Genomic DNA, 57,671 nt, shown 5'->3' with positions numbered 1-57,671 from the left:
GCGGCGTCTTCTTTCATCTCGATCAGGACGACGTTGAAGCCTGCCAACAGCGCAGCCGTGGCGATGCCTGCGCCCATGGTGCCGCCGCCGATGATGCCGATGGATTGCAACGCGCGGGGTTCGACGCCTTTCAGTTCCGGCAGGTTGCCTACCGCACGCTCAGAGAAGAACGCGTGGATCATGCCCTGACGCTGGTCTGTCTCCATCAACTCCATGAAAATCTTGCGCTCGGCCAGCATGCCTTCGTCAAAGGGCAGCTCTGCCGCGGCCTGAACCGCGCGGACCGCCTGCGCCGGAGAGATTTGCCCCCGACCCTTTTTCAGCGTCCCGTCATAGGCCGCATCCCAGTCAATCGGCGCGGGTGCGGCGATCTCGCTGACGGGGCGGCGCGGTGCGTTGGTGGCGATCAGGTTCTCGGCATAGGCGACGCCCACATCCTCGGGGTCACCCTCGGTGACCTGATCGACGATGCCAAGGCTTTCGGCTTCGGCCGCTTTGACCTGACGGCCAGAGGTAATCAGATCAAGCGAGGGGTCCACGCCGATCAGACGCGGCAAACGCTGGGTCGCACCGGCACCGGGGATCAGGCCCAGATGCACTTCGGGCAGGCCCACTTTGGCCGACGGCTGTGCCACGCGGTAATGCGCCGACAGCGCGATCTCGAGCCCACCGCCCAAGGACACACCATGCATGGAGGCGACAACGATCAGCGGAGAATCCTCGATCCGTTTGCACACATCCGGCAGGAAAGGTTCCAGCGGCGTTTTTCCGAATTCGGTGATATCCGCACCGGCGATAAAGGCGCGGCCCTCGCCGACGATAACCACGGCTTTGACGCCGTCATCGGCCTCGGCCTGCGCCATACCGGCAACCAGACCTTCACGAACAGCATGGGACAACGCATTGACCGGGGGGTTCTTGATCCGCAGCACGGCCACGTCGCCTTTGCGGGTATATCCAATCTTGTCAGTCATTTAGCATATTCCTTGGTCTAGTCTTGTTTCAGTCCCGGCGGCTGAGCGCGGGGGTGCGCCCGGTGCGCTGTTCAAGCGCACGCACCAGTTCACGCAACGCGGGGCCGACCTCTTGCACGATACGGGAATCGGGCAAATCATGTGGCATGGCCCCGGCGGTGAACGATACCGGTTCGCCGAACTCTTCGGCAAAATAGGGGACACTTACGGCGTTGATCGTACTGGCATATCGTGTGCCCTCCGACGCGTAGGCGAACCCTTGTTCTATCAATTGCGAATATCCCTCCGCCCGGAACCTTCGCATATCCGCTTCGGGCGTCAACTGCTCAAAGCGCTCTTCGCCAAGTGACGCCACGACGGCCATGCCTGACGACGATCCGAACACGGGAATCCGGTGCCCTGGCTCCAGCCAGATGGTCGAAGCGTTCTGTGGCCGCCATGTACGCACCAGCATCATTTTCTCGTCGTCGCGCACGGCGACCAGCAATAGCGTGCCCGTTTCATCGGCCAGCTCTTGCATGGCGTCGGACACCAAATCCAGAAAGTTCACCGCCACCGACGCGACAGAGCCAAGCGCGATAGCCGACGGCCCCAGCCGAAAGCGGTCATTGCGCCCGCCATGGCTGAGGTAGCCGAGTTCGCACAGCGTATAGGTCAGCCGCGACACCGTAGGCTTGGGCAGCCCCGTCCGGTCGGCAATCTGCGCGTGGGTGAGCCCGCTGTCACTGGCGCGAAAGGCCCGCAATACAGCAAGCCCCCGCGCCAGAGTGTTGGCAAACTTCCTGTCTGTGGTGTCCCCACTCATCGCGCCGCCATAGGAATAAGCAGCGAGATCATCGGGAAGGACATGATCAGCACCAGCACGATCACGTCAACGCTGAGGAAGCGCGTGATACCGGCAAAGATCTTGTCGATCGGAGCCTCTTTGCCCACCACATTGGCGATAACAAAGACGTTCAACCCGACAGGCGGCGTGATCAGCCCGATTTCCAGCAGTTTAATCACCACAACACCAAACCAGATCAGGTTCATGTCATAGCTTTCCACCAGCGGGATCATCAGCGGCAGGGTCAGAACCATGATGCCGATGGGATCAAGGAACATGCCAAGCAGCAGATAGATCGCGGCAATCGCCAGCAGCAGGACCACGACGGACAGCTCTGCCTCGGCCACGACGTTCACAATCATCGGGGCAACGTTGGTCAGGGCGATAAAGGCCACAAAGATCTTGGCTCCTGCCGCGATAAAGAAGATCGCTGCGGTCTGGATGCACGTCTCTTTCACCGCGTCCCACAGGCCCTGCAAGGTCAGCTTGCGCTGCGCAAAACCGATCAGCGTCGCCGCGACCACGCAGACAGCCGCCGCTTCGGTCGCCGTAAAGATACCGCCGTAGATACCGCCGATGATCAACACGAACAGCATGACCGCAGGCCAGCTTTCAGCCGCCGCCGCAAAGCGTTCTTTGGCGGAGTAGCGTGTCGCTGTCGAAGGGGCGATTTCGGGCGAACGCCAGACCCAGACGGCAATCACGAGGATAAAGCCCGCCAGCGTCAGCAGCCCCGGCAAAACACCCGCGAGGAACAGCGACGAAATCGAGGTCTCGGTGAAGATACCGTAGATGATGAACAGAACAGACGGCGGGATCAGCGACCCCAGCGTGCCCCCTGCCGCGACCGACGCTGTTGCCAGACGCGGGTCATAGCCCATGCGCAGCATCTCGGGCGTACAGATTTTCCCCATGGTCGAGGCACAGGCGATAGAGCTGCCGGTAATGGCCGAAAAGCCGCCACAGCCCATGACGCTTGCCATGGCAACACCGCCGGGCAGACGTGTCAGCCAGACCTTGGCCGCGTGGTAGATCTTGGTCGTGATATCCGCGCGATAGGCAATGTGCCCAAGGGCGACAAACAGCGGTATCATCGATAGATCGTAGGAGTGTATCAGGTCAAAGGAGTTCGAGAACACCATCGACGTTGTGGCACGGATGGCACGTTCGGGCATGAAAGTGCCGGTGCGGAAGGCAAAGATAAAGAAGGTCGCAATCGTCGCGACGCTGGCCAGCGCAAAGGCAATCGGCACACGCAGCGCCAACAGGATCAGAACGGCAGCAAAGGCAATCAGCCCGATGGTCGACGCATCCATTACAGCACCTCTTTTTCGGCAACGAGCTCGATTGTGTGGTTTTCTTCGTCCGAGACGATGCCCCCGGACAGGATGGTCCGCACATCTCGGATCGCCAGTTCCGCCAGCCGCAGCCAGCAGGCGGCGATACCGACCACAAACAACAGACGTCCGGGCCATTTGGGCAGGTTCAGATCACCGTAGAAAAAGCTACCCTTTTCCCAAACGCTCAGGAATTCGCGGCCGCCAGCATAGATCAGACCGCCCAAGGCGATCATCCCCATGACCGACCCCAGCACGATAAGCCAGGACCGGAGCTTGGGCCCGAACCGGTCGGACACAAAAGCCACGCTAACGTGAGCGCGGTTTGCGGTCGCTGCCGCAAGGGGCAGGAGGATGGCCGCAACCATCAGCTCCCGAACCAAAGTGACGCTATCGGGTACGCTAGATGCGAAGACGGCGCGTGCGACCACGTTGGACGTGATCAAGATCCCCAAAAGGATGACCGCAGCCGCGCCCAACCCCAACAGGATTTTCTCAAGTGGTACCAACATGGTCCCTGCTCCTCCCAAAGCTTGTGTTTAGTTGTTGTCAGCTGCCCAAGGGTAACCGTTCTCGTCGCGCTCTTGCGTGTATTTGGCGATCAGCGCCTTGTAGTCTTCCAGCAGTTGCTCGCCCGGCAGACCGGTGCGGTTGGCTGTCTCGACCCACTCGGCCAGATACTTCTCGCCGCCTTCGACCAGCTTGGCGCGCTCTTCCGCGGGCAGCTCGAACACTTCGACGCCTTGCTCTTTCATCGCGGCAATGGCGTTGTCGTTCGCGGTTGTGATCATGCGGCCGAATTCATCGGACAGATCCGCACCGGTTTCCAGCAGCACAGCTTGCTGATCTTCGGACAGCGCATCGAACATGTCTTTGTTCATGAAGATGCCGACGCCGCCAACCTGGCCCCAGTTCAGCAGGGTGTAGTTGTCCATGACTTCGGCCTGCTTCAGCGCGGCAACAGCGTAGGAATACCCTTGGCTACAATCGATCAGACCGGTGTCGAGCCCTTGGTACGCGTCATAGATCGACATGTTGACCATGTTCGCGCCTTCGTCGCCAAAGACCTTACCATAGGCCCCTGTGCCGCGTACTTTCTTGCCGGCGATATCGGCAACCGAACGGATCGCGTCGCCCTTACAGCCGATGTTCACCTGGCTGGTGGTCCATGTGCCGATGTACACGAGGTTCTTTTCAGCCAGATTTTCCGCAATCGCGGGGTTCGACCGCATCAGCTCGTCCGTGGCGCGCATACCGACCCAGGCGTCCGGGTTGTTTACGGGCAGATCGGCGATGCCATAGGCGGCCATTTCCTGCGGGTAATACACCGCGATCACCGACCCCATATCCGCCACACCGTCACCGATGGACTGTACAGCCGCATTCGCCTTGAACAGCGCGCCGCCCCACTGGATGTCGAGGCGCAGATCGTTTTCCGACCGCTCTGCAACCTGATCGGCGAACCACTGCAACGCGTCGGCACGGGCACCACGATTCGGGCCTGCTTCGCCGTGGATCAGCACGGTTTCAGCACCGGCAACGGAAGCAGCCACAGTCATTGCAGCAGCGAAAGATAGGTTTTTCAAAAAGGACATGTAATTCCCTCCCAAGAATTGTTTTACCATGCGAAACATCGTTTCACTATGTCTCGGGCGCACACTAGGGAGGGGATTTGGAACGTGCAAGCGAAACTTAAAGCGGCGCCGGAATACCGACGCCGCTCACCATTTAACCAATACTTATCAAAAACTTAATTCAGATCACGACTTCTCGCGGCGGTACATGAAGCAGCGCCCCTCCACAGCTTCAGGTGGTAAGGGGATTTCGATCAAATTGTCGAAATACATCCGGTCACTGGACACCATGATGCCCCCGACGGCCAATAACGGCTCGATCAAAGGCGAGATTTCGCGCGCGAAAGCATCGTTTTTTGCAAGGTTATGCCCGCCAAGATCCGCGTGAATCAGAGCCGCATTCGCGCCAAAGCGCGTCAGTGCCGCAGGCAGGGTTTCGTGCACATCGCCCAGGATCAGCTGATGGTCCTCGGGCGTGCTATCGGGATTCGATGCAACCGCGCGCTCAAACACAAAGATATCGCGGTCGGGCATCGTTTCACGGATGTGGTGAAAGGTACGGCCATTGCCCAATCCCAGCTCGAACACCGGCCCCGTCATTGTCTGCGTCAGGGCGGCGGCATGGTCGAGACACGCACGCTGTGACACCATACGGTCGATAAAAATGTGCAAGCGGCTCATCGCGGTTCTCCTTCGGGTTGGGTCGTACTGATGCAACATGGGGACGCCGCCCCCCTTTGTGTACCGCTGACGCTTGGTTTTTGCGCTGCCCCCTAGACGCTTGGGTGTTTATCGGCTTCACTCGATAGGTAAAGATCGCTCTGACCCGCTTGGGATAACAATGGCCCCCCTTCTTGAAGTAAATGATCTGTCGATCGGTTTCGGCAACGGCCCGTCGGTCGTGGACGGCGTCAGCTTTGCGTTGAACGCGGGCGAGACCCTCGCGCTGGTGGGCGAAAGCGGGTCCGGCAAAACGCTGTCCTGCCGGTCGGTTTTGCGCCTGTTGCCCGATGCGGCACAGATGCGCGGCGGGTCGATCCGGTTCAACGGGGCCGAGGGTGCCGTCAACCTGCTGTCCCTCCCCGAAAAGAAGATGCGCGCCATTCGGGGGGATCGCATCTCGATGATCTTTCAAGAGCCCATGCGGTCGCTATCGCCGCTGCACCGGCTTGGCGATCAGGTCGCCGAAGTGCTGCGCTTGCACCGCAATATGGGACGACCGGCGGCCAAACGTGCCGTGCTCGAACAGTTTGAGAAGGTCGGCTTTGTCGATCCACTGCGCGCCTGGAAAAGCTATCCGTTCGAGATGTCCGGCGGGATGCGCCAGCGCGCGATGATCGCCATGGCCATGGTCGCCAAGCCCGAGCTGTTGATCGCGGACGAACCGACGACCGCCTTGGACGTGACGACCCAAGCGCAGGTGCTCGGGCTGATCCGGTCGCTTCAGGCAGAAACCGGTATGGGCGTAATCCTTGTGACCCATGATCTGGGCGTCGTGGCGAATATGGCGCAGCGTGTCGTGGTGATGAACAAGGGCCGCGTGATGGAACGGGGCGATGCGCAAGAGGTGTTGGGCAGCCCTGCCCACCCCTACACCGCCAAGCTTTTCGCCGCCGCCCCGATGATCCCCGCCGTGGCCGCCCCAGCCCCCGCATCCACGAAGCCCGCAGACGATGTGATCCTTGATCTCCGCGACGTGTCAAAGACCTACACCATGCGGGCAGGCGGCTGGCGCAAGCCGGTGTCCGTATCCGCCTGCCAGCACGTTGACCTGCACCTGCCCCGTGGCAAGACACTGGCGATTGTCGGCGAAAGCGGATCGGGCAAGACCACCTGCGCCCGTATCGCCATGGGGGCCGAACGTCCCGATGCCGGCGGCAAAGTGCTGTTTCGCCCCGACCCCGCCGCCGCACCGCTGGCCGTGCATGATCTGTCGCCCAGTGAACGCACCGCATTTCAACGGCAAGCGCAGATGGTGTTTCAGGACCCGTATTCCTCGCTCAGCCCGCGGATGCGCGTGCAGCAAGCCCTGACCGAACCGATGGAGGTGCACAACATCGGCACCGCCCGCGACCGCCGTGAAAAGGCAGCCGAAATGCTGCGGTGGGTCGGATTGAACCCTGATATGCTTGGCCGTTTCCCGCATGCGTTTTCAGGCGGCCAGCGCCAACGGCTGTCCATTGCCCGCGCGCTGACGCTCGACCCGAAGCTGCTGATCTGCGACGAACCCACCTCGGCGCTGGATGTCTCGGTGCAAGAGCAAATTCTAACCCTGCTCGAAGACATCCGCGACCGCGCCAACCTGAGCTACCTGTTCATCAGCCACGATCTGGCGGTCGTTGCCCGCATCGCGGACGAGGTCGCGGTTATGCGCGCTGGCGTGATCGTCGAACAGGCCCCGCCCGACACGTTGTTCTACAATCCGCAACACCCCTACACCCGCGCCTTGATCGCGGCACAGCCCGAACCCGACATCAGCCGGCCCATCGATCTTGATCTGGTCGCCAAGGGCGCGGGTTCTCCCACGCTCTGGCCCGAACAGTTCCGCTTTGAAGGCCATCACGCCCCCGCCCTGCGCGAGCTTGAGCCCGGCCATAAGGTGCGTTGTCATGCGTAAGTTCTTCCTTGCCCTCGCCGCGACCCTCGCCTTTGCGCCCCTTGCCGCGCATAGCGACGGCCCCGTGCTGCAAGAAAGCAGCTTTTGGGCACAAGAGGTCAACGCCGGCAGCCTGCCCCACGTGCAGGACCGCATCCCGTCAGAGCCGCTGATCGTCGATCTCGAAGCCAAGGGCCGCAGCTTCGGGCGTCAGGGCGGGACGCTACGCACGTTGATCTCGCGCACCAAGGACGTGCGGCAAATGGTCGTTTACGGCTATGCGCGGCTGGTGGGGTATCAGCCTGACTACACGCTTGCCCCCGATATCCTCGCGGCGGTGGACGTGGAAGAAGGGCGCAAATTCACGCTACACCTGCGCCCCGGTCACCGCTGGTCGGACGGCATGCCCTTTACCTCGGATGATTTCCGCTATTGGTGGGAAAATGTTGCCAACGACCCGGACATCACCCCCAGCGGGCCGCCGGACTTCATGATCGTTGACAACCGCCTGGGAAAGGTCACCTTCCCCGATGAACATACGGTCGTCTTCGAATGGCAGATTCCCAATCCGAACTTCCTGCCGCTGCTGGCGCAAGCAAGCCCACCGTTCATCTATCGCCCCGCCCACTACCTGTCGCAGTTCCACAAGAAGTTCGCCGATCCCGATGCGCTGGTCGAAAAGGTCAAAGCCGCGCGGGTCAAAAGCTGGGCCGCGCTGCACAACAAGCGCGACAATATGTACAAGTTCGACAACCCCGCGCTGCCGACCCTGCAGCCGTGGATCAACACCTCGGACAAGGACAGCTCGCGCAAGCTCTTTGTGCGTAACCCCTATTTCCACCGTATCGACAGCCGCGGCGTGCAGCTGCCCTATATCGACGTGGTGCAGATGACCGTGGTCGGCGGCGGGCTGATCGCGGCCAAGGCCAACGCGGGCGAGGTCGACCTGCAGGCGCGCGGGCTCGATTTCCCCGATGTCGCGATCCTCAAGAAAGGCGAGGCGGACGGCGGCAAATACCGCACCCTGCTTTGGGCCAACGGTGCCGCCAGCCAGATCGCCATCTATCCCAACCTGAACTTCGCCGACCCCGTGTGGCGCGAGGTCATGCGCGACGTGCGTTTTCGCCGCGCCCTGAGCCTCGGCATCGATCGACGCATGATCAACCGCGCGCTCTATTTCGGCCTCGCCAGCGAAGGCGGCATGTCCGCCCTGTCGCAAAGCGCGCTTTACAACGACGACAACACACATGCGTGGTCCATGATGAACCTCGCCCACGCCAACGCGCTGCTGGATGATATGGGTCTGACAGACCGCACCCCCGCAGGGCTCCGCAAGCTTCCCGATGGCCGCCCGATGGAATTCGTGATCGAAACCGCTGGCGAACGCAGCGAGGAAGAAAACGCGCTGGCGATCATCGCGGACACATGGCGTGATCTGGGCATCCGCCTGATCATGCGCCCGCTGGACCGCGATATCCTGCGCAACCGGATCTATGCGGGGCGGACCATGGCCTCGGTCTGGTTCGGCTGGGACAACGGGCTTCCGGGGCCGTCGACCTCTCCTTCCTATCTGGCGCCCACCAATCAGGAATTCTTTGCCTGGCCGATGTGGGGACAATACTACCAAACAGTCGGACAGGCCGGGTCGCCCCCCGATATGCAGCCCGCGAAACGGCTGATGCTGCTGGCGAATGACTGGAACCACACCGACGACCCACAGGTGCGCGAAGACATCTGGAAGCGGATGCTCGCCATCCACGCCGAACAGCAATTCGCCATCGGCGTGCTGGCCGAGGCCCCGCAACCCGTCGTCGTCTCAAACGATCTGATGAATGTACCGGAGCATGGAATCTGGGCCTTTGATCCCGGCGCGCATTTCGGCATTCACCGCATCGACGAATTCTACTTCCAAAACCCCCATGTGCAGGTAAGCCGATGATCTTCCTCCGATACGCCGTGTGGCGTTTCATCACCATGCTGCTGACCCTCTGGGTGGTCTCGCTTCTGGTCTTCGTCATCATCAACCTGCCACCCGGCGACTATCTGTCGAACCAGATCGCCGAGTTGCGCGCCACGGGTCAGGCCGAAGGCGTCGCCAAGGCCGAGTTTCTGCGCCACGAATACGCGCTGGATGAACCGATCTGGAAGCAATACCTGATCTGGGTCGGCATGGTGCCGGGGCCGCAGGGGTTTGCCGGCTTGATCCAAGGCAATTTCGGCTGGTCGTTCGAGTTTGACCGCCCCGTGGGCGAAATCGTCGGCGATGCGCTATGGATGACGGTGCTGGTCAATCTCGCCGCCGTATTATTCGTTTATCTTATTGCCTTGCCGCTTGGGGTGCTCGCCGCAGCCAAATCCGAGACTTGGGTCGATTATACCGCTGGCTTTCTGGGCTACCTCGGGCTCGCGACACCGAACTTCCTGCTGGCCCTGATCCTGTTCTACTATGGGCATAAATACTTTGACCTGCCGATTGGCGGGCTTATGGCCCCCGAGCTTGAGGGCCAGCCCATGTCCTGGGAGAAAGTTCGCTCCGTCCTGCTGCACCTGATCGTACCGACCTTTGTGATCGGCACCGCCGGTGCCGCCGCGATGATGCAGCGGTTACGAGCGAATATGCTCGACGAACTTGATAAACCCTATGTGGAAACCGCCAAGGCCAAGGGTATGGGCCCCGCACGGCTGCTGTCGAAATATCCGCTGCGCGTGGCTTTCAACCCCTTTGTCGCGGATATCGGGAACCTGCTGCCTGCGATGGTGTCGGGCTCTGTGCTGGTATCGGTGGTGCTGGGCCTGCAAACCATCGGGCCCTATCTGCTGGTGGCGCTGAAGTCCCAAGACCAGTTCCTCGCGGCGTTCATCCTGATGTTCGTGGCCCTGCTGACGCTGATCGGCACGATGATCTCTGACATGCTGCTGGTCCTGCTTGATCCGCGCATCCGTTACGGGGCACGCAGCTCATGAGCATCCAGCCGGACAACCGCTTTGTCGACACCACCCCCTGGACCGACGACGCCGATCTTTCCGCGCTTGAGCGGGCCGAGATGGACGCCTCTGTCGCGCGGCTCATGTGGCGCAAGTTCCGGCGGCACAAGCTGGCGCTGGTATCCGGGCTGTTTCTGGCCTTCTGCTATCTGATCCTGCCAGTGGCGGGGTTCATCGCGCCCTACACACCAAACGAGCGCAATGCCGAACACATCTACGCGCCCCCCCAAAGCATCAACCTTTGGCACGAGGGCAGTTTCATCGGCCCCTTTGTCTACGAGACGACGGGCACTGCGGATCTGGTGAATTTCCGCTGGGAATACGACACCGATACCAGCAACCCGCGCAAGATTGAGTATTTTTGTAAGGGTGAAACCTACCACCTCTTTGCGCTCATCCCCAGCGACACACACCTGTTCTGCGCTCCTGACGGGGCGACGGTGTTCCTCTGGGGATCGGATCGGTTGGGGCGCGATGTGTTCAGCCGCATCCTCTATGGCGCGCAGCTGTCCTTGACGGTGGGGTTGATCGGTATCACGGTCAGCTTTGTGCTGGGGATCTTCTTTGGATCGCTGGCCGGTTACTTCGGCGGCAAGACCGACTGGCTGGTCAACCGCGCGATCGAGATTTTGCGGTCCTTGCCAGAGCTTCCGCTCTGGCTGGCACTTTCGGCGGCGGTGCCGTCGAACTGGGGACCCGTGTCGGTTTTCTTTATCATCTCGATCATCCTCGGCATTCTGGACTGGCCCGGCCTGGCGCGGGCGGTACGGTCAAAATTCCTGAGCCTGCGTGAAGAGGAATACGTCAAAGCGGCCGAGATGATGGGCGCGTCGCCCGCACGGGTGATCCGCAAACACCTGTTGCCGAATTTCATGTCGCATCTGATCGCCAGCGCGACCCTATCGATCCCAGCGATGATCCTTGGGGAAACCGCGCTGAGCTTCCTCGGGTTGGGCCTACGCGCACCCGCCGTCAGCTGGGGCGTCATGCTGAATGACGCGCAAAATCTGGCGAGCATCGAAATCTACTGGTGGACCGCCATTCCCATGCTGCCGATCATCGTCGTGGTGCTGGCGTTCAACTTCCTGGGCGATGGTCTGCGCGCAAGTCTTGATCCGTATAAATCCTGACCCACTGGGGCCTTCAGTTCCAAATGGTCTAAATCCCGGGGGGTGCGGGGGGCTGGCCCCCCGCTGCGCCGGGTTAGTACCAGTCGCCCATTTTGACTTCGATCCCCTCGCCGACCATGGCCGCAAAGGCGGCGGGGTCTTGCGTGCCGTCGTCGCGCCCACGGTAATGGTAGGGGTAGACGAAGGAGGGTTTGAACGTCGACACCGCAGCCGCGGCCGAGGTCGCGTCCATGGTAAACGGCAGGTTCATACAGACAAACGCCAGATCGATATTCTCTAGCGCCAGCATCTCCGGCGTCGCTTCGGTATCGCCCGAGATATACACGCGGAAATCGCTGAGGTTCACGATATAGCCGTTGTCACGCCCCTGCGGGTGGAACTGCTTGCGTTCTTCGGTGGTGTTATAGGCGGGGATCGCCTCGATCGAGACCTCGTTGAACATCGCCTGCTCGCCATTGGCCAGTGCATTCGCCTTGGCCTTCAGTGCCTCGGGCAGCATGTCATAGACCGCAGGATTGGTAAGGATCTGCGTGTTTTCGCCCACCACACCGGCCAGTGTTTCGGCGTTATAGTGATCGCCGTGCTCGTGGGTGATCAGGATCAGATCGGGGGTGGCAAAATCGCTGTAGTTGGCGACCTCGCCCACGGGATCGCAGTAGATCACGCCGGCTGGCGTCTCCATCACAAAGGACGCGTGGTCGATGGGGTGCACTTTGACCTCGCCGCCGGTCATGGGGAACATATTTCCGCCGTGAGCCGCGGCTTGCGCGGCATAAGGCAGTAGCGTCACAACCCCGGCAGTGGCGGCGGTGGTCGTCAGGAATTGGCGTCTGGACTGTTTCATGGGAATTCTCCTGTTGCAGGTGAGGATGATGCTAGCGCCCGCCGCCGTCGTTTCAATGTCACAACTGCGCGAGACGCGGCTATCGGTCGTCGCCGCCCAGTTCCGGGCCGGTTTGTGCCTCTTCTTCCAGCGATGCCTGCGCCGCTGCGGTCACCGCGTCGCGTTCCTCGTCGCTCAGGTCTTTGACCTTACCGTCGGCCAGACGCACAGTGACCTCCCGATGGGCAAAACGGATTCCTTCGCGCTCAAACAAGGCTCGGATTTCCTCATAGACCTTCTTGCGCACCAGCCATTGATCCCCCGGTTTGGTCATGAACTTGACCCGGATGATCATAGCGGAATCCTGCATTTCAATCACGCCCTGCGATTTCAGCGGCTGGATAAAGTTGTCGCCGATCACCGGATCATCCAGCAGCGCGATGCCGAGCTTTTTGATCAGCTTGCGAACGCGTTCGACATTGGTGTCATAGGTCACCCGCAACGGCAGCTTCATGATCACCCAGTCGCGGCTGTAGTTGGTCATCACCTGCAGCTCGCCAAAGGGGATGGTGTGCAGCGCGCCCAGATGGTGGCGCAGTTGGAACGAGCGGACCGAGATTTTCTCGACCGTGCCCTTCACGCCGCCCACATCAAGGTATTCCCCCTTGCGGAAGGCATCGTCGAACAGAAAGAACGCGCCGGCAAAGATATCGCGCACCAGTGCCTGGCTGCCAAAGCCGACAGCAACACCGACGATCCCCGCACCGGCGAACAGCGGGCCGACATTGATCCCGAATTCCATCAACACGATGAGGGCGATGGTCACGATCAGAACGATCAGGACAAAGTTGCGAAACAGCGGCAGCAGCGTTGCCAATCGGCTGGCAGAGGACGCGCCGCTGCCTTCGTCGCCCAGTTCCGCCTCGGGCTGGTCGGCGGTTTCGGCCTCGATCTTGCTGTCGATCCAGATGCGGAAGGCGTGATAGACGACGTAGCCGATAAACAGGATCACCATCACGTCCAGCAGCTTGTCCGCGTGGCTTTCGACCATCAACGTTGCCTCTGTGTCCCAGATATAGAAGAACGCATAGGCCCCCGTAACAAAGGCGAGGATACCGGCTACGCGCCGCGCCAGACCTTCAAAGCTGGTGAGACTTTGGCGTGGCACCATTGCCGCCTGTCTGTCAGCCTCGTCCAGCGACATGGTATCATCCGCTTGCGCAGTGCCGGCGGCCTCGGGCGCGTCCTCGTCCAGGGCGGCATCAGCGCGCTTCTCGCGGCGCAGCTCGTTCAGGCGGCGCATCATGCGCGCGCGGGCAAAACCGCGTTCAATAGCATAGTTGATCACACCGTAGACCACGATGATCGACACCAGAATACCATAGGCCCCCGCGATCAGAGGCACGGAGCTTGGGTTCTCGAGCACCAGATCATAGGTCAGTTCGAACCAGGCAAAAATCGCGTAGGCCACCACCAGCGGTGCCCAGGCTCGCGACATAAAACGCCCCACGGCGCTGCATTCCGACGCGGGCTTGCCCTGCCGCAGCGCGTTTGAAATGGGGCGGCGGTTGACCCAGATCATCAGAATATTCGCCACGACGATCGCCGCCGACATCAGGGAGGCGATGAAAGCATAGACATCATAATTCAGCCCCAGTTCAGCGATCCAGATACCGAACAGGATCGCAACGGTATCAAGGCTTGCCATCATCCACAGCCAGCGGTGCAGCCGTTTGGCGTCGCGGTCGCTGAAGACAGGGATGCGGTATTGCGACAGGAAGGGTGACAGGATCATCCGCCACAGGCCCGCGGCCACGCGACAGACGAAATAGCCGATGTTGATCAGCGTGACAGTGAACTGGATCGCCGTGTCTTCAAGCGGTCCAAACAGCAGCGTGCCCAGAATATAGGCCACCACCATCGACACCAGAACGCCGATGATCCCCATGAAAAACCGAAACACCAGAAACGGCATCTTTTCGGTATAGCCGACGGGGTTCGTCTGCACTTTGGCGGTGACGAAGCCGCGTGCCATTCGCTTGCCGAACAGCTCTACCTCGACCACGGCCCCGACGGCAAACAGCGCGAGCGCCACCAGCAGCGTCTCACCAAAGGCCCAAAGCGTGCCGTCCGGGCTGGCGGCCCGCAGAATATAGATCACCTCATTGATCGCGTCGGGCAACTGCACGATGCGTTCGATCAAGGCAGTGCGGAACTGGTTGCCCCGTTCTTGCAGGTGCATCAGCGCAGAGGTTTCCTTGGCCAGCGCCGCCTCTTGCTGGTCGCCCTCGGCCGGCTGGGCTGCTGCGGGCTGGTTCAACAATTGGCCCGCGCTATCGACGACCACCACACTGACCCCGCTTTCGGCGGCTTGTCTGATGACCTCTTGCAGGCGTGCGGCCTCGCCTTCTGCATCGTTGACGTCAGTTTCCTGGGCTGTTGGCAAAAGAGACAGAACCCCTTGCGCCGTCGCGGCGTTGGCAAAGGGCAAGACCCACAGCGACAAAAGAAGGGTGAAGATGAAATGCCGCATATGTCCTCGCTCATGGCCTTGGGGCGCAGTCCCAGAACGCTAAGCCACCCCCCGTGCCATTGCAATCTTAACCCCCCGGCCCCACCTACTCCCCCTGACGATGAACCGCGAAGGACGCCGAATATGACACGCGCCGCATCTTCCCACGGGCTTGTCCCGTTCAAACGCCGGTTTTCGCAGCCCATTCAGGGGCGGCGACGGCGGAAGGTGCTGAAATGCATGACATGTTCACCATAGATGCCTAAGGTATTCTTATTGGGCTGTTCGACCGGCAGACCAAGGTGATGTGAGTGTATTCGGTTTCTGGGTGCATCGGGCGGGACGGGTTCACCTGCCTTCGACAATAAACGTTTTCTAGCCGCCGGACTGATAGGTGCGGCCAAGGATATTTGACTAAGTTAGGATCGGCCCATGCGCCAAACGGTCTCGAACAACGCCCGCAATGGCAAACCAGCGCGGCGGGTGCTTTTCTATAGCCACGACACCTTTGGATTGGGCCACTTACGGCGGTCGCGCGCACTGGCTGCCGCCTTGATGGACGGCGACGAAGATGCCTCGGCCATCATCCTGACCGGATCGCCCGTCGCGGGGCGTTTCACCTTTCCCAAAGGCGTCGACCACATCCGTCTTCCCGGCGTGACGAAGCTTGCCGACGGCAGCTATGTGGCGCAAACGCTTGGCCTTGATATCGACGAAGTCACCTCTCTGCGGGCCGGTCTGATCCGCACCGCGATCGAGGAATACAGCCCCGATCTGCTGATCGTGGATAAAGAGCCGACGGGCTTTCGCGGGGAACTGCTGCCCAGCCTTGACTGGCTGCGCGAGAATGGCACCACCAAAGTCGTGCTGGGCCTGCGCGACGTGCTGGACGAACCCGAGGTGCTGGCCGCCGAATGGGAACGCAAGGGCGCGGTTGAAGCGACCGAGAAATATTATGACGAGATTTGGGTCTACGGCATGCGAGATGTGTATGACCCGACCAAGGGGCTGCCCCTGTCGCAGGCGGCCCACGACCGGATGCATTGGACCGGCTACCTGCGCCGCGAGGCCCCGGACGAAACACCCCCCGCCGAAGAGCCCTATGTGCTGATTACCCCCGGCGGCGGCGGGGACGGTGCCGCGATGGTGTCGCTGGTGCTGGACGCCTACGAGCAAGACCCCGACCTGACGCCAAATGCCAAGCTGATCTACGGCCCGTTCCTGTCCGGCGACGTCCGCGACGCCTTTGACGCGCGGGTGGCCAAGCTGGGCGGACGGGTGACCGCGCTTGGCTTTGATAGCCGGATCGAACAGCTTTATGTCGGGGCTGAAGGCGTGGTTTGCATGGGCGGTTACAACACCTTCTGCGAGGTGCTGTCTTTTGACAAACGCGCCGTCATCGTGCCGCGCACCGTGCCCCGGTTGGAACAATGGATCCGTGCCAGCCGCGCCGAAGAGCTGGGGCTTGTCCGCATGTTGGAAGAAACCCGTGATGGCATGACACCGCAGGCGATGATCGCCGCAATCCGCAACCTGCCGCATCAGAACAAACCCTCGCAAGCCGGTGCAGACGGGCTGCTGGACGGGCTTGACGTGGTGGTTGAACGGGGCCGCGCCCTGATGGGCGGTGGCGCATGACCGACACCCCTGCCCCCCTCGCCCCCGCCCCTCTCGCCATTGTGGTCAAAGGCTGGCCGCGCCTGTCCGAGACCTTCATCGCACAAGAACTTGTCGCCCTTGAAGAAGCCGGTCTGCGGTTCGACATCTGGTCGCTGCGCCACCCGACCGATACGAAAACCCACCCGTTGCACGACCGGCTGCAAGCGCGCGTGTGTTATTTGCCGGAATACCTGCGCGACGATCCCGAACGTGTGGCCGCAGCACAAGAGGCCGCGAAAGCCATGCCCGGCTACGACGCGGCATGGGAGGTTTTCCAACAAGACCTCGTGCGCGATGACACCCCGAACCGCCGTCGCCGCTTTGGGCAGGCCTGCGTCATGGCACATGAGCTCCCCGCCGAGACCCGCGGCATCTATGCGCATTTCCTGCACACCCCGTCCTCGGTCGCGCGCTATGCCGCGATCCTGCGCGGACTACCGTGGAGCTTTTCTGCCCACGCCAAGGACATCTGGACCTCGCCCGAATGGGAGTTGCGCGAAAAGCTGAACCCCGCTAGCCACGGTGCCGCCTTTGGTGCCACCTGCACGGACTTTAACGCGCAACATCTGCGCAGTCTTACCTCCGCCTCGGACCGGATTGACCTAGTCTATCACGGGCTGGATCTGGCGCGGTTCCCCGAACCGCCAACCCGGGTCCAACGCGCCAAAAGCGACCCGTTCCAGATGATGTCTGTCGGGCGCATGGTCGAGAAGAAGGGCTTTGATAACCTGATCGACGCGCTGGCGCTGCTGCCGAATGAGTTTGACTGGCACTGGACCCATATCGGCGGCGGGGACCTGTCGGAACCGATGAAAGCACGCGCAGAAACGCACGGGATCAACGACCGGATCACTTGGCGCGGGGCCTGCGACCAGCCAGAGGTGATCGCGGCGATGCGCGCCGCCGATCTGTTCGTGCTGCCTTCGCGCATTGCAAAGGACGGCGACCGTGACGGGCTGCCCAATGTGCTGATGGAAGCCGCAAGCCAGAAGCTCCCCATGCTCAGCACGCCCGTATCCGCCATCCCCGAGTTCATCACCAGCGGCACCACCGGCGTGCTAAGCGACGATGCCCCCGCCGCCCTTGCCGAGGCGATGCAGCGTTTTGCGGAGGATCCATCGCTTGGGCCTCGGCTGGCCGAAGCCGCCCACGACCGCCTGCATGCAGAATTCACCATGGCCCCCGGCATTCGCCAGCTCCACAAGCGGCTGACGGCCATGCTGGCACAGGGCGGCTGATGCGGCTTGCGTTCTACGCTCCGTTAAAGTCGCCTGATCATCCGGTACCCTCGGGGGATCGGGCGATGGCGCGTGGATTGATGGCCGCGCTGCAACGGGGGGGCGCGACCGTCACAGTCGCCAGCACCCTGCGCAGCCGCGACGGGGCGGGCGACAGCGCGGCGCAGACCCTGCTGTTCAATGCTGCCGAGGCCGAAGTGCCCCAAGCCATCGTCCTCGGTCGTACCGAAGGCTGGCAGGCGTGGATCACCTATCACAACTATTACAAGGCCCCCGACCTGATCGGCCCCGCCGTCGCCCGCGCCCTTGGCATCCCCTATCTGCTGGTCGAATCCAGCCGCGCGCGCAAACGGCTGACAGGTCCGTGGGCCGGTTTCGCCCAAGCTGCCGAGGCCGCAAGCGACGCGGCGGATGTGATCTTTTACCTCACGCACCGAGATGCCGAGACACTGCGCCGCGATCAGACCGCGGGGCAGCGGCTGGTGCATCTGCCGCCGTATCTCGCACAGGACGCTTTGCCTCTGCCGTCCGCGCTGGATGGCCCGATGCTGGCTGTCGGTATGCTGCGCGACGGCGACAAACGCGCCTCGTATCAGATCATCGCGGAGACGCTGTCGCTGCTGCCAGCAGACAGCTGGCGGTTGGATATCGCGGGTGACGGCCCCGCCCGCACCGAGATAGAGACGATGCTGGCCCCCTTTGGCGACGCGGTTCGGTTTCTTGGGGAGCTTGATGCGACCACCATGGCCGCCGCCTATCGTCATGCAGCGCTGCTGTTCTGGCCCGGGGTGAACGAAGCCTTTGGCCTCGCCTATCTGGAGGCGCAGGCCGCGGGCCTGCCCGTCGTGGCCCAAGACCGCCCCGGCGTGCGCGATGTGCTGGCCCCCGGCTCCTATCCCGCGCCGGAAAGCGGCACTGCCCCGCTTGCCGCACAGATCACAGCGCTGCTGGCGGATACCACCCTACGCCAAACACGCGCCCAAGCCGCCCGCGATTTTGTTGCGCAACATCATCTGCTTCCCACTGCCACCGCGACCTTGCTGGCGGGGTTGGAAAGCTGCGGGGTGCGCCCATGATCCGGCTTGCCCTGCTTCGCCACGGGCATACAGGCTGGAACCGTGCGGGCCGCATTCAGGGGCGCACGGATATCCCGCTGGATGATGACGCCCGCGCCGGTCTGGCGGCGCTGGCATTGCCGGCACCTTGGGACCGTGCCGATCTTGTGTCGAGCCCCCTGTCCCGCGCCGCTGAAACCGCCCGACTGGTCGCAGACCGCGCGCCGAAAACCGCGCCCGCGCTGATGGAGATGGACTGGGGTAAGTGGGAAGGGCTGCACGGCGTGGATCTTAAGGCAGACCCCACCAGCGGGTTCCGCGATATCGAGGATTGGGGCTGGGGCTACACCCCACCCGGCGGCGAAAGCCCCGACAGCCTGCGCGAACGGCTCATCCCTTGGGCCAACGGCTTGACGCGCGACACTGTCGCTGTCTGCCATATCGGCGTGATGCGTGTTTTGCTGGCCCAAGCGACCGGCTGGGATTTCGCTGGCCCCGCCCCCTTTCAGATCAAGCGCAACCGCTTATATCTGCTGGATATTTCACCCACGGGCTGGGCCGCCCACCCTGATCCCATCCGACTGGAGCCGCGCTTATGAAGGTCAGCATCGTCGTCACACATCTGCTGGGCACCGGCCATCTGGCCCGCGCCCTGACCCTTGGCCGCGCCTATGGGGCGGCGGGGCATGATGTGCAGGTCGTCTCGGGCGGGATGCCCGCACCGCAGTTGAACAGCGACGGCGTTGACGTGGTGCAACTGCCCCCGCTGCGCTCTGACGGAGTGGATTTCGCGCGGCTGCTGGATGAACACGGCACGCTTGCCTCTGAAGCGCTGAAGGCAGCGCGGCGCGAGATGCTGGTCACCCACATCCAGACCCGCACCCCCGATCTGCTGATCACTGAACTGTTCCCCTTTGGACGCCGCACCCTCAAGGCAGAGTTCCTGGCCCTGCTTGACGCCGCAGATGCCCTGCCCACGCGCCCGCTGGTCTGCGCATCGGTGCGCGATATCCTCGCGCCGCCATCCAAACCCGCCAAGGCGCAGCTGGCCGATGATCTGGTTGCGCAGTATTACGATGCGGTGCTGGTCCATGCGGACGAGGCCGTGACGCCGCTCTCGCTCAGCTGGCCGGTGTCGGACGCGATGCAGGGCAAGCTGCGCTATACCGGTTTCGTCGCACCGCCCCCCGCCAGCCCCCATCCCGACCGGCTTGGCGCGGGCGAGATTATCGTCAGCGCAGGGGGCGGCGATGTGGGCGCGCATGTGTTCGACACCTGCCGCGCCGCGGCCGCGCGTGATGCGGGGCGGGTCTGGCGCTTGCTGCTAGGGGGGCAGGATGCAGCCGCACGCAGCGCCGCGCTGATGCAGGATGCCCCGGCGAATGTGGTGATCGAACCGGCACGCCCCGAATTCCGCCAGATGCTGTATCACGCCGCCGCCTCTGTCTCTTTGTGCGGTTACAATACCGCGCTGGATGTGCTGCAAAGCGGGGTGCGGGCGCTGTTTGTCCCCTTTGACGCCGGCAACGAGGTGGAACAGGGGCTGCGCGCCGATGCGCTGTCCGCGCTACCGGGGATCGAGGTGCTGCGCAGCGCTGATCTGACACCGGACAGGTTGCTATCCGCCTTGGCAACCCTGCACGCCGCCCCGACCCGACCTGCGCAGACAGACGGGTTTGACGGGGCCGCGAGGACGGTCACCCTGACCGAGACGATGCGAAAGGGCACGCGATGACCGTGGATTGGGCCAATCTTGACGCCGAGCTTGCAATATGGCGCGCAGAGGGATTGCACCTGCCGATCTGGTGGCGCGATGATGATGCCATCGCCCCAACCCCTGCGCTGGATCGCCTTGCCGCACTGGCGGAGGACCTGTCCCTGCCCGTGCATATCGCCGTGATCCCTAAACATGCAGAACCCGCGCTTGCCGCCTATAGCAAGGACCGTCCGATGATCCGTCCGCTGGTGCATGGCTGGCAGCATATCAGCCACGCGCCCGACGGGGCGAAAAAGGCAGAGTTCGGGCACCCGCGCCCCGATGCGGCCCACGAGCTGGCCCAAGCGCTGAACCGGATGCGACGGCTTTTCGGCGACGACCTGCTGCCGATCTTTGTGCCGCCGTGGAACCGGTTGGACGATGGGTTGCTGCCGGTGCTGGCAGACGCAGGCTATGTCGGGGTGTCGACCTATCTGCCGCGGAACAACCGGATTGCCGCCCCCGGGTTGGTGCAGATCAACACCCATATCGATCCGATTTTCTGGCGCGGCACCCGCAGCCTTGTCCCACCGGACACGCTGATTGCGGATATCACCAAACTGCTGCAGGACCGCCGCAAGGGGCTGACTGACCCGCAGGAACCCTTGGGGTTTTTGACCCACCACCTGGTACATGACGAAGATATCTGGGGGTTCACCCACGCTTGTCTGGCGCGGCTGCTGGACGGTGGGGCTGTGCCTGCACAGATGACAGAGCTGCCCTGACCTTTGGTGTCGTTCCAACGAAAAGGGGCGCATGAAGCGCCCCTTTTGGAATAATCGTCTTAGCTGTCCATCTTCAAGGCAGAGATAAATGCCTCTTGCGGGATGTCGACCTTGCCAAACTGGCGCATTTTCTTCTTACCCGCCTTCTGCTTATCCAACAGCTTGCGTTTCCGCGAGGCGTCGCCGCCGTAGCATTTCGCGGTCACATCCTTGCGCATCGCCGATAGGGTTTCGCGCGCGATCACCTTGCCGCCGATGGCCGCCTGAATAGGGATCTTGAACATGTGACGCGGGATCAGATCCTTGAGCTTTTCAACCATGGCACGGCCGCGCATTTCGGCGCGGTCGCGGTGCACCATAGTGCTGAGCGCATCCACAGGTTCATCGTTAACCAGAATAGACATCTTGACCAGCGCATCCTGACGGTAGCCGATCATCTGATAGTCGAACGAGGCATAGCCCTTGGTCACCGACTTCAACCGGTCATAGAAGTCGAAAACGACTTCGTTCAACGGCAGATCATAGACAACCATCGCGCGGCTGCCCGCATAGGTCAGGTCCATCTGGATGCCGCGACGGTCCTGACACAGCTTGAGCACGTCACCAAGATATTCATCCGGCACAAGGATGGTCGCCTTGATGCGTGGTTCTTCGATGTGGTCCACGAATGTCAGGTCGGGCATGTCGGCGGGGTTGTGCAACTGCTCGACCGTGCCGTCTTTCATGTGGATGTCATAGATAACCGACGGCGCGGTGGTGATCAGGTCGATGTCATACTCGCGCTCGATCCGGTCACGAATGACCTCAAGGTGCAGCAGGCCAAGGAAGCCGCAGCGGAAGCCGAAACCCAAGGCGGCGGATGTTTCCATCTCGAAGCTGAAAGACGCGTCGTTCAGCGCCAGCTTTTCAATACTGTCGCGCAGGTCTTCGAACTCGGCGGCGTCCACTGGGAACAGACCACAGAACACCACGGGCTGCGCTGGTTTAAAGCCCGGCAGCGGGGTTTCGGTGCCCTTTTTCTCGTGCGTGATTGTATCCCCGACCCGTGTGTCGCGGACCTGTTTGATCGATGCGGTCAGAAACCCGATCTCGCCGGGGTTGAGGCTGTCGATCTCGGTCATGGCGGGACGGAAAACGCCGATACGGTCAACGTGGTGCACCGACCCGTTCTGCATCATGCGGATACGGTCGCCTTTTTTCAGCTGACCATCCATGATCCGCACCAGAACGATGACGCCCAGATAGCTGTCGTACCATGAATCGACCAGCATCGCCTTGAGCGGCGCGTCCTGCGTGCCCTTTGGTGCGGGCAGCTTATGCACGATGGCTTCAAGCGTTTCGACAATGCCCTGACCCGTCTTGGCCGAAACACGGATCGCTTCGGAAGCATCGATCCCGATCACATCCTCGATCTGTTCCGCCACGCGGTCGCAGTCGGACGCAGGCAGGTCGATCTTGTTCAGCACCGGCACGATCTCGTGATCCGCATCAATCGCGTGATACACGTTGGCGAGCGTCTGCGCCTCTACGCCTTGGGTGCTGTCCACGACCAGCAGCGATCCTTCGACCGCGCGCATGGAGCGAGAGACCTCGTAGGCAAAGTCGACGTGACCGGGTGTGTCGATCAGATTGAGGATATATTCCTCGCCGTTCTGGGCGGTGTAGTTGATCCGCACCGTCTGGGCCTTGATCGTGATCCCGCGCTCGCGCTCGATATCCATCGAGTCGAGCATCTGCGCTTTCATATCGCGCAGGGAAACGGTGTTCGTCTCTTGGATCAGGCGATCGGCGAGCGTGGATTTACCATGATCGATGTGCGCGACGATGGAGAAATTGCGGATATGTGAAAGTGGTGTCATGAGGCAAGGATATGGTGCGGATTCAAGCGCTGGTCAATGGGCTGGATCGCCTGTTCCCCTTGATCCTTAGGGCATTTGACGCGCGTCGGCGGATTTACCTGCATTCTGATCGCAAACGTCAAAGGGGGGATGCGATTTTTTCGCGGTCACCTGCCATGCAGAAACCGCATACCGCCGCCAACGCCAATATATCAAGGCGCTTGGCAGTACTGCGCGGTACCGCCCCCTTTAGCAATGTTGCAACACCGACATTTCGTATGGCTGCCTTATGGTTTTATCCCGCGGGCGGCGGCGTTAGATCGGCCTTCTCAAATGGTCTGCACCCTTGCAGATCGGGCGAATAAGGAATTTTGAGATGAAGATGAAACACTCGCTTGGCACAGTGACCGTTGCTGCCCTTGGTCTGGCGTCGCTTCCCGCGCTGGCACAGGCCCAAGAAGGCCCCGTCTGGGACGTTTACGGCCAACTGAACTTTGGCGTTCTGAGCGTTGACGATGGTGAAGACACAAACACCACGTTTATCGACAACGATAACTCCAACAGCCGCGTTGGTCTGACCATGACCCAAGCGCTGCAAAACGGGTCCGAACTGCGTTTGACCTTCGAAGCAGGCCTTGGCCTGACCGGGTCTTCCGCCATCAATGGCGACGACGACAGCCTGGATTTCGACTACCACCGCACCGAACTGCGCAAACTGGACCTGACATACCGCACGCCAAACGCGGGTATCTTCTCGTTTGGTCAAGGCAGCACGTCGACAGATGGCTCAGCCGAAGCTGACTTCTCGGGCACCGGTGTTGCCGCCTATGTGGGCATCAGCGACATCGCGGGCAGCCAGCAACTGCGTTTCGCGGATGGCACCCTGTCGACCGCTACAATCGGGGGCACCAACAGCTCTTTCGACGGCAGCCGCCGTTTCCGCGTGCGCTATGACACACCTGTGTTCAACGGCTTCTCCGCATCGGTTTCCTACGGTCAGGAAGTCCTGAGCTCGGGCGATGACAACGACTACACCGATGTCGGCACACGCTACGTTCAAGACTACGGCGACTATTCGGTCGACGCGCGCTTGGGCTATTCGTTCCGCGACACCGGCAACGATCTGGTCATGGGCTCCGCCGCTGTTCTGCACCAACCAACCGGTCTGAACCTCGCGGTTTCCGCAGGTCGCCGCGTTGCGGGTGACGCAGACTACGCCTACATCAAAGCGGGCATCACCCGTGATTACATCGCAGCGGGTTCGACATCCTTCTCCGTTGATTACTACGACGGGAACGACTTTGTTGTCGCAGGGTCCAGCACCTCTTCCGTGGGTGTCGCCGTTGTTCAGCGTCTCGACGCGTACAACACCGAGCTTTACGCAACACACCGCACCTATGACTTCGACGATCCGTCGGCATCCTATCAGGATCTGGACGTGACCTTCGTTGGTGCGCGCTGGAAGTTCTAAGCAACACACGCCTTTGCCCGACCTGTTCGGGCAAAGGCATTTCCGTTTTGCGCCCTCAATCGTGAATTGCTCAATCTGCAGTTTTACGGCATAAATGCCAGCAGCAGTTAGGGCAGCCTCGGGATCAACCCGGCGTCCGAGAGATGAGGCAAAACGATGGTACGACTTTTCACGATGATCTGTGTTGTTGGCACGCTGGCCGCTTGCGGCGGACCGCGCGGCTATAACCCCAGCGGCGGCTTTGGCCGGGGCGCTGTCTTGTTCGCCACGGGGCCGATCCACAACGCCTGCATGAAATCGGGGCGCAAACAGGCGAGCGCGGCGCGCTGCGGCTGTATCCAGGCCGTTGCCGACAAAGAGCTTTCTTCGTCAGAACAGCGCCGTGGCGTACGCGTTTTTGCAGACCCTCACAGCCTGCAAGAGGCGCGCCAGTCCGACCGCAAAAGCGACAATGATTTCTGGGCTGTATGGAAAGCCTATGGCAAGACGGCATCGACCCTGTGCAGCGCCACCTAAGACCGTGACACCAGCGGCAGGGGTACGCCCCTGCCGCTAGGTCTGTGGCCGCGTGGGCGGGCCGAAACGGTCAATCAGACGGTCTTTGATCTGATCACGGGCGGCGCGGTATTGCGCGATCTTGGCATCGCGCGTTTCCCCCAGCCCTGTCGGATCGAGGATCGGCCAATATTCCACCGTCAGATGATAGAACCGCGTCAGTTCCAGCGCGCGGCGTTGGCTGGCGGGGCTCAGCGCGATGATCAGATCGAAAGAGCTTAGATCATCGCCCCAATTCTCCATCTCGTCGAAACTGCGGGACCGGTGGCGGGATAATTCCACGTCCAGCTCTTGGCACACCGCGATAGAGAAACCGTCGATTTCCAGATCGTTCATCACGCCGACGGATTGCACATAGGTGCCCGTGCCGTAGAACTTTTTCATCAACCCTTCGGCCATAGGCGACCGCACCGCGTTGTGATCGCAGCAAAACAGCACCGATTGGGGCAGTTTCTGGGTCATCTAGCCGCCGTAGTGCAGAACGCAGATGAGGGTGAACAGGCGGCGGGCCGTATCTGTATCGATCTCGGCCTTGCCTTCAAGCCGCTCTTGCAACACCCGAGACCCTTCGTTGTGAATCCCGCGCCGTGCCATATCGATGGTCTCGATCTGCGAGGGGGCGGATTTCTTGACCGCCTCGAAATAGGATTCGCAAATCTGGAAATAGTCTTTGACAACTTGCCGGAACGGCCCCAGCGACAGATGGAATTCCGCCGCCTTTTCAGCGCTTTCGGTGTTCACATCAAACACCAGCCGTTTGTCACGGATCGACAGGCCCAGATGGTACGGCCCTTGTGGCACCGGGCGATCATCGCGCGACGGCAGGGTAAAGACGTTGTCCTCCAGCAGATCAAACATCGCGACCTTGCGCTCTTGCTCTATCTCGGGCGTGGGCGGGGGCAGGTTCGCGTCGTCAAGCGCGATATGCGTGATCCGGGACATGGGGACGTCTCATCTAGTGTCTATCCCGCCGACCTTAGACCGGGCGGCGGGGTTCTACAATTGACATCGGCGGGCCGGGCAAAGGGCCGTTGCGTCAGTCGTTCAGTTTGCGCAGCCGTGCGGTGACCGACAGACCGTGCGCCTCAAGGCTTTCGGATCGCGCCAGACGTTCCGCCGACGGGCCGATCGCGCGCAGCGCGTCCGGCGTCATCCGTGCCAGTGTCGTGCGCTTCATAAAGTCCAGCACCGACAGCCCGCTGGAAAACCGTGCAGAGCGCGCCGTGGGCAGCACGTGGTTCGGCCCGCCCACGTAATCGCCAATCGCCTCGGGCGTCCATTGACCAAGGAAGATCGCCCCCGCGTGGGTGATCTGCGCGCTTAGCGCATCCACATCCGCGACGCAAAGTTCAAGGTGCTCAGGCGCGATACGGTTGCTCAGTTTGGCGGCTGTCGCCAGATCCGGCACGGTAATGATCGCCCCGTTCTCGCGCCAGCTGGTGCCCGCAATCACCCGCCGCTCCAGCGTTTCCAGCCGTGCATCCACAGCATCCGACACCGCGTGGCCAAACGCCTTGTCCGTGGTGATCAGGATCGATTGGGCGCTTTCGTCGTGTTCGGCCTGGCTAAGCAGATCAAGGGCGATCCAGTCAGCATCGTTGTCCCCATCCGCGATTACCAGAATTTCGGACGGGCCCGCGATCATGTCGATGCCCACCTTGCCAAACACCCGCCGTTTCGCGGCAGCGACATAGGCATTGCCGGGGCCGGTGATCTTGTCGACGGGGGGGATCGTGTCGGTGCCATAGGCCAGTGCGGCCACCGCCTGCGCCCCACCGATGCGGTAAATCTCGTCAACGCCCGCCAGCCGCGCGGCCAGCAACACCAGCGGGTTCAGCACCCCGTCCGGCGTGGGCACGACCATCGCAAGCCGTTCTACCCCCGCGACCTTGGCCGGGATCGCGTTCATCAAGACAGAGGAAGGATAGCTTGCCAGACCACCGGGCACATAAAGCCCTGCGGCGGATACCGCGCTCCACCGCCAACCGAGCGTGGCACCGGCGTCGTCCTGCCACTGTGCATCCTCGGGCAGTTGCCGTTCGTGATAGGCACGGATACGCGCCGCGGCGAGCTCAAGCGCTGTGCGATCCGCGTCCGAGACTTCGGCAACAGCGGCGTCGACTTCAGCAGCGGTGATGCGCAGGGTGTCGGGGGTCAGCGTGATGCGGTCGAACTTCTGGGTCAGCTCGATCACGGCGGCATCGCCTTTGGACCGCACCTGCGCGATGATCTCGGCCACTGTGTCGTCCACGTCGGGGCTGTCTTCACGTTTGGCAGAAAGCAGCGCGGTGAACGCCTGTTCGAAATCGGGCTGATCGAAGTCTAGGAATTGGGGCATCGGATGTCCTTTGCAACGTGCAATGGGCTGAGAAGGGATGCCACACGGGCGACCCGCACGGCACAGAATGTGGAAGAACGCTTAGGCCGGATGTTCCGGCAGCTTGCGCGACGGGGCCACATAGGGGCGCGTCACATCCTTCAAGGTCACATCCAGCGCTTCGACCGTCAGCCGGATCACACCGTCCCCCGCGAGGGTCAGCAGCACGTCGCCCGAGGGCGCATCGGTTTCGGAGAACTCGATCTGCAACAGCGACAGGATGGTATCCGCATCCCCCTTGTTCACGCCTTGGCTGGACACGCGCTGCACGTTGCTGAACATCAAGATTGTTTGCACGCGTTCCGGGGCGTGGCGCGATTTGCCCGCGTCTTCCCACCGCACGCGGTTCAGCAGCAGGGCAAAGCGCCCCTCTTTTTGCAGCCAGCGCATTTCCGATCCCGGAAACACAGCATCCTGCGCCAGCGAGGAGATCACCTTGAGGTCATCGGCATCCAGCGCGCCGAGGTTCAGCGGGGCTTCGCGCCCGTCTTCGAAACGTGCATCTTCGGTCATTGGTCTTTGATCCGTTCAATATTTGCGCCCACGCCGCGCAGTTTGGCCACCACATGTTCGTACCCGCGATCCAGATGATAGACACGGCTGACGCGCGTTTCGCCTTCGGCGGCCATACCGGCAAGGATCAGGGAAATCGACGCGCGCAGATCGGTCGCCATCACCGGCGCACCTTTCAGCTTTTTGACCCCGTGAACCGTCGCGGTGCCGCCGTGGACCTCGATATCGGCCCCCATGCGGATCAGCTCGGGCGCGTGCATAAAGCGGTTCTCGAAGATTTTCTCTTCCAGCACCGAGGTACCGTCCGCCGTACACAGCAGCGCCATCATCTGGGCTTGCAGGTCGGTGGGGAAACCGGGGAAAGGTTCAGTCGTGACATTCACCGCATTGATCACGCCATTGCGCCGCGCGACTTTCAGACCCTTGTCCGTCTCGGTCACGTCGATCCCTGCCGCGTCAAGTTTTTCGCAGAAAGCCGACAGCAGGTCGATGCGCCCGCCCAGCAATTCAACCTCGCCACCGCACATCGCCGGGGCGAGCATATAGGTGCCCAGTTCGATCCGGTCGGTCACAACACGGTGAGTGGCCCCATGCAGACGGTCAACGCCCTGAATCTCGATCCGGCTGGTGCCGTCGCCTTCGATCTGCGCGCCCATAGCACGCAAACAATCCGCGAGGTCTACGATCTCGGGCTCGCGCGCGGCGTTGTTGATCACCGTCGTGCCCTTGGCCAAGGTCGCGGCCATCATGATGTTCTCGGTCGCGCCGACAGAGGCAAAGGGGAAGTCGATGACCGCACCTTTCAAGGCCCCGCCTTGCGCCTTGGCGTGCAGATAACCGTCACGCAAGTCGATCTCTGCGCCCATCAGAGCCAGACCATCGGTGTGAATATCCATCGGACGCGCACCAATCGCGCAGCCGCCGGGCAGTGATACCTGCGCGTGCCCTTCGCGGGCCAGCAGCGGCCCCAGCACAAGGTTCGACGCGCGCATCTTGCGCACGATGTCATATTCGGCGCGCGTGTTGATCTCGCCATGACACGACATCGCCAGAACCTGACCGTCCTGCATCGATGTCACCTCTGCCCCCAGGGACCGCAGCAATTCGGTCATGGTGCGGATGTCGGACAGGCGCGGCGCGTTGGTCAGCGTCAGCGGCTCTTCGGACAGAAGGGTCGCGGGCATAAGCGTCAGACAGGCGTTCTTGGCCCCCGCAATCGGAATTTGTCCCGACAGCGCACCGCCGCCTTTGACCACAATCGAATCCATCCTTCAGCCTTCCTTGGTTTGGCCGGTCGGCCCGTTATCTGTCTGCGCGTTATTATTTTGCGTGTCGTCGCTTTGGCATTTGTCGCTGCGCGCACGCGCTTGTGCCTTGCGTCGGCCCATATTGGCTTTCAGCGCGGCTTTCAGCCTGTCTTCCCGCAATACATTGGGTTTTGGCGGCTTTTGTGGGGCGGTATCCTTTGACATGTCGATTGTCTAGCGCAGCGGACCGATATGGTCCAGATTACGCTTGCACCATATTGCGAATGGGTCTAATCACCCGCCCACAGTGCTGGAGTAGCTCAGTGGTAGAGCGCGTCATTGGTAATGACGAGGTCGGGAGTTCAATCCTCCCCTTCAGCACCAGATCCCCCCTTTAAACATATCGCTTTGCCCTGATGCCTTATTTATCTGGCGTTGCGGTTTTGGCATGTGCCATGGATGCGCCTGAAGTCGTCGCAGCACCCCCTGCCCCGGAACATCCCGAATCACGATGGCATAAGAAAACCCCGACCGCTTGCGCCGCCGGGGTTTTGATTTTCACGTGAAGCAATTTAGCCGCGATATGTCAGACCGGCAAACAGACGGCCCTGATCGCGGTGGCGACCCCCGTGGACCGACCCTGCAACCGATGCCACACCGGCAATCAGCGACGCGGCGGCCAGCACAAATGCGGTCAGGATACCGGCGTTACGCGCGGTTTGCGCAGCTTCAACCGCTGCTTCTTTCGCCTCTGCCGCGGCTTGTTCAGCCTCGGCTTTGGCAGCGGCTACAGCGTCTTCGACTTCTTGACGTGCTTCCTGCGCTTGGGTCACGATTTGGTCCACACGCTCTTTCGCCTGCGCCTGGGTCAGATCGGTGCGTGCAGCAACAGCGCCGGCAAGATAGGTCCGGTCTTCCTCGCTCACCTCACCCGTGCGGTAGATATTCGCAACAATGCTGGCGGTCTGCTCTGCCAGTTGCTCGGGATCGGCTGTCAGGCGGTCGACCTGATTGGGGCGCAAAAGCTGGTTCGACAGGTAATCTGTCGGATCATTCTTGGCCTCATCCGGGATTGCAGCACCCGCCGCATCGGCCAGTCCGGAGGCAGCACCTCCCACGGCAGAGCCCGCAGCTTCGACGACCGTACCAGCCGCTTTGCCTGCACCCGCAGCAACATTGCCCGCGGTATTGGCTGCAAAGCTCAGCGCGCTTGATAGCATCACGGCGGTGATCACAGAGCCGAGGCCCCAAACAACCAGACCGTTGATCCCGTCACGTGCAGTGACTTCATCATCCGTAGCGCTTTCGACGCGGCGGCGCATACGGCCCGCGATATAACCACCGGCAAGATAGGAGGCGACGAGCGTGATCACCATCCACAGCGCGGTCAGCACCAGTTCAAGCGTCGATGAGTTGTCGGTTCCGTCCAGCGTAATCGACGACAGGCCAAGTGCCGCGCCGAAGGTGGTCAGCAAGAGGCCAATCGCCACAGCGACAACGGTGCCCGCGAAAATTGCGGGCCAGTCGACATAGGATCCATCGGCAGTTTTTTCAGTGAGTGTCGTGTTCATGTAAATGCCTCCCCGGCGTTTGCTTACGCCAAGCCGACCAGCGACAGCACCGCCATAACCACGACCACAAGACCAACGAGATAAATGATACCGCCCATTTTGAATACTTCCTCTTTGCGTGCCAGACGCGGGATGCACTGGCTTCACAAAGGCAACGTCAGGGAACCGGCATAGTTCCGCTGACCGCGCAAATTACCCGTACTGCGGGAGATGACAACGTGAGCGGGACGGACGGTGACTACGGGTCGCCCTGCCACGTACCGTCAAAGATCATCTCGTCCACGGGGAGCCGTTTGCTCCAGCCTTTCACCTCAAGCTCGGGGGTCTGGTAAAGCTCGTCCACGTGGCCCAGACACAGGTAGCCGACGATTTCTATCCGGTCGGGGATCTTCAACAGGTCACGCAGATCGGCATCGCGGAACACGCTGACCCAGCCCATCCCGATGCCCTCGGCGCGGGCGGCAAGCCAGAGGTTCTGGATCGCGCAGACGGTGCTATAAAGATCCATGCTTTGATTATGGGTGCGCCCCAGCACGACCTTGCCGCCACGGCTGCGGTCACAGGTCACGCAGATATTGACCGGCGCCTTGCGGATGCCTTCGAGCTTCAGCGACCTGTAGGTTGTCTGGCGGTCGCCCTCGAACATCTGCGCGGCTTCCTCGTTGGCGCGGTTGAAGGCTTGCCAGACCTGATCGCGTGCGGCCTGATCGCGGATGACGATGAAATTCCACGGCTGTGACAACCCGACGGACGGTGCGTGATGCGCGGCGGTCAGTATGCGGTGCAACACATCCTCGGCCAGTGGATCGGGTAAAAACTGATCGCGTACATCGCGGCGGGTAAAGATCGCCTTGTAGACGGCGTCGCGTTCAGCATCTGAAAAAGGCGCGGCGGGTGCCAGCGCAGAGGGTATCGGCATTGTTCAGTCCCCAACAATACGTTTATGCGCCAATCCCGCTGTCCATGCGGGGCAAGCTGTACTGTCTGGCCGGTCTTCTGACTTAGGGTCGTCTGGTCCGCGCGCCTTCCCGGAATAATCCAGTGGCCTATGCGCAAACCATCCCCATTACAGCGTTGGGCACGTGCCGGAGTTTCACCAGCTTCCCGATTCTTCCGCGGGGCGGACACCAGACCCGGCCATTGGGCCACGGCTGTCCGCCCGGAACAAGCCCTAACGCGGGGATCAGCCGCGTTTGGTTGCGAAAATCTTCTTCATTACGGCGTCGAACTCGTTCCACGAGATGACGGCCTTGTTGCCTGCATAGCCGTGATAATAGGACCGCCCGTTAGAGGTCGGGAAACCGGCCCAGATACGTGCGAGGTTTTCCATAAAGCGGTGGCGGCTGATCTTGCCCTTCTTGAACGCGTTAAACCCCGCATCGACCAAAAGGATATCGGCCAGCCCGTCCTGAACCGCCGAGGTAAAGCGGTCATTCTTGCTTAGCCCCGCCTGTCGCACCAGACTGCGCAGCGTGGATGGAATGAATTGGTATCGACCGATGGCATGCGGTTGGCCCGGCGTGCGGTCGATCCAGCGGTAGATTTCGCCGATGGTCATTTGCGTCGGACGCTGTGGCGGCAGCCGTTTGGCCCCGTATTGCACGGCGTCATAGCCCTTCGGACCTGCCTCGGCCCAAGCGATGAGACTTTTAAGGTCGGCGGCAGTGCTGACCCCGCTGAGCTCTTGGAATGACCGGCTGCGGCTGCTCACGGTCTTGGACCGGACCTGCGCTTTGGGCTGGACCTTATGGCGCAGCTTGATCTGCCCCTGCCCTGCGGATTGCATGACGTTGAACGAGATGTCGCTTTGCATGGCAGAGCGCGCACCGGACAGGCTGAACCCTTCGGCGCTGACAGTGGTAGCGGCCAGAAGTGCCGCGGTTGCGATAATTGGTAGTGTGCAAGTAACTTTCATATCATCCCCCATGATGAAAAAATTTGTCATGGGACCATGGTGACCGCAGACGCCCGCGCTTTCATTTGCGCAAGCAGGTGGGTCGGGGACATGGACGGATAGGCCGGCATATCTTTTGGGATAGGGCGCTATCCCGCGGTGCGGTTGCCCCCTCCGTTCAGACGGGCGTGGGCAGTGTGGCACGCGGAACGGCCCCGGTGTTTCACGCGAATCCAAAGAGGGGATTCGCGGTAAAGCACGGAAAAAACGCATAGCCCGCGACCCGCAAAAGGGGCGTCAAGCCCGCATCCGGGGGCTAAGCCATGATATTCATTTACTTAATTCCCGCGCAGCGGTGGTCGTTTTGTCGGAGTTGCGCTATGATTAGTCGCAAATACATAAAATGGAGAGCATCTAATGACAGATGAAACGTCGCCGGGTATCCCGACACCCGACGGGGCCGCTGCCGTAATCGACACGGATTACGAGATCGGCCAAGACAACAAAGAAGGCAGCGTGGGGCCCTTCGGCTTCGACATTCACAACCCGGTCTTCGCGATCTCGGGTGTGTGTATTGTTGCCTTTGTATTCTACACCCTCGCGCTGCCCGAACAGTCTGGCGCGCTGTTCACATGGCTGTTCTCGTCGGTGACAAAGGGCTTTGACTGGTTCTTTATCTCTGCCGGCAACATCTTTGTGCTGTTCTGCCTGTTCCTGATCGTCACGCCTTTGGGCCGTGTGCGTCTTGGCGGGGCCGAAGCAAGCCCCGACTACACCTACCTTGGATGGTTCTCGATGCTGTTCGCGGCGGGCATGGGCATCGGTCTGATGTTCTATGGCGTCTCTGAACCGCTATCGCATTTCTCGAGCTCCATGGGTGGCACTGCTGTTGGCGAAGACGGCCTGCGCACCGATTGGGCACCTTTGGGCGCGGCCGCGGGCGATCAGGCCGAAGCGGTGCGTTTGGGTATGGCGGCCACGATCTACCACTGGGGCCTGCACCCCTGGGCGATCTATGCCGTTGTTGGTCTGGCGCTGGCGCTGTTCAGCTATAACAAGGGTCTTCCCCTGACCATCCGCTCTGCCTTTTACCCAATCCTGGGGGAACGCGTCTGGGGCTGGCCCGGTCACGTGATCGACATTCTCGCCGTATTTGCAACGCTCTTTGGTCTGGCGACATCGCTTGGTCTGGGCGCCACGCAAGCCAACGCGGGCTTGAACGAGCTCTTTGGTGTGGCGGTTGGTCCAACAACACAGGTTCTGCTGATCACCGGCATCACCGCGATTGCGACCGTGTCCGTGCTGCGCGGCCTTGATGGCGGGGTCAAAGTCCTGTCAGAGATCAACATGGGTCTGGCGTTTTTGCTGTTGGCCTTCGTGCTTTTGGTCGGACCGACGCTGGCGATTCTGTCGACCTTCGGGTCATCGCTGCTGGCCTATGTGGAATATCTGCCCGGTCTGTCCAATCCGATCGGCCGTGAAGACGTGAACTTTATGCAGGGCTGGACATCGTTCTACTGGGCATGGTGGATCAGCTGGTCACCTTTCGTCGGCATGTTCATCGCGCGCGTCAGCCGTGGCCGTTCCGTACGTGAGTTCCTGACCTGCGTCCTGCTGATCCCGAGCCTCGTTTGCGTCCTGTGGATGAGCGTCTTTGGCGGCGTTGCGATTGATCAGGTGATCAGCGACGGCTACACCGCCGCGCAAGAAGCCGAGCTGCCACGCCAGTTGTTCGCCATGCTGGATGCGCTGCCGCTTGCCGGGATCACATCGCTGATCGGGATCGTCTTGGTCATCGTGTTCTTCGTGACCTCGTCTGACTCCGGCTCGCTGGTGATCGATACGATCACGGCAGGCGGCAAGGTCGATGCACCTGCGCCACAGCGCGTGTTCTGGTGCATCTTCGAAGGTGCCGTAGCGATCGTATTGCTGCTGTCTGCGGGCGGGCTCAAGTCGCTTCAGTCGATGGTTATCTCTACCGGATTGCCCTTTACTGTGGTGCTGCTGTTCCTGTGCTACGCAATCTTCCGCGGCCTGCGCGCCGAGATGAAGACGCAATAACGCACCCCTACCCGACCTTTGTGCTTTGCCGGTCAAAGCGCCTCATACCCCCCGCCGCCCGGTGCTGCGGGGGGTATTCTTTTGCACGGCACAGACAAAGAAAAACGCGCCCAAAGTATTCCGACTAAAACTGTCGGATTGACATACCCTATAATTTCAATCAGGTTTATGGAAACGTCTAGCCACCCCGCGTGCGATCACGGGGACGCCCGACACATATGATGTGAGGAGTCCCACGATGAGACCATTCCCCAGAACGCAAACTGCCGTTCACCGTCAGGACCAAGCCGCAGGGCTGCCTGATGATCGGTGCCGCGTGCAACGTTCCTTTTCCATGACCATTGATAGAGCAGCCCTATGACATTTCATGCCCCCCCAAAGACCCAAGCCCCGATGAACGCGCTGCCGACCTACTCTGCCCGCGACCTGACCGAAGGCGGAGATCTCGCCCAAATCGTGCTGGATACCCAGACCTACACCCTGCGGATCACACGCGCTGGCAAATTGATCCTGACCAAATGAATGACGCGCATCAGCACCCCGGCGGTGCCCCGGTAGGGTTCATCACAGAGCTGGACAGCCTTCAGGCCGCGTCGGTCATCTATTTGCGGATGTGGTGTGACGGGCCTGACGCACAGGAAAAAGTCAGCAGCGATTTTGCAAGCGTCCTCGGCCATACCAACGGGAGCAAGGCGCTCGCTACGTTTGAACAGCTATGCTCGCTCTGTGCACGGTTCGGGCGGCGGCCTTTGATGCGCCATTCGGTCACGTGCAAATGTCTGGGATCGGACGAATCCTGCTTTGCGAACTTCATCGCGACAGCCACGGACGGACAGCGCGAAGACGCGATGCTGATCGCGACCCTGCTGGTTCGCGCCGATATGGCCCCGCTGGTGGCATCGCTTGCCGCGGATTTCGGGCTGGCGCTTAAACGGATGCGCCTGAGCGCGCCAAGCCAGGTCGCGCAAATGGAAGCAGCACCGACGCTGCATTAACGGGCGTTTCTCGCGCCCGATCAACGCCTTACGTGCAACGCTACAGCCCATTGAAATTTTTGTAAGGTTGCCGAAGTTTAATACTTGATTATTTTTATCAGTCTTAGTAACCCGCCCATGAATAGGTAGCCAATCGTCCAGACCAGCCCCCTAAAAACAGCCCGAATGGGCAATGACGAGGGCGATATGACTCAGACGAAAACACCACACAGCTTGCGTGGCCACACGGCCAGCCGCAGCATCGGCATGATGACGGCCGCCGCCATCGGCGCGACGTCTCCTGCAGCACTTTATGCGCAATCCAGCGACGAGCCGCTGCTGCTTCCCGGGATCGAGGTTGAAACCTCAGAGCCGCAGGCCGCCAAGCCCAAGCCACAACCCGCCAAGAAACGCGCCGCGGCGGCCCCTGCCCCCCGCGCGACACCGGCACCCGCCCCTGCACCCGTCGTGGCCGAGGCCCCCGTTGCTGCTGCCCCCGCCGCGCCCGTCGCCGGCGAGAACGGTCTATCGCCCTACGCCAACCCCGAAGCCGGATATCAGGCCGTTCAATCGGGCAACTCGCTGCTGACCCAACCGCTGGTCGATACACCGCGCACGGTTACCGCAGTCACTCAGGAAGTGCTGCGCGATAAGAACGCGACATCGGTGCGTGAGCTCGCCCGCACCACCCCCGGCATCACATTGGGCACTGGCGAAGGCGGCAACGCATTCGGCGACGTTCTGTTCATCCGCGGTTTCCGGTCCTCCAACGACGTTTTCATCGACGGCGTGCGTGATTCCGGTGTTGCCGTGCGCGAAACATTCATGGCCGAACAGGTCGAGATCACCAAAGGCCCGTCTGGCTCCATCGGTGGGCGCTCGACCACCGGCGGCGCGGTCAATCTGGTGACCAAAAAGGCGCAGGATACGGATTTTGTCAAAACCACCACGACCCTTGGCACCGCCGATCTGGCACGTCAGGAAGTCGACTGGAACAAGGTCTGGAATGACCGTTTCAAGACCCGCATCGGTGCCGTCGCCCAAGTCAGCGACGTTGCCGGCCGCGATGGTAGCAAAGACGACCGTCTGGGTCTGTCCATCGCTGCCGAATACGAAGCGACCGACCGTCTGACACTGGATTTCGAAGCCTACCAGCTGCAGATGAAACAGATGCCGGACTGGGGTGTGCCATGGGATGGCACCAACGGCGTGCCCTTCACCGAATCCGCTGCAGGCCGTCCAACGCTGGACCGTGATACCTTCTACGGCAACCCAGACCGCGATTTCCACGATGCGACACAAAGCGTTGCCACCTTCGGCGCGACCTTTGAAGTCACACCGGGCATGACATTCACCAACCGCTCCCGTCTCAGCCGGACCGAGAACGACTATATCGTGTCGGCGCCTGAGCGCCCTGACACCTCGGACGCCGATCCGCAGAACTGGACGCTGACGGCCTCCCCCAAAAGCCGGTATCAGGTCAACGAAGTGGCGTCGAACACCAGCGAGCTTTCCTTTGGCTTCAACACCGGGTCGGCGCGCCATGACATGATTGCGGGCTTCGCGCTTTCGCGTGAAGAAATCAGCCAGCGCGGCTATGTCGGCCTATCCTCCGAAGTGGGCGGCGGCACTGCCGAGGACCGTCTCGAAGGGTGCTCTGTCGCGATCTACAACCCCGATGTCAGCGGCTGTTCCACAGCGACACCTGTCCGCAGCGCCGATGCGACGCTGACCGATGTCACCACACGGTCGCTGTATCTGAACGACACGATCACCTTTAATCCGCAGTGGCAGTTGAACCTTGGTGCCCGTCTGGATGACTACAGCGTCAGCCGGACCACCACGGAAGCCGGTGCCGATACGCTGTCGCGCGATGACACCATGTTCAACTGGAATGCCGGTGTTGTCTGGAAACCCCGCGACAACGGGTCGATCTATCTGTCCTATGCCACCTCCACCAACCCCGTCGGGGATGAACTGGACGCAGGCGGCGGCAGCTACAACGGGATCGATTCCTCGAACCTGCTGCTGGAGCCTGAAGAAAACACCGCGATTGAACTGGGCACCAAATGGCAGTTCGGCAACCTGACCGCCACCGCTGCGCTGTTCCAGACCACCAAGGACAACGCCCGTGAAAGCACAGGCGGCCGCGGCGCACCTGTTGTGACCACCGCGACCGGCGAATACCGCGTCCGCGGGATCGAACTGGGCTTTGGCGGCAACATCACCGAAAAGCTGAGCCTGTTCGGCGGTGCGACCCTGATGGACAGCGAAGTGCTGAAAAGCAGCAACCCCGACAACGTTGGCGAAGAGTTCGCGAATATCGCGCACGAGCAGTTCAACGTACTGGCCCGTTACGATTATAACGACCAGTGGAGCTTTGGCGGCCAAGCCACATGGCGCGGCAGCGTTCAGGGCGGCACATTCGCGGCGACCAACGGCAACGAGCTGCCCAGCTACTGGCGCTTTGACCTGATGGCGGATTACCACATCACGGATGATGCCTCGGTCAACTTCCGCATCGATAACGTGCTGGACGAAACCTACTATGACGCGCTGTACCGCTCCGGCACGCCGTTCGTCTACGTGGCACCGGGTCGCTCTGCGTCCATCTCTGTCAGCATGAAGTTCTAAACCACACACCCAAGGCTGGCGGCGCAGACCCGCGCCGCCAGCCGATCCCCTCGAAAGGATACACCATGTTGCTTTGCGTCGAAAATATCCTGTCACCGCAGGAAGTTGCCCATATCCGATCTGTGATCGACACGGCCCACTGGGACGACGGCCGCAACACCGCCGGCGCGCAATCGGCGCAAACCAAGCGCAATCAGCAAATTCCCCTCGACAGCCCCGTTCTGCCTGATCTGCAGACGCTGGTGCTCCAGCGGTTGATGGGCAACCCCACGTGGGTTTCCGCTGCCCTCCCGCTGCATGTCCTGCCCCCGATGTTCAACCGCTACGAAGAGGCAGAGACCTTCGGCGTGCATGTCGACAACGCCATCCGCGTGAACCCGCAAACCGGCCAGCGCCTGCGGACCGACCTGTCGTGCACGCTGTTCCTGAATGACCCCGGCGACTATGACGGTGGCGAGCTGGTCATCGAAGACAACTACGGCACCCAGTCGGTCAAACTGCCGGCGGGGCACTGCGTGCTTTATCCGTCAACCTCGCTGCATCAGGTCACGCCTGTCACCCGTGGTGCGCGTGTTGCGTCCTTCTTCTGGGTGCAGTCAATGATCCGCGACGGCGGCCAGCGCGAGATTCTCTTCGATCTGGATCAATCCATCCAAGAGCTGTCGGCCAGCGCGGGTCTGAACGACCCGACCGCTGTGCGCCTGACCGGCATCTACCACAACCTCATCCGACAATGGGCAGAGACCTGATATGAAATTTCCAAGCATCCTTCTGGCGGCCGTCCTTGTCGCGACGCCGCAACTGGCCGCAGCCGACACTGCGTCGGTCAATATCGCGCTGATCACATGGGCTGACGAATGGATCGGCCCTGCCCTGTCCGAGCCGATGCGCGTGGCCGCGCAACAGGGCGGCCATTCGTCGCTGGCGATGTTCATGGGGGCCGATATCGTCGTGAAAGCGGTGATGTTCGGGCTGGCCATCGCCTCGGTTCTGGGCTGGGCCGTGTGGGCGGGCAAGATCCTGCAGGTGAGCTGGGCCAACGCACGGCTGCGCCGGTCCTACCGCAAGCTTGCCAAGGCAGGTGCCGTCAAAGGCGCGCAGGCGAAATCCTTTTCCGGCCCCATGCGCGCCATGATCCGCGCCGCTTTGGCCGAGATCGACATTTCTGACGGGTTGAACAAGGCGGGCATCAAGGAACGCGTCGCATCCGAGCTTTCGCGGATCGAGGCAGGGGCCGCGCGCGCGATGCAGTCTGGTGCGATGATCTTGGGCTCCATCGGGTCGACGGCACCGTTCATCGGGCTTTTCGGCACGGTCTGGGGCATCATGAACAGCTTTATCGGCATCGCTGAAAGCGGCAGCACCAGCCTGACCGTCGTTGCCCCCGGTATCGCCGAAGCGCTGCTGGCCACCGCCATCGGTCTGGTCGCCGCGATCCCCGCCGTGCTGCTTTATAACCACATCACCCGCGTCGTCACCGGCTACCGTGCGCGTGTGGGGGATGCCGCGGCGCTGGTGGAGCGCTGCCTGTCACGTGATCTGGACCGTGCAGAGCGTACCGCCGACGTGCCCCATACCACCCCTGATATCGCCACCAAACTGGCAGCGGAGTAACCCCGATGGGCGTGCGACTTTCTGACGGCGGCGACGATCTTGCCCCCAACGCGGATATCAACATCACACCGTTTATCGACGTGATGCTGGTGCTGCTGATCATCTTTATGGTGGCAGCCCCGCTGTCTACCGTGGACGTCAACGTAGAGCTGCCGGTCGCCACCGGCAAACCCGCGCCGCGCCCCGATGATCCGGTCTTTGTCACCATCCATCAGGACCTCAGCCTGAGCGTGGGCGAAGAGGAGGTATCCTTGGGGGATCTGAACATGCGGCTTGGCATCCTGACCCGTCTGGATCTGGGCACGCGCATCTATATCAATGCTGATCGGTCGGTTCCCTATGGCGAGGTGATGGCCGTGATGAACCGCATGCGCAGCGAAGGCTATCTGAAGATCGGCCTCGTCGGGCTTGAGGACGAGGGCGGGGCCGCCCCTGCGGCGGCAGGTGACGTGGCAACCGTTTCGCCTGCCCCCGCTGCGCAGGACACCGCAGAATGAGCTTTGCCTACGCCCCGCGATATGGTGCCGGGTTGATGCTGGGGGCCGGGCTGAGCATCGGCGTGCATGGCGCGCTGGTGGCACTTTGGCTGACACAGGCCGCGGCCTACGAACCACCGGAAGAAGCGGGCATTCAGGGCCGCGAGCTGATCGATCTGGCCGAGGTCGAGATGATCATGGCAGCGCCTGAAACCGACCTCCCCGACGGGCCACCCGCCGAGGATAGCCAAGCCACGCTCGAAAGCCCGGCCGAACGCGAGGAAGCCAAAGCGTCAAACGATCCGCTGTTGGCACAGATACCGCATACGCCGGACGACCCCGAACTGCAGTTCAAGATCGCCAACCCCGATCAGGAAGTCGACACCGACAAGGAGGCGACCGAAACGCCGACCGAGTTGCAGGAAGAGACCGAAAACGAGAACGCCGCGCAAAGCACGGCTGCCGCCCCCAAGGCAAGCGCGGGTCAGGACGAACAGGACCAAAGCGCGGCCAAGGAACAGGGCCTGACAGATGCCGAACGGGCAGAGATCACGGATTGGCAAAAGTCGCTGGTTCTGGCGTTGAATGCCGCCAAGGATTACCCCCGCCGCGCCCGCGAAGCCCGCGCCGAGGGGACCACAACCGTAGCCTTCACGCTGGATCAATACGGTCAGATCAAAGGCCGCGAGGTGTCCAAATCCTCCGGCTGGCCCGTGCTGGATCAGGCGGCGCTGGATATCTTTGACCGGCTGCAAACACTGCCGCGCCCGCCCTCTGCCATGGGTGCCGGCCCGTTCAATCTGGCCATTCCGATCAGCTATCGCTTTCGCTGATCGGATCACCGCCGAAGGCTGTGATCATATCGGGGGTGATGTCCGCGACTGTTGCGCAGCCGCATAGGGCCATCGTCACTTCCAGCTCGTCCCGCAAGCGACGCAACACCTGACTGGCCCCGCGTGCCCCGTCGACGATCAACCCGTGCATCACGGGGCGACCGACCAGCACGGCTTCAGCCCCAAATGCCAGCGCCTTGAACACATCGCTCCCGCGCCGGATGCCGCCATCCAGATAGACCGGCACATCCTGCCCCACCGCCTGCACCACGGCGGCCAACTGCGTGACGGGGGCCGGAACGGTATCCAGCACCCTGCCCCCGTGGTTTGACACGATGATCCCCGCAACACCGGCATCGACAAACCGCCGCGCATCCGTGGCACGCAGACAGCCTTTGATGATCACCGGAACGGGGCTGTCCGCAATCAGCCGCGTCAGGTCTGCCCATGTGGGGGCAAAGACCATCATCCCGTCGAACACCACGCTCTGCCCGTCTTGCAACTGCGGTCGCGGTGGTTGTGGCAGCGGGTCCAGCATCACGGGGCGCACGCCATCCGGCAGCGCAAAGCCCGCGGCAACTTCGCGGTCGCGCAGCCCGTTGATCGGCGCGTCAAGCGTCACCACCAGCGCCTCTGCCCCGCAGTCCACCGCGCGGTTGACCAAGGTCATCGTGCTATCGTGATCCGCCTGCATATAGAGTTGGAACCAGCGTCGCCCGGGGATGGTGGCGATGTCTTCGGGCGCAGTGCTGGTCTGGCAGCTGACCACCATCACCGCCTCCTGCGCGGCAGCGGCCATTGCAGTCGCAGTTTCCCCTTCCGAGTGGAACAGCCGTTGAAACGCCATCGGCGCGACTATGATCGGATGCGCCGATGGCTGCCCCGATATCGTCGTGCGCGTATGGCCGCCTGCACAGTCCGCCAACAGGCGTGGCAACAATCCTATCCGGCCAAAGCTGGCGCGATTCTGGCGCAGCGACAGCTCCCCTTCTGCGCCGCCTTCAAGGTAGGCAAACACATCAGCGGCAAGGGTCGCGTGGGCGGAGGCTTCGAAATCTGATAAGGTTACAGGCATAGCCCACAGATCGCGCAAAACGTCCGCCGCTACAAGCGACTTAAATACTCAGGTATATCGGTTAGACGCGGTGGACGTACTCCAGCATCGCGTCATCCACCTCGTCCCCGCATAGAACAGAGACTTCGCCCGTCGTCTCGAACACGGCGGCACGCACATCGCTCAGCCGCATGACGTTGGATTCGCGCAGCTTCTCCATCAGGTCACTGCGCGACACACGATTGACCCGCATCGCCTCTTCGCAGATCTTGCCATTCTCCATCAGATAGACCGGCGCGTTCTGGATGGTATGCAAAGCGGTTTCAGACCGACGGCGCAGATAGGATAGGCCGAACTGGAAAAGGAACAGGCAGGTCGTCGCGACCAAGGTCTGGAAGAACGCCTTCCAATCCGACGCTTGCGCCGCCCCCGCCAGCAAAGAGCCGAAGGCGATGGTGGTCACAAAGTCGAAGTTCGTCATTTTGGAGAAGGAATTGAGCCCGACGATCCGCACCATGAGGATGATCCAGATCAGCGCCACACCGCTGAGCACGAAGCCGCGGGCCAGAACATCCAGTACCGTATTGTCGAAAAACATATAATCCCTTCTTCTCTGGATTGATCAGGCGTCGGATCGACGCGCTTTCTCTTCTTTCTCGTCGCGTTGCTGAGCGCGCGATTTCGGCACGTCGCCCTCGCCTGCGGGCCACCCCTCGCGCTGCGCGCGGCGGTCGCCGTCGGTCGCTTCGGTCTGGTCGTGGAACAGATGCACCTGCGTTGGATAGGGCATATCGATCCCTTTTTCATCCAGCGCTTTATAGACCGCCTGCAGCACCGCCCCGAAGGTATGGATCTGCGACGCACGGTCCGACTTCGTCCACCACCGCAAGCGGACGATGTTGGCGGAATCGCCCAGTTCGACCGGTATCGTTTCGGGGGCTGGGTCGGCCTCTACACCCTCAACGCTGGCACAGGCATCCTGCATCACCTTGCGCGCGGCGTCCCAGTCGTCGCTGCAGCCAATGCCAATGTCATATTCCGACCGGCGCGTGTCAAAGGCGGTATTAACCACCACGCTGTCTGTATAGATGTCCGAATTCGGGATCACCACGCGGCGACCGTCATAGGTCTTGATCATCGTGGCGCGGGTCTCGATCTTTTCGACCGTGCCCTCATGCCCGCCCGACACGATCTGATCGCCGACTTCAAAAGGCTGACGCAGCAGGATCAGGATACCTGCAAGCATGTTCTGCAAAATATCCTTGAAGGCGAAGCCGATCGCGACAGAGCTGACGCCCAACCCGGCAATCAGATCCCCCGGTGTGACCGTCGGGGCGACGATAGTCACCGCCAGCATGAAGCCGATGATCGTCACGGCCCACCGCATCAGCGCCCCGCCCACGTCGCCCAAATTCTCGCGTCCGCGGCGCCCGGCGGATTTGCGGATCAGCGCGCCGATGCCCATTCCCAGAAACCAGAACACCACGGCCACAACCAGCGCGACGCCGATATTCGGCAGCAATCTGAAAAAGCCGTCCAACCAGCCGTCAAGTTTATCGAAAATCAGGCCGGGGTTGGCGTCGACTTCTTCCATGGGGTCTTCCTTACTCGTTACTGAATTAGCGGGAGCACAAAAGGCCCGCTCTCACGTGGCTATTTGATCACATCCCCAAGACAAACGACCCGAAACAGCGGCGGGTTCCCGAAACACCCTTGGTATATGCGCTGCAAACACGTCCAAGGCCGCAAGCGCTTTGTGTGAAATGAGCAACAGCGCCATAATTCCGCCAGTTTCAGAAACCATTAACGATGGCAGAGAAATTCGAGAGATGCAGAGCGTACGACCCTCTGTGCAGGACTGAGTGACAGGGCAACGATGACAATTCCGCGCAAGCTAGCCTACTTCCAACTGTTTACCCTTTGCGTCTGCATCGGGCTTTCCTTTTTGTTCTTCTTTGTGGCGGGCAATACTGTGCAGGTCCAAGCGCAGGACAGGTTTCACGCGCTGGTCAGCCAAGGGCTGTCGTCAATGGGGCGGCGCGCCGACGAATACGGCAGGACGCTCGACGGTGTCGCGGGCTTTGTCGCTGCCTCTGACGAGGTGACGGCGCAGGATATGGAGACCTACGCTACGTCGGTCCATATTGCAGACGGTTCCTACGTGCTGGACGCCATCGGCTTTGCCGTCCCTGTGTATGACGAAACCGACGGCACGCTGAAGGATTTCGTGATCCAGCGCGCCACACCGACGGAAAACTTCGCCGGCATGGTCGGGACAGAGTTTTCAAGCAACGCAGATCTTCTGGCCACGGCCCTCGCCACCTATGCAAGTGGCAAGACGCTTTCGACAACCCCTGCGCTCCACGGTGAAAACTGCCATGCCCTGCTGATCAAACCGATTTTCCGCCCTGCCGCCGCTTCTGACGGCACCCGCGATCCTGATGCGGCGTTTCTGGGCGTCGCCTTTGCGATGGTCGATGTGGACGAAATCTTTAGCGATCTCTTCGCCGCGCAAAATGACCTCATCACGCTGGATGTGTCCTTCTATGATGAGAATGGCGCCCCGTTCCAGCACCATCCAACCGTCGCCAGCGATGCCCCCGCCCCGGCCTTTGAATTTTCAGGTAACCATACGGGCTATGGCCAACGCATGACCCTGCACTGGGCCAGCACCCCGGCCTTCGAGGCCGCGCAACCGAACAACGCCAAATGGATCGTGCTGGCGCTGTCGCTGACCATCACGGCGCTGATCCTGATCATCCAGTCGGTGATCCTGAAACGTAATCTGACAATCAACCAGACGGTGGCCGACAAAACCCGCGAGCTTGAGACGCAACACCAAGAGAAACGATCGATCCTCGAAAACGCGATGCTGCCGATTATCTCGGTCCGGCAATCGGGTGAAATACTGCATCTGAACGATGCCGCGCGACAGCATCTGATCGCTGCCGGGCACCGCAAGGACGCGACGGGCGACTTCGTGCAAGACCTGCTGCCCGAGGTCGACATCCACCGTGCCGACGGCGGTGTGAAAGTCGTGGTGCCGCCCCACAAAGGTACGACAGAACCCCGCACACTTGAGGTCGAGAAGAACACCTGGCTTACCGCCGACGCAGAGACGCGTATCACCTTGATGCTGCGCGATATCACCGACAGCGAGCGCCGCACGCTCAAGATCGCGGAAACCGAACAACGGTGGAGCCTCGCGCTCAGCAGTGCACATATCGGGGTCTTTGACATTGATCTGGAAAATGGCACATCTGTGGTGTCGGACACATGGCGCGACATCATGCACCACCCCGCTGACCCCGCCTGTCAGAACCCCTATTACGATAAGATGCAGCATGTGCATCCCGACGATGCGGCGGTGGTCAAGAAGATCGAGCTCGCCTGTCTGAACGGGATGACCGACCGCGCCGAGGCCCGCTTTCGCATCCGCGTCGGTCAGGACAACTGGCGCTGGATCAAATCGGATGCGGTCGTGGTAGAGCGGGCGAAGAACGGGCGCGCCCTGCGGATGCTGGGTATCCAGATCGACATCACCGAAAGCAACAAGCTTGAACAGATGAAGCACGACTTTGTCGCCACCGTCAGCCACGAACTGCGCACGCCGCTGACCTCTATCAAGGGGGCGTTGGGGCTGCTCGAGGCCCAGACACAGGACGATCCGGATGCCGGCGCGGTGCGTCTGGTGCAGATCGCCACGGCCAACTGCGACCGGCTTGTCGCGCTGGTAAATGACATTCTGGACATGGAAAAGATCAACGCAGGCAGCATGACCGTTGTGCCGAAACCGGAGAAGCTGGGCGATATCGTCACCCTCGCCGCCGAGCAGGTAGAGCCTTATGCCAGCGAATGGAAGGTCGAGATCGACGTAGACACGCCCGATCCCGACCACCACGTGCTGACCGACAAGAACCGGATCATGCAGGTGCTGACCAACCTCTTGTCCAATGCCTGCAAGTTCGCCTACCCCGAAACCGCCGTGACAGTGACCACAGCGCCAGTGGGCGACATGACCAAAATCTCTGTCACCAATCTGGGTAACGGCATCTCAGAGGAGTTCCGCGAACGCATCTTCCAGCCGTTCTCGCAGGCCGAAGCATCGAACACGCGACAGCGCGGTGGCACCGGGCTTGGGCTCAATATCTCGCGCCATCTGGTAGAGGCCATGGGCGGCGAAATCGGGTTCGACAGTGTGCCGGGGGAGGAAACCGTATTCTGGTTCACCTGCCCCTCGATCGAAGACCCCGACGTGGCGATGGTGGCCTAAAGCGCCAGATCGGCGATCAACATGTCCTTGGTGTAATCGGCCTTCAGCTTGCGCGGCCCGTTGCGCCCGCCTTCGACCACGATAAAGCTGTCGCCCAGCGCATAGGCGAAATCGGCATTCTGTTCGACCAATACAATCGCCATGTCGCCTTGGGTGCGCAGCAACCGCAGCGCATCCCCGATCTGCTGGATCACATTGGGCTGGATGCCTTCAGTCGGTTCGTCCAGCAACAAGACCCGCGGTCGCGTGATCAGCGCCCGTGCGATGGCAAGCTGCTGCTGCTGCCCGCCCGACAGATCCCCCCCGCGCCGCGCCTTCATATCCCGCAAGACAGGGAACAGATCGTAGATGTGATCGGGAATGCGATGCTCGGCCTTGGGTAGGCAGGCAAACCCCGTCTCAAGGTTCTCTTCAACCGTCATCATCGGGAAAACCTCGCGCCCCTGCGGCACATAAGCAATGCCCGCATTCGCCGCCTGAAAGGCTGTGGTCAAACGCACTGGCGTCCCGTCAACGGTGATCGTGCCCGCCGACGCCGGATGCCGCCCGGCAATCGCCTTGAGCGTCGATGTCTTGCCCACCCCGTTGTTGCCGATCAGGGTTGTAATCTGCCCCTTGGGAGCCTGAAAGGACACCTCGTAAAGAATGCGGCTTTGACCATAGTGCAGGTCCAGATTCTCAACTTCAAGCATGGCCACGCCCCAGATAAACTTCGATCACTTTCGGGTTGGATGTCACGTGGTCCAGACTGCCTTCGGCCAGCACCGATCCTTCGTGCAGCACCGTGACCTTGCAATCGAGCCTGCGCACGAATTCCATGTCATGTTCCACCACCACCACGGCGCGGGTCTTGGCGGCGCGTTTCAGGATATCGGTGGTCTTTTCGCGTTCCTCTACCGTCATGCCGGCGGCGGGTTCGTCGACCAGCAGCAGACGCGGCTCCTGCGCCAGTAGCATGCCGATTTCAAGCCATTGCTTCTGCCCGTGGCTCAACTCTCCGGCGATGCGGGTCAGGCTGTCGGTCAGGCCGATCTCTGCCGCGATGCCTTCGATCCGCGCGGCGTTGGACGGCGTTTTACGGTGCAGCAGGACGGCCAGCGGCCCACGCGGGTTCTTCAGCGCCATGGCAAGGTTCTGCCGCACGGTCTGCGCTTCGAACACGGTGGGTTTCTGAAACTTGCGCCCCACCCCTTCGTTCGCGATATCCGCCTCTGACATACCAAGCAGCGATATATTCCGCTCTCCCCAGACGACATGGCCGCTATCGGGGCGCGTCTTGCCGGTGATGATGTCCATAAAGGTGGTCTTGCCCGCCCCGTTCGGCCCGATCACAGCGCGCAGTTCCGGCTCTGCGATCTGGATCGACAGGTTGTTGATCGCCTTGAACCCGTCAAAGGATTTCGACACGCCGGAGACTTCTAACAGGGTATCGTTCATGACGGTTTCCTCACCAGATAATCAAACAGGCCGCCGATCCCCTTGGGGAAGAACAAGGTGACGCAAACAAAGGATACGCCAAGCAGTACCAGCCACCAGTCGGTCCATAGGATCGTATAGAACCCCAGATTGATGGCAGGGGCACCGCCGCCCGTGAACCAGCTGGACAGCAAGGATACGAATGCCGCCCCGATCACCGCGCCGTAAAGCCGCCCGCGCCCGCCAATCGCGACCCAGACCGCCAGATAGATCGATGCAATCGGCGCGATCTCTGCCGGGTTGATGATACCCGCCTGCGGGTAATAAAGCGCCCCGGCGATACCGGCGATCACGGCGGTCAGGGTAAAGATAAACAGCTTGTAGCGTTCCACACGGTAGCCAAGGAAGCGGACGCGGGCCTCGTTATCGCGGATGCCTTGCACCACGCTGCCCATTTTGCCCGATACCACCCATGCAAAGAGGATATACCCAAGCGCCAGCGCCAGCGCCGACCCCATAAAGAACACAAGGCTGATGGTCGCCTGCGAGGTGTCTTCGTACCCCGGAATATTCTGCAAACCGGAAAGCCCGTTGTTGCCGCGCAGACCACTGTCGTTCTGGAACAGCCACAGCGACAGCGCCAGCGTCATCGCCTGCGTCAGGATCGACAGGTAAACGCCCGTGACACGGCTGCGGAACGCCAGCCAGCCAAAGATTAGCGCAAGCAGCCCCGGCACAATCACCACCATCAGCAATTGCAGGAACAGGCTGTCGGAAAAGGCCCAGAGCCACGGAAAGTCAGAGCTGCCAACGACGCCGAAGATCTGGTTACCGATGGCGTCCTGCACCTCTTGCGGTGTGGGCGGGATCACCTGACCTTCGAGGCTCGACAACACGATGCCTTCGGTGCGTGCATACATCAGCCACATGCCGATGGCATAACCGCCGATGCCGAAGAAGGCGAAATGCCCGAGGCTCAGGATACCGCAGTAGCCCCAGACCACATCCATCGCGATGGCGATCAGACACAGGCACAGCGTTTTGCCCAAGGTCTTGACCATAGAGGTAGAGATAAGGCCCGTGCCTGTCGCCTCTGACCCGATGGCGACCGCGAGGGTAAACAGCCCCAACAGCGCGATGAACCACAGGACGGAAGGGTTTTCGGAAAGGAATGTTTTACGCATGGATCAATCCGCCGCTGCCCGACCCTTTTGGGCAACGATGCCCTTGGGACGGAATTGAATGAACAGGATGATGAACAGCACCATATAGGTCTGTGCCGCGAGGGTATTGGACGGGTTGAACCATTCGATCCCCTTTTGCAGGAACCCGATAAGCGAGGCCCCGGCCAGCGTGCCCCAGACGTTCCCGACGCCGCCCACGACCACGGTCATGAACGATTGCACGATGTAATCGGCCCCCATCTCGGACGTGACCTTGGCATAAAGCCCGATGGCCACCCCCGCGATCCCCGCGATGCCCGAGCCAAGGCCAAAGGTCATCATGTTGATGCGGTCGGGGTTGATGCCCATGCTGGCCGCCATACCGGGGTTCTGCGTCACGGCGCGCACCTCTAGCCCCAGTCGGGTGCGTTTGAGCACAAACAGGATCAGCCCCAGGAACAGCAGCGCCAACACGAAGATCGCGATGCGGATATAGCTGATCTGGATCACATCCGAGATCACCCAAGCCCCGTCCAGCCAAGCCGGAGAGGTCAGCGGGCGGGCCTGCGTGCCAAAGATGTTCTTGGCCAGTTGCTGCAAAGCGATAGAGATCCCGAAAGTCGCCAGCAGCGTCTCTAGCGGACGGTGGTAGAGGTGCCGGATCACCAACCGCTCCATCACCACACCGGCGGCGAATGTGACCGCAAAGGCCAGCGGCAGGGCGATGATGATCGACAGCGTGTAATCGGGCACGAACAGCTGCACGACATAGCCGGTATAGGCCCCCATCATGATAAACTCGCCATGGGCCATGTTGATGACCCCCATGACGCCAAAGGTGATGGCAAGGCCGATAGCGGCAAGGAAATAGATCGACGCGAGCGACAGCGCGTCCAGCGTCAGGTCCAGCGTCTGTGCCGCGGCGACGCGGGTCTCGATACTGTCGAGCGCGGCCCGCGCGGCATCTGTGACGGCGCTGTCGGGCTCATCATACACCTCGTAGAACGTCATGCCCGCGATGGCAGCTTGCCGGTCCCGCGTGGTCACCAGCGGCGGTACGGTGCCCGCAGCGGCAAGTGCGGCATAGGCCGTCGCACGCGCCGCATCGGTATTCAGCCGCGCTGTCGGGATACCACCCACACGCCCGTTGACAACGTTCGCCGCCAAAGCGTCGCGGATCGCGGCGGGGGGCACCCGCGCCGGGGCCAGATCAGCCGCCACAAGCTGCGCATAGGCCGCATCGGGTGAAATATCCTCCCCTGGCGTCAGCACCCGCGCGACGTTGCCGCTGGGTGTTTCAGACGGCGTCGCTGTTTTGGTCGATAGAATCTGGTTCATCACCGCCCGCGCCTCGATCGAGGTATCGCTGGCCATTGATGTGATCGCGGCGATACGATCGGCGGCTGTGTCGCCAAAACTGGCAGAGAGGAAGTTGGTCAGCTGGATCTTGCGGGCCTTCAGCGCCGCGTCTGTCTCTGCCTCGATCGAGGCGCGCAGGGGGGCCAGTTGGTCCGCCTCCGGGCGGCGGGCGATGGAATCGACCGCACTTTGACGGCGTGCAAGATCAAGGTCGGTCAGTTGGAACTGCACAAGCGCGGTGCCGATCAGGCGGCGCACTCCGCCATTGGGTTTCAGCTGCGAAAACCCGCTTGCCGGTGCCGTGCTTTCCGCATCGCTGTCGATATCGCGCAAGGCCAGCGTGTCGCCTGTCTCGGTGCCGAAAAAGAACACACCATCCGCGTCGCGTTGCCAGACCCCTTTGTCCTGCCAGCGTTCAAGAAACGCGCTGACCTGCGGCGCACCGGAGGCAACCAGATCATCCAGCGCGACAGAGACAGAGCTGCGCGAGGGTTTGGCAATTTCATCGGCATGAGCTTGAAGCACGGGCTGCAAATCTTGCGCCTGTGCCGTTCCCACGATGCCCACCCAACAGAGGAGCATTAACAGGTGGCGGAACATAGGGAACCCTTGTGGTAAGTCTGGGAAATAAGGTGATGGGGCGGCCAGTCAGCCTGCCCGCCCCGGCGTTCAGGATCAGTAGTTAGAGGTCAGCTGAACGCAGGTTTCCGTTTCGGTGTTGTACATGCCGCATTCCAGATCTTTCCAATCGGAGGTCAGCACAGCGCTTTCGGGCAGGAAGTCTGTCCAGGCATCGCCGGGCACCGGATCGGTCTGGCTAATGATGTCGAACTGACCGTCTGCCGTGATCTCGCCGATCAGCACGGGTTTGGACAGGTGGTGGTTCACCAGCATCTCGGCGGTGCCGCCGGTCAGGTTCGGGAAGGTCTGCCCGTACATCGCGCTGCGCACGGCATCGACATCGGTGGTGCCAGCCTGTTCAACCGCATTCACCCACATGTTGAAGCCGATGTAATGCGCCTCCATCGGGTCATTGGTCACGCGTTTGTCGTCGCCGATGGATGTTTTCCACTGTTCGATGAATTCAGCGTTTGCAGGGGTGTCTGCGGACATAAAGTAGTTCCACGCCGCCAGATGCCCGACAAGGTTCGATGTATCGAGCCCCGACAGCTCTTCCTCGCCCACCGAGAAGGCAACGACGGGGATATCATCCGCCGACACATCCGCCGCTGCGAGCTCTTTGTAGAAACCGATGTTCGCGTCCCCATTGATGGTCGACACAACGCCCACCTGCTTGCCGTCCTGACCCAGTGCCACGACATCGCCCACGATCGTGGCCCAATCGGAATGGCCAAACGGGGTGTAGTTCACAAAGATGTCTTCTTCGGCAATGCCCTTGGACATCAGATAGGATTTCAGAATGTTATTGGTGGTACGCGGGTAGACATAGTCGGTCCCGAGCAGGGCGAATTTCTCGACCCCGAGCTCTTCGAGGAAGTAATCAACCGCAGGGATCGCCTGCTGGTTGGGCGCGGCACCCGTGTAGAACACGTTCTTGGACGATTCCTCGCCCTCGTATTGCACGGGGTAGAACAGCAGGCCGTTCAGCTCTTCGATCACGGGCAGCACGGATTTGCGCGACACAGAGGTCCAGTTGCCAAAGATCACGTCGACCTCGTTCACGGTCAGCAGCTCGCGCGCTTTCTCTGCGAACAAGGGCCAGTCGGAGGCAGGGTCAACCACGACCGCCTCAATCTCGCAGCCCAAGACGCCACCCTTTTCGTTCTGCGCGTCGATCAACATCAGCATGGTGTCTTTCAACGTCGTCTCGGAAATCGCCATGGTCCCCGACAGCGAGTGCAGCACGCCGACCTTGACCGGATCGGCACAGTCCTGCGCCATCACCAGCGAGGTGGAGCCCATCAATGCAGCGGTCGCGCAGGCGGCGAGTTTGGTGAATGTTGTCATCTTCTATCCCCTGTTGGCGCTGCTACCCCGCGCGTCAGAACGCACTTTTCCGGGGCCCCCAAGCACGTTAGACAGGAGGCGCAGCATATTGTTGTGATCGTCGCATGGCTTGTTACATCTGCCAGGATCGCTTGCCGTGCGACGGTGTTGCCTGTGTCGGCACAAGGCCAAGATGCCTAGGGCAGTGGCGGAGTCGCTAGAAAAAATGGCATGTCACAGGACACGCCCCTAGCCGCGCCTCATTTTTTGGCACCAAAGATCGGGATCGCTTAAAATGTAACCGGCAGACACACGGCTACGGGGAAAGGCGCGCGACAAGCGCGCGCCGCCACCTTCGCCTTAGGGGGTAACGCGCGCGGCGGAGGTCGCCTGCCACGCCCGCAACATCGGCAGCGCACAAAGGGCGACCCCGATGAGAAAGGACAGGCTGTAGCCCAAACCGGCCAGATCGTTCTGCGGCATGGCGATCAGCACGCCGCCAAAGAACAGCGCCACCCGCATCGGTAGCGCCCCACGGCCTTCAATCGGGCCGACAAGGCTGATGTAACCCTGCAGCGCCGCCGAGATCAGGGTCACCCCGATCATCGCACAGCTCAGCGCGACGACGACCTCCCACGCGGGGGCCTGACCAATCAACGCAGGATTCAGCACAAAGAAGAAGGGCGCGATATAGATCACACCGCCAAGGCGCATCGCCTCGAACCCCGTGGCAATCGGGTTGGACCCCGCCATGGTAGAGGCCGCAAAAGCCCCAAGCGCTACCGGAGGTGTGATATAGCTGACCATGCCCCAGTAGAGAATGAACAGATGCACTGCCAGTTGGTTCAGCCCGCCGGCCTCAAGCGCGGGGGCCAGCACCACCGCAAGGAAGATATAGCAGGCGGTCACCGTCATGCCCATGCCGAAGATAAAGGCGGTGATCGCCCCCATCAGCAACAGGATCAACGTGCTGTCGCCAGCCAGAAACACCAGCTCGTTCACCAATGTGCCCGCCAGCCCCGTGGCCGAGAACGACCCCACGATCAGCCCGACGCCCAGCAGGATCGCGGTCAGTTCTGACAGCCCCATGCCGACACCGACGATCATATTGCCAAGGCGGCTCAGGTTCAGACGATGGCTGGCGCGGAACTGGTTCACCACCAGCAGCAGCGCCGTCGCATAGAAGGGCGCAGAGGATTCCTGCCGCAGCCCGATCATCATATAGAGCAGCAGCGCGAAAACGAAGATATAGGGCCAGCCTTCGATCATCACCTGACGCAGGCGCGGAAGGTCAGGCTTGGGCAAACCACGCAGCCCGCGTTTTGCGGAGTAGGCGTCGATCTGCGCGAAAAGCCCCCAGTAGAACAGAATGCTCGGAATGGCGGCAGCCAACGCGATTTCGACATAGGGGCGTGACAGGAAGGACGCCATGACAAAGGCCGTCGCCCCCATGATCGGCGGCATCAATACCCCGCCAGTCGAGGCACAGGCCTCTGTCGCGGCGGCGGTCTTGGCCGAGAATCCGGTCTTGCGCATCGCGGGGATCGACACCGCACCCGTGGTCAAGACATTCGAGATGACAGAGCCGGACATCGATCCCATAAAGCCGCTGGCAAAGATAGAGACCTTCGCCGCGCCCCCGCGGTAGCCGCCCACAAGCCCAAGCGCCAGATCGTTGAAAAACTGCCCGCCGCCTGTCCGTTGCAGCACCGCGCCGAACAGGATGAAGCCGATGACAACACCGCCGAACGCCTTCATCGGAATGCCGAAAGAGCTTTCGGCGGAATAGATATGGTAAGGTACCGTTTGCAGAAACGTGCTCTGAAAGCCCGAAAACGGGTCCGGCACGTGGCCCGCGAAGGTTGGATAGAACGCAAAGAGCGTGACAATCAGGAACAGCACCAGCCCCCCTGCCCGTCGCGTTGCCTCCAGGATCAGAAAGAAGAATATGACCGAAACATATTGCGCCGTTTCAGGGGCTGCATATTCCCACCCCTGCGACAGGTTCTGCTGCGCGGTCTGCGCCAGATAGCCCGTGGTCCCGACCGAAGCGGCAAACAGCACCCAGTCCAGCGGTGTCGGCTCCCCCCCCTTGCCGCCGCGGGCCTGAAAGATAAGGAACGTCAACGCCATGAACATCCCCCCGAGGATATACAGATACCGCCCGTCGATCAGCACAATCCCGAAAAGCTGAAGGTTGAAAAGCTGGTTCACCACCAGCACCAGCGACAGCAGCGTCGTGATCACCACGACCCAACGTGCCACCCCCGAGATCCGCTCTGCCGGGGTGGCACCGTCAATCGCCACCTCCTCGAACTTCGGCTGCGGGGCGCGCGATGTATCGGGATCGGTCATAAAAACGCTTTCATATTAGGGGGTACGGGCCGGTAAGCGGCACAGCAGGAACGGGCCGGCACCATGACCAGCCCGCCCCGAACTTTGGAAAGGTTTAGAAAACGACAGAGAACCCGCCGTCTGCCAAGGCCTTGCGGCGCGCCTCGGACCAAGCGGCTTCCCAGTCAGAGGGGTTGGACGCTTTCGTCGCTTCCCATGCCGCGGCCAGCGCTTCTTGGCGTTTCACAAGTTTGTCGTTATGCGCCTGCGCGGTGTCGGACCAAGCGCCCACTTCTGCGAAATAGCGGATCGCCCCTTCGTGGTAGGGCACCACCCATTCCATGTTCTGCTTGTCCAGCGCCCAGCCACCGATGCCGGGGGAATTGCCGTCATATTTCGGGAACAGCTCTACCATCGCCTTGGTCATATTATAGACCAGCGCTTCGTCCGTGGCCGCAATCGAGGTCAGCACCGGATAGGCATAGCCCGCGCCCTGATAGCCGTCGGTCCCGTCGATGGTGGCCCCGACCTTGGCTTTGTTCAGCGTGAAGAAGGGGGCAATTTCCTGCATGCGGGCGAAACCCTCGGTGTCGTCGGGATCAATCGGCGGCCAGAACAGCCCGCGCGGCCCCGCTTCGGCCTCATATGCCTTGCCCGAATTGGTCGACGCGAAAGCCGCATCGACCTGCCCTTCGATCAGGCCGGTCCAGCTGGCCCCGAACCCCCCGAAATCAACCCGCTCCACATCGTCCCAGGTCAAGCCGCCATAGGCCAGATAGGCTTCGGTGTTCACGTTCAACGCAGGGGCACCCACGATATAGGACACGCGCTTCCCCTTGAGGTCGGCATAGGTCTCGATCCCCAAATCGCCCGCGACACCGACCGCAAGGTTGATCGCGCCGCCGTTGTTCGCCAGCAGCACGCGGATCGGCTGCGGGCCCCAGTTTTCGGCCCCGAAATCAAACACACCTTCCTGCGCCATAAAACTACCGCCCACACCCGTGGCCGAGAATTCAACCCGCCCCTGTCGCAATGGTTCTGTGCGCGACACGTCGTTCTTGCCCGGCAGCACGCGCAGGTTCACCCCCGCGGCATCTTGCAACGCAGCACCGATTGCCACGGCCTGATTATAGCCCGCCGACCCGGTGTCATAGGCTGTCCAGCTCAGTTGACGCGGCAGGTCCAGATCCTGCGCGACCCCCATGGAAGCCGTGAACCCAAATGCCACGACCGTCGTCTTCAATACGTTCATATCTTTCCTCCCAGAAATTCCTGCGGCGCTAAACATTCGCGTCTGCGGCAGGGTTAGCGGCCCGTTTTCTTGTGAAACGTGGTTCCGCCCTTTGGAAGAGGATAAGAGCCCGCCTTTCCTTGAGTCAACAAAAGACCGCGAGAGGCGCGATTGCGCAGGGTGACGTCAATCAGAGGTAGAGCAGAGATGTTCTGACGCGGGAACACCCGCCTTGCGCGCCGCCTCCGACAGTTGCGCCAATGTGCCTGGATCCAGCGGAATACCCTTGGCCGATCGCTCTGCCGTGCTGCGCCTTTCGGGGTCGCCGGGGAATTGCACCCCCGCCGTGCCGGGCGCTGCCGGGGATGCCTTGACCCAATCTGTATAGCTGTCCACATCCACACCAAAGCTTTGCGCAAGACCAAAGACATTCGGATCGATCAAGATCGCCATCATGTTGTTCACGATCCGGTCGGGCACCTCGCGCTCGGGCGCATAGGCCCCGCCCCCGCTGAACGATCCACCCAAGATATCCCCCAGCAAGGCGAGCCCGAACCCTTTATGCTGCCCGAAGGCCGTCAACGCCCCGCCAGCACCGTCAAATACCACCGACGGATCGCGCGTGGCATTGCCCTGCGCATCAATCAACGCTCCTTCGGGCGCAGGCTTGCCGCTAAGCTGAGCGACACGCGCCTTGCCCATGGCGATGGTACTGGTCGCCATATCCAGCACAAACATCGGATGCTTTTCGGTCGCCGGTATCGCCGTGCAGTAAGGATTCGTGACAAACCGCGCATCACTGCCGCCGAAGGGTGCCACGAGGGGGCGCGCGGACTGAACATTCGCGTAAAGGATGCAGATAAACCCCGCCTCTGCCGCCATAATGCCCCAGTCGCCCAACCGCCCAAGGTGGAAGCTGTTGCGCAAGGACAGCATCGCGAAATGGTGGGCCTGCGCACGATCAATCGCCAGCGTCATCGCCTGCTCTGCCACGATATGGCCAAAGCCACGGTTGCCATCGACCAAGAGGAACGGCCCCTTGTCCTGCACCAGCTCGATATCGGCCGCAGCGTCCAACTGCCCTGCAAGAATACCGTCCACATAGGCGGGTATCATCCCCACCCCGTGACTGTCATGCCCCGCCAGATTAGCCCCCACCAACCGCGCCGCAACCTTCGCCGCCCGCCCTGCATCCTTCCCTGCATGCGCCAAAATAGCCGTCGCAAAATCCGTCAACCGCCCCGCATCAACCGCCATCGGTCTGTCCTCCCCCAAATATGCTGTCCACGCCGCCTCTCCCAAAGCGAACGCCCACGATCGCAGCCTCGCGCCAAGAAGCGGAAACTGCAAGCCGGAGGGTCATCGGAAGCGGAAGGAGCCAACGCCGGCGTCTACGGCGGGAAAGTTTTCAAGGGGGGAATTTAAATGGTGCCCAGGGGCAGCTTGGGTTTCCCGGACGCGCTCCCGTTTAAGCAGGTTGAAGAAGCTCTCAGGCAAGTCTTTGTCCGCCATTGGTCCGAGGACAATGGACGCGCGCATTGTCATGGCAATTCCCGCGCCTGCTCATCGAGTGTTCGATATTGTGGGCCCGCAGAAACGCCGCCCAGTCCTTGCTGGTGTATTGGGCGGATTCAACCGGTCGTCGC

50 protein-coding genes, 1 tRNA gene, 1 pseudogene and 1 riboswitch (1 of these 53 running past the window's edge) are annotated in these 57,671 nt (G+C 61.4%); of the genes and pseudogenes, 22 read left to right on the top strand and 30 right to left on the bottom strand.

Translation table 11 applies throughout. From position 1 onward, the window contains the following. The 6 genes from B4F27_RS06340 to B4F27_RS06315 all read right to left on the bottom strand — a co-directional run. On the bottom strand, positions 1–974 hold the beginning of the coding sequence (locus tag B4F27_RS06340) for an FAD-dependent oxidoreductase (RefSeq protein ID WP_286759184.1). The gene continues 1,123 nt to the left of window position 1, outside the view; only the first 974 of its 2,097 coding nucleotides appear in the window; the start codon lies at positions 972–974; the stop codon falls past the left edge of the window. Positions 975–1,002: 28 nt separating this feature from the next. Next, positions 1,003–1,779 carry an IclR family transcriptional regulator gene (locus tag B4F27_RS06335; protein WP_286759183.1) on the bottom strand — a complete coding sequence of 259 codons (777 nt, stop codon included), beginning with the start codon at positions 1,777–1,779 and terminating at the stop codon, positions 1,003–1,005. Next, positions 1,776–3,116, bottom strand: coding sequence for a TRAP transporter large permease (locus B4F27_RS06330; RefSeq protein ID WP_005851928.1), 1,341 nt, complete (start codon positions 3,114–3,116; stop codon positions 1,776–1,778). Before B4F27_RS06330 ends, B4F27_RS06335 begins: the two co-directional genes overlap by 4 nt. Then, positions 3,116–3,649, bottom strand: coding sequence for a TRAP transporter small permease (locus B4F27_RS06325; RefSeq protein WP_286759182.1), 534 nt, complete (start codon positions 3,647–3,649; stop codon positions 3,116–3,118). The genes B4F27_RS06330 and B4F27_RS06325 overlap by 1 nt, the downstream gene beginning before the upstream one ends. Before the next feature lie 27 nt (positions 3,650–3,676). Beyond that, positions 3,677–4,732 carry a C4-dicarboxylate TRAP transporter substrate-binding protein gene (locus B4F27_RS06320; RefSeq protein WP_037943567.1) on the bottom strand — a complete coding sequence of 352 codons (1,056 nt, stop codon included), beginning with the start codon at positions 4,730–4,732 and terminating at the stop codon, positions 3,677–3,679. Between the two features lie 165 nt (positions 4,733–4,897). After that, positions 4,898–5,392 carry a class I SAM-dependent methyltransferase gene (locus tag B4F27_RS06315; RefSeq protein WP_286759181.1) on the bottom strand — a complete coding sequence of 165 codons (495 nt, stop codon included), beginning with the start codon at positions 5,390–5,392 and terminating at the stop codon, positions 4,898–4,900. 160 nt (positions 5,393–5,552) lie between these two features. Here B4F27_RS06315 and B4F27_RS06310 point away from each other — a divergent pair, with 160 nt between their 5' ends. From B4F27_RS06310 to B4F27_RS06295, 4 genes are read left to right on the top strand one after another with little or no spacing between them, the layout of a single operon-like run. Continuing rightward, positions 5,553–7,328 (top strand): ABC transporter ATP-binding protein, encoded by a 1,776-nt coding sequence (locus B4F27_RS06310; RefSeq protein ID WP_286759180.1) that lies wholly within the window; start codon positions 5,553–5,555, stop codon positions 7,326–7,328. Then, positions 7,321–9,246 carry an ABC transporter substrate-binding protein gene (locus tag B4F27_RS06305; protein WP_286759179.1) on the top strand — a complete coding sequence of 642 codons (1,926 nt, stop codon included), beginning with the start codon at positions 7,321–7,323 and terminating at the stop codon, positions 9,244–9,246. The genes B4F27_RS06310 and B4F27_RS06305 overlap by 8 nt, the downstream gene beginning before the upstream one ends. After that, entirely contained in the window at positions 9,243–10,271 is a 1,029-nt protein-coding gene (locus tag B4F27_RS06300) for an ABC transporter permease (RefSeq protein WP_005851921.1), read from the top strand. Before B4F27_RS06305 ends, B4F27_RS06300 begins: the two co-directional genes overlap by 4 nt. After that, positions 10,268–11,422: an ABC transporter permease gene (locus tag B4F27_RS06295; RefSeq protein ID WP_286759178.1), complete on the top strand. Its 1,155-nt coding sequence runs from the start codon at positions 10,268–10,270 to the stop codon at positions 11,420–11,422. The genes B4F27_RS06300 and B4F27_RS06295 overlap by 4 nt, the downstream gene beginning before the upstream one ends. Before the next feature lie 73 nt (positions 11,423–11,495). Here B4F27_RS06295 and B4F27_RS06290 read toward each other — a convergent pair whose 3' ends face one another. Beyond that, entirely contained in the window at positions 11,496–12,266 is a 771-nt protein-coding gene (locus tag B4F27_RS06290; RefSeq protein WP_064216243.1) for an MBL fold metallo-hydrolase, read from the bottom strand. A 79-nt stretch (positions 12,267–12,345) separates the two neighbouring features. Beyond that, a complete protein-coding gene (locus B4F27_RS06285) occupies positions 12,346–14,778 on the bottom strand; it encodes a mechanosensitive ion channel family protein (RefSeq protein WP_286759177.1) in 2,433 nt (810 codons plus the stop codon). Between the two features lie 411 nt (positions 14,779–15,189). Between B4F27_RS06285 and B4F27_RS06280 the strand changes: the two genes are divergently transcribed. The 6 genes from B4F27_RS06280 (at position 15,190) to B4F27_RS06255 (ending at position 21,190) form a co-directional block, all read left to right on the top strand. After that, complete coding sequence (locus B4F27_RS06280; protein ID WP_286759176.1) at positions 15,190–16,395, top strand: glycosyltransferase family protein; 1,206 nt, start codon at positions 15,190–15,192, stop codon at positions 16,393–16,395. Next, positions 16,392–17,654 (top strand): glycosyltransferase family 4 protein, encoded by a 1,263-nt coding sequence (locus B4F27_RS06275; RefSeq protein WP_286759175.1) that lies wholly within the window; start codon positions 16,392–16,394, stop codon positions 17,652–17,654. Before B4F27_RS06280 ends, B4F27_RS06275 begins: the two co-directional genes overlap by 4 nt. A 65-nt stretch (positions 17,655–17,719) precedes the next feature. Next, the gene (locus B4F27_RS06270; RefSeq protein ID WP_286759174.1) at positions 17,720–18,730 is read left to right on the top strand and encodes a glycosyltransferase family 4 protein; all 1,011 of its coding nucleotides are present in this window, start codon (positions 17,720–17,722) and stop codon (positions 18,728–18,730) included. Beyond that, positions 18,727–19,308: a histidine phosphatase family protein gene (locus B4F27_RS06265; RefSeq protein ID WP_286759173.1), complete on the top strand. Its 582-nt coding sequence runs from the start codon at positions 18,727–18,729 to the stop codon at positions 19,306–19,308. Before B4F27_RS06270 ends, B4F27_RS06265 begins: the two co-directional genes overlap by 4 nt. After that, a complete protein-coding gene (locus B4F27_RS06260) occupies positions 19,305–20,444 on the top strand; it encodes a glycosyltransferase family protein (RefSeq protein ID WP_286759172.1) in 1,140 nt (379 codons plus the stop codon). Before B4F27_RS06265 ends, B4F27_RS06260 begins: the two co-directional genes overlap by 4 nt. Beyond that, positions 20,441–21,190, top strand: a complete 750-nt coding sequence (locus tag B4F27_RS06255; RefSeq protein ID WP_286759171.1) for a polysaccharide deacetylase family protein — start codon at positions 20,441–20,443, stop codon at positions 21,188–21,190. The genes B4F27_RS06260 and B4F27_RS06255 overlap by 4 nt, the downstream gene beginning before the upstream one ends. A 59-nt stretch (positions 21,191–21,249) precedes the next feature. On the opposite strand, the gene lepA is transcribed toward B4F27_RS06255, so the two are convergent. After that, a complete protein-coding gene (gene lepA / locus B4F27_RS06250) occupies positions 21,250–23,049 on the bottom strand; it encodes a translation elongation factor 4 (RefSeq protein ID WP_005851903.1) in 1,800 nt (599 codons plus the stop codon). A 355-nt stretch (positions 23,050–23,404) separates the two neighbouring features. Between lepA and B4F27_RS06245 the strand changes: the two genes are divergently transcribed. Together B4F27_RS06245 and B4F27_RS06240 are read left to right on the top strand one after the other, a co-directional pair. After that, positions 23,405–24,499, top strand: a complete 1,095-nt coding sequence (locus tag B4F27_RS06245; protein ID WP_286759170.1) for a porin — start codon at positions 23,405–23,407, stop codon at positions 24,497–24,499. A gap of 156 nt (positions 24,500–24,655) precedes the next feature. After that, positions 24,656–25,015, top strand: coding sequence for a hypothetical protein (locus tag B4F27_RS06240; protein WP_286759169.1), 360 nt, complete (start codon positions 24,656–24,658; stop codon positions 25,013–25,015). Between the two features lie 36 nt (positions 25,016–25,051). Here the strand turns inward: B4F27_RS06240 and B4F27_RS06235 are convergent, their stop codons facing one another. The 6 genes from B4F27_RS06235 to B4F27_RS06210 all read right to left on the bottom strand — a co-directional run bounded on the left by B4F27_RS06235 (position 25,052) and on the right by B4F27_RS06210 (position 29,416). After that, entirely contained in the window at positions 25,052–25,516 is a 465-nt protein-coding gene (locus tag B4F27_RS06235) for a low molecular weight phosphatase family protein (RefSeq protein ID WP_286759168.1), read from the bottom strand. Further along, a complete protein-coding gene (locus tag B4F27_RS06230; protein WP_009826222.1) occupies positions 25,517–25,996 on the bottom strand; it encodes a UPF0262 family protein in 480 nt (159 codons plus the stop codon). A 94-nt stretch (positions 25,997–26,090) separates the two neighbouring features. After that, the gene (gene hisD, locus B4F27_RS06225) at positions 26,091–27,392 is read right to left on the bottom strand and encodes a histidinol dehydrogenase (RefSeq protein ID WP_286759167.1); all 1,302 of its coding nucleotides are present in this window, start codon (positions 27,390–27,392) and stop codon (positions 26,091–26,093) included. A gap of 81 nt (positions 27,393–27,473) precedes the next feature. Beyond that, the gene (locus tag B4F27_RS06220; RefSeq protein ID WP_286759166.1) at positions 27,474–27,944 is read right to left on the bottom strand and encodes a DUF2948 family protein; all 471 of its coding nucleotides are present in this window, start codon (positions 27,942–27,944) and stop codon (positions 27,474–27,476) included. Continuing rightward, the gene (murA, locus tag B4F27_RS06215) at positions 27,941–29,212 is read right to left on the bottom strand and encodes a UDP-N-acetylglucosamine 1-carboxyvinyltransferase (RefSeq protein WP_037943535.1); all 1,272 of its coding nucleotides are present in this window, start codon (positions 29,210–29,212) and stop codon (positions 27,941–27,943) included. The genes B4F27_RS06220 and murA overlap by 4 nt, the downstream gene beginning before the upstream one ends. Before the next feature lie 3 nt (positions 29,213–29,215). After that, positions 29,216–29,416, bottom strand: coding sequence for a hypothetical protein (locus B4F27_RS06210; protein ID WP_286759165.1), 201 nt, complete (start codon positions 29,414–29,416; stop codon positions 29,216–29,218). Between the two features lie 84 nt (positions 29,417–29,500). Here B4F27_RS06210 and B4F27_RS06205 point away from each other — a divergent pair. After that, positions 29,501–29,575 (top strand) — tRNA-Thr (locus B4F27_RS06205). A gap of 188 nt (positions 29,576–29,763) precedes the next feature. Here B4F27_RS06205 and B4F27_RS06200 read toward each other — a convergent pair. From B4F27_RS06200 to B4F27_RS06190, 3 genes are all read right to left on the bottom strand, one after another. Beyond that, a complete protein-coding gene (locus B4F27_RS06200; protein WP_286759164.1) occupies positions 29,764–30,762 on the bottom strand; it encodes a hypothetical protein in 999 nt (332 codons plus the stop codon). Positions 30,763–31,000: 238 nt separating this feature from the next. Beyond that, positions 31,001–31,681, bottom strand: coding sequence for a 5,6-dimethylbenzimidazole synthase (bluB, locus tag B4F27_RS06195; RefSeq protein ID WP_286759163.1), 681 nt, complete (start codon positions 31,679–31,681; stop codon positions 31,001–31,003). Between the two features lie 50 nt (positions 31,682–31,731). Further along, positions 31,732–31,909: riboswitch (cobalamin riboswitch) on the bottom strand. A 36-nt stretch (positions 31,910–31,945) separates the two neighbouring features. Then, positions 31,946–32,707, bottom strand: coding sequence for a hypothetical protein (locus B4F27_RS06190; RefSeq protein WP_005851877.1), 762 nt, complete (start codon positions 32,705–32,707; stop codon positions 31,946–31,948). 366 nt (positions 32,708–33,073) lie between these two features. Between B4F27_RS06190 and B4F27_RS06185 the strand changes: the two genes are divergently transcribed. The 8 genes from B4F27_RS06185 to B4F27_RS06150 all read left to right on the top strand — a co-directional run bounded on the left by B4F27_RS06185 (position 33,074) and on the right by B4F27_RS06150 (position 41,248). Beyond that, on the top strand, positions 33,074–34,717 hold the full coding sequence (locus B4F27_RS06185) for a BCCT family transporter (protein ID WP_278426409.1): 1,644 nt from the start codon (positions 33,074–33,076) through the stop codon (positions 34,715–34,717). A gap of 357 nt (positions 34,718–35,074) precedes the next feature. Then, a complete protein-coding gene (hemP, locus tag B4F27_RS06180) occupies positions 35,075–35,239 on the top strand; it encodes a hemin uptake protein HemP (RefSeq protein ID WP_009826214.1) in 165 nt (54 codons plus the stop codon). Beyond that, the gene (locus B4F27_RS06175; RefSeq protein ID WP_286759162.1) at positions 35,236–35,712 is read left to right on the top strand and encodes a hypothetical protein; all 477 of its coding nucleotides are present in this window, start codon (positions 35,236–35,238) and stop codon (positions 35,710–35,712) included. The genes hemP and B4F27_RS06175 overlap by 4 nt, the downstream gene beginning before the upstream one ends. A gap of 186 nt (positions 35,713–35,898) precedes the next feature. Next, positions 35,899–38,325, top strand: coding sequence for a TonB-dependent receptor (locus B4F27_RS06170; protein WP_286759161.1), 2,427 nt, complete (start codon positions 35,899–35,901; stop codon positions 38,323–38,325). A 65-nt stretch (positions 38,326–38,390) separates the two neighbouring features. After that, positions 38,391–39,074, top strand: coding sequence for a Fe2+-dependent dioxygenase (locus tag B4F27_RS06165; protein WP_286759160.1), 684 nt, complete (start codon positions 38,391–38,393; stop codon positions 39,072–39,074). Between the two features lies 1 nt (position 39,075). Then, the gene (gene exbB / locus B4F27_RS06160; RefSeq protein ID WP_286759159.1) at positions 39,076–39,939 is read left to right on the top strand and encodes a tonB-system energizer ExbB; all 864 of its coding nucleotides are present in this window, start codon (positions 39,076–39,078) and stop codon (positions 39,937–39,939) included. Between the two features lie 5 nt (positions 39,940–39,944). Further along, a complete protein-coding gene (gene exbD / locus B4F27_RS06155) occupies positions 39,945–40,436 on the top strand; it encodes a TonB system transport protein ExbD (protein ID WP_286759158.1) in 492 nt (163 codons plus the stop codon). Then, positions 40,433–41,248, top strand: a complete 816-nt coding sequence (locus B4F27_RS06150; protein ID WP_037943519.1) for an energy transducer TonB — start codon at positions 40,433–40,435, stop codon at positions 41,246–41,248. The genes exbD and B4F27_RS06150 overlap by 4 nt, the downstream gene beginning before the upstream one ends. Here B4F27_RS06150 and B4F27_RS06145 read toward each other — a convergent pair. The 3 genes from B4F27_RS06145 to B4F27_RS06135 form a co-directional block, all read right to left on the bottom strand. Further along, positions 41,229–42,323, bottom strand: a complete 1,095-nt coding sequence (locus B4F27_RS06145; protein ID WP_286759157.1) for an alpha-hydroxy acid oxidase — start codon at positions 42,321–42,323, stop codon at positions 41,229–41,231. The two genes, B4F27_RS06150 and B4F27_RS06145, sit on opposite strands and share 20 nt — an antisense overlap. Positions 42,324–42,384: 61 nt before the next feature. Continuing rightward, complete coding sequence (locus B4F27_RS06140; protein WP_286759156.1) at positions 42,385–42,900, bottom strand: DUF421 domain-containing protein; 516 nt, start codon at positions 42,898–42,900, stop codon at positions 42,385–42,387. A gap of 24 nt (positions 42,901–42,924) precedes the next feature. Further along, the gene (locus B4F27_RS06135) at positions 42,925–43,896 is read right to left on the bottom strand and encodes a mechanosensitive ion channel family protein (RefSeq protein WP_286759155.1); all 972 of its coding nucleotides are present in this window, start codon (positions 43,894–43,896) and stop codon (positions 42,925–42,927) included. 282 nt (positions 43,897–44,178) lie between these two features. On the opposite strand from B4F27_RS06135, the gene B4F27_RS06130 reads away from it, so the two are divergent. After that, on the top strand, positions 44,179–46,575 hold the full coding sequence (locus tag B4F27_RS06130) for a PAS domain-containing sensor histidine kinase (protein ID WP_286759154.1): 2,397 nt from the start codon (positions 44,179–44,181) through the stop codon (positions 46,573–46,575). Here B4F27_RS06130 and urtE read toward each other — a convergent pair. The 9 genes and pseudogenes from urtE to B4F27_RS06085 all read right to left on the bottom strand — a co-directional run. Next, positions 46,572–47,267, bottom strand: coding sequence for an urea ABC transporter ATP-binding subunit UrtE (urtE, locus tag B4F27_RS06125; protein ID WP_286759153.1), 696 nt, complete (start codon positions 47,265–47,267; stop codon positions 46,572–46,574). The genes B4F27_RS06130 and urtE overlap by 4 nt on opposite strands. Beyond that, entirely contained in the window at positions 47,260–48,012 is a 753-nt protein-coding gene (gene urtD / locus B4F27_RS06120) for an urea ABC transporter ATP-binding protein UrtD (RefSeq protein WP_037943507.1), read from the bottom strand. Before urtD ends, urtE begins: the two co-directional genes overlap by 8 nt. Beyond that, a complete protein-coding gene (urtC, locus tag B4F27_RS06115) occupies positions 48,009–49,175 on the bottom strand; it encodes an urea ABC transporter permease subunit UrtC (RefSeq protein ID WP_286759152.1) in 1,167 nt (388 codons plus the stop codon). Before urtC ends, urtD begins: the two co-directional genes overlap by 4 nt. Positions 49,176–49,178: 3 nt before the next feature. Further along, positions 49,179–51,113 carry an urea ABC transporter permease subunit UrtB gene (gene urtB / locus B4F27_RS06110; protein WP_286759151.1) on the bottom strand — a complete coding sequence of 645 codons (1,935 nt, stop codon included), beginning with the start codon at positions 51,111–51,113 and terminating at the stop codon, positions 49,179–49,181. A 75-nt stretch (positions 51,114–51,188) separates the two neighbouring features. Beyond that, on the bottom strand, positions 51,189–52,481 hold the full coding sequence (urtA, locus tag B4F27_RS06105; protein WP_005851848.1) for an urea ABC transporter substrate-binding protein: 1,293 nt from the start codon (positions 52,479–52,481) through the stop codon (positions 51,189–51,191). Positions 52,482–52,820: 339 nt separating this feature from the next. Further along, positions 52,821–54,815 carry a TRAP transporter permease gene (locus B4F27_RS06100; RefSeq protein WP_286759150.1) on the bottom strand — a complete coding sequence of 665 codons (1,995 nt, stop codon included), beginning with the start codon at positions 54,813–54,815 and terminating at the stop codon, positions 52,821–52,823. A gap of 94 nt (positions 54,816–54,909) precedes the next feature. Further along, positions 54,910–56,046: a TAXI family TRAP transporter solute-binding subunit gene (locus B4F27_RS06095; protein ID WP_286759149.1), complete on the bottom strand. Its 1,137-nt coding sequence runs from the start codon at positions 56,044–56,046 to the stop codon at positions 54,910–54,912. Positions 56,047–56,211: 165 nt separating this feature from the next. After that, entirely contained in the window at positions 56,212–57,282 is a 1,071-nt protein-coding gene (locus B4F27_RS06090; RefSeq protein ID WP_286759148.1) for a malate/lactate/ureidoglycolate dehydrogenase, read from the bottom strand. A 195-nt stretch (positions 57,283–57,477) separates the two neighbouring features. Beyond that, positions 57,478–57,671 (bottom strand): annotated as a pseudogene (locus B4F27_RS06085) (hypothetical protein); the annotation flags it as partial.

This window comes from Sulfitobacter sp. UBA1132 (assembly GCF_002311545.1).
Classification (GTDB): domain Bacteria; phylum Pseudomonadota; class Alphaproteobacteria; order Rhodobacterales; family Rhodobacteraceae; genus Sulfitobacter; species Sulfitobacter pontiacus.
The sequence above is the reverse complement of the archived record's forward strand: the minus strand, read 5'-3'. Positions and strand labels throughout refer to the sequence as shown.

Excerpts from the sequence above, each read along its gene's own strand:
- B4F27_RS06240 (WP_286759169.1), top strand. The coding sequence starts at position 24,656 with ATGGTACGACTTTTCACGATGATCTGTGTTGTTGGCACGCTGGCCGCT.
- urtC (WP_286759152.1), bottom strand. The coding sequence starts at position 49,175 with ATGCGTAAAACATTCCTTTCCGAAAACCCTTCCGTCCTGTGGTTCATC.
- lepA (WP_005851903.1), bottom strand. The coding sequence starts at position 23,049 with ATGACACCACTTTCACATATCCGCAATTTCTCCATCGTCGCGCACATC.
- B4F27_RS06145 (WP_286759157.1), bottom strand. The coding sequence starts at position 42,323 with ATGCCTGTAACCTTATCAGATTTCGAAGCCTCCGCCCACGCGACCCTT.
- B4F27_RS06140 (WP_286759156.1), bottom strand. The coding sequence starts at position 42,900 with ATGTTTTTCGACAATACGGTACTGGATGTTCTGGCCCGCGGCTTCGTG.
- B4F27_RS06100 (WP_286759150.1), bottom strand. The coding sequence starts at position 54,815 with ATGACCGATCCCGATACATCGCGCGCCCCGCAGCCGAAGTTCGAGGAG.
- B4F27_RS06200 (WP_286759164.1), bottom strand. The coding sequence starts at position 30,762 with ATGAACACGACACTCACTGAAAAAACTGCCGATGGATCCTATGTCGAC.
- B4F27_RS06335 (WP_286759183.1), bottom strand. The coding sequence starts at position 1,779 with ATGAGTGGGGACACCACAGACAGGAAGTTTGCCAACACTCTGGCGCGG.
- urtD (WP_037943507.1), bottom strand. The coding sequence starts at position 48,012 with ATGAACGATACCCTGTTAGAAGTCTCCGGCGTGTCGAAATCCTTTGAC.
- B4F27_RS06295 (WP_286759178.1), top strand. The coding sequence starts at position 10,268 with ATGAGCATCCAGCCGGACAACCGCTTTGTCGACACCACCCCCTGGACC.
- B4F27_RS06260 (WP_286759172.1), top strand. The coding sequence starts at position 19,305 with ATGAAGGTCAGCATCGTCGTCACACATCTGCTGGGCACCGGCCATCTG.
- exbD (WP_286759158.1), top strand. The coding sequence starts at position 39,945 with ATGGGCGTGCGACTTTCTGACGGCGGCGACGATCTTGCCCCCAACGCG.
- B4F27_RS06310 (WP_286759180.1), top strand. The coding sequence starts at position 5,553 with ATGGCCCCCCTTCTTGAAGTAAATGATCTGTCGATCGGTTTCGGCAAC.
- B4F27_RS06330 (WP_005851928.1), bottom strand. The coding sequence starts at position 3,116 with ATGGATGCGTCGACCATCGGGCTGATTGCCTTTGCTGCCGTTCTGATC.
- murA (WP_037943535.1), bottom strand. The coding sequence starts at position 29,212 with ATGGATTCGATTGTGGTCAAAGGCGGCGGTGCGCTGTCGGGACAAATT.
- B4F27_RS06220 (WP_286759166.1), bottom strand. The coding sequence starts at position 27,944 with ATGACCGAAGATGCACGTTTCGAAGACGGGCGCGAAGCCCCGCTGAAC.
- B4F27_RS06235 (WP_286759168.1), bottom strand. The coding sequence starts at position 25,516 with ATGACCCAGAAACTGCCCCAATCGGTGCTGTTTTGCTGCGATCACAAC.
- urtE (WP_286759153.1), bottom strand. The coding sequence starts at position 47,267 with ATGCTTGAAGTTGAGAATCTGGACCTGCACTATGGTCAAAGCCGCATT.
- B4F27_RS06315 (WP_286759181.1), bottom strand. The coding sequence starts at position 5,392 with ATGAGCCGCTTGCACATTTTTATCGACCGTATGGTGTCACAGCGTGCG.
- B4F27_RS06210 (WP_286759165.1), bottom strand. The coding sequence starts at position 29,416 with ATGTCAAAGGATACCGCCCCACAAAAGCCGCCAAAACCCAATGTATTG.
- urtB (WP_286759151.1), bottom strand. The coding sequence starts at position 51,113 with ATGTTCCGCCACCTGTTAATGCTCCTCTGTTGGGTGGGCATCGTGGGA.
- B4F27_RS06325 (WP_286759182.1), bottom strand. The coding sequence starts at position 3,649 with ATGTTGGTACCACTTGAGAAAATCCTGTTGGGGTTGGGCGCGGCTGCG.
- hemP (WP_009826214.1), top strand. The coding sequence starts at position 35,075 with ATGACATTTCATGCCCCCCCAAAGACCCAAGCCCCGATGAACGCGCTG.
- B4F27_RS06245 (WP_286759170.1), top strand. The coding sequence starts at position 23,405 with ATGAAGATGAAACACTCGCTTGGCACAGTGACCGTTGCTGCCCTTGGT.
- B4F27_RS06165 (WP_286759160.1), top strand. The coding sequence starts at position 38,391 with ATGTTGCTTTGCGTCGAAAATATCCTGTCACCGCAGGAAGTTGCCCAT.
- B4F27_RS06150 (WP_037943519.1), top strand. The coding sequence starts at position 40,433 with ATGAGCTTTGCCTACGCCCCGCGATATGGTGCCGGGTTGATGCTGGGG.
- B4F27_RS06095 (WP_286759149.1), bottom strand. The coding sequence starts at position 56,046 with ATGAACGTATTGAAGACGACGGTCGTGGCATTTGGGTTCACGGCTTCC.
- exbB (WP_286759159.1), top strand. The coding sequence starts at position 39,076 with ATGAAATTTCCAAGCATCCTTCTGGCGGCCGTCCTTGTCGCGACGCCG.
- B4F27_RS06305 (WP_286759179.1), top strand. The coding sequence starts at position 7,321 with ATGCGTAAGTTCTTCCTTGCCCTCGCCGCGACCCTCGCCTTTGCGCCC.
- B4F27_RS06175 (WP_286759162.1), top strand. The coding sequence starts at position 35,236 with ATGAATGACGCGCATCAGCACCCCGGCGGTGCCCCGGTAGGGTTCATC.
- bluB (WP_286759163.1), bottom strand. The coding sequence starts at position 31,681 with ATGCCGATACCCTCTGCGCTGGCACCCGCCGCGCCTTTTTCAGATGCT.
- B4F27_RS06185 (WP_278426409.1), top strand. The coding sequence starts at position 33,074 with ATGACAGATGAAACGTCGCCGGGTATCCCGACACCCGACGGGGCCGCT.
- urtA (WP_005851848.1), bottom strand. The coding sequence starts at position 52,481 with ATGACAACATTCACCAAACTCGCCGCCTGCGCGACCGCTGCATTGATG.
- hisD (WP_286759167.1), bottom strand. The coding sequence starts at position 27,392 with ATGCCCCAATTCCTAGACTTCGATCAGCCCGATTTCGAACAGGCGTTC.
- B4F27_RS06275 (WP_286759175.1), top strand. The coding sequence starts at position 16,392 with ATGACCGACACCCCTGCCCCCCTCGCCCCCGCCCCTCTCGCCATTGTG.
- B4F27_RS06170 (WP_286759161.1), top strand. The coding sequence starts at position 35,899 with ATGACTCAGACGAAAACACCACACAGCTTGCGTGGCCACACGGCCAGC.
- B4F27_RS06135 (WP_286759155.1), bottom strand. The coding sequence starts at position 43,896 with ATGGAAGAAGTCGACGCCAACCCCGGCCTGATTTTCGATAAACTTGAC.
- B4F27_RS06300 (WP_005851921.1), top strand. The coding sequence starts at position 9,243 with ATGATCTTCCTCCGATACGCCGTGTGGCGTTTCATCACCATGCTGCTG.
- B4F27_RS06285 (WP_286759177.1), bottom strand. The coding sequence starts at position 14,778 with ATGCGGCATTTCATCTTCACCCTTCTTTTGTCGCTGTGGGTCTTGCCC.
- B4F27_RS06280 (WP_286759176.1), top strand. The coding sequence starts at position 15,190 with ATGCGCCAAACGGTCTCGAACAACGCCCGCAATGGCAAACCAGCGCGG.
- B4F27_RS06255 (WP_286759171.1), top strand. The coding sequence starts at position 20,441 with ATGACCGTGGATTGGGCCAATCTTGACGCCGAGCTTGCAATATGGCGC.
- B4F27_RS06320 (WP_037943567.1), bottom strand. The coding sequence starts at position 4,732 with ATGTCCTTTTTGAAAAACCTATCTTTCGCTGCTGCAATGACTGTGGCT.
- B4F27_RS06290 (WP_064216243.1), bottom strand. The coding sequence starts at position 12,266 with ATGAAACAGTCCAGACGCCAATTCCTGACGACCACCGCCGCCACTGCC.
- B4F27_RS06270 (WP_286759174.1), top strand. The coding sequence starts at position 17,720 with ATGGCGCGTGGATTGATGGCCGCGCTGCAACGGGGGGGCGCGACCGTC.
- B4F27_RS06090 (WP_286759148.1), bottom strand. The coding sequence starts at position 57,282 with ATGGCGGTTGATGCGGGGCGGTTGACGGATTTTGCGACGGCTATTTTG.
- B4F27_RS06265 (WP_286759173.1), top strand. The coding sequence starts at position 18,727 with ATGATCCGGCTTGCCCTGCTTCGCCACGGGCATACAGGCTGGAACCGT.
- B4F27_RS06230 (WP_009826222.1), bottom strand. The coding sequence starts at position 25,996 with ATGTCCCGGATCACGCATATCGCGCTTGACGACGCGAACCTGCCCCCG.
- B4F27_RS06130 (WP_286759154.1), top strand. The coding sequence starts at position 44,179 with ATGACAATTCCGCGCAAGCTAGCCTACTTCCAACTGTTTACCCTTTGC.
- B4F27_RS06190 (WP_005851877.1), bottom strand. The coding sequence starts at position 32,707 with ATGACAAATTTTTTCATCATGGGGGATGATATGAAAGTTACTTGCACA.